Origin of the sequence: Trueperella bernardiae (genome assembly GCF_030246965.1) — a bacterium.
Classification (GTDB): Bacteria; Actinomycetota; Actinomycetes; order Actinomycetales; family Actinomycetaceae; genus Trueperella; species Trueperella bernardiae.
In genome coordinates, this window is the sequence record NZ_CP127099.1 from 972,677 (window position 1) to 1,028,147 (window position 55,471).

General features: G+C 66.2%; 55 protein-coding genes, 2 tRNA genes and 1 pseudogene (2 of these 58 cut by a window edge). 12 read left to right on the top strand and 46 right to left on the bottom strand.

Features of this window, described 5'->3' with window-relative positions:
• The 6 genes from QPC17_RS04500 to polA all read right to left on the bottom strand — a co-directional run.
• Positions 1 to 651: the 5' portion of a TerC family protein gene (locus QPC17_RS04500; RefSeq protein WP_082661085.1), read on the bottom strand. It extends 429 nt beyond the left edge of the window; 651 of the gene's 1,080 nt are visible here — the first part of the coding sequence; its start codon is at positions 649 to 651; its stop codon lies beyond the left edge, outside the window.
• A gap of 241 nt (positions 652 to 892) precedes the next feature.
• Positions 893 to 2,941: an excinuclease ABC subunit UvrB gene (gene uvrB / locus QPC17_RS04505; protein ID WP_062612537.1), complete on the bottom strand. Its 2,049-nt coding sequence runs from the start codon at positions 2,939 to 2,941 to the stop codon at positions 893 to 895.
• A 29-nt stretch (positions 2,942 to 2,970) separates the two neighbouring features.
• Positions 2,971 to 3,822 carry a dephospho-CoA kinase gene (gene coaE / locus QPC17_RS04510; RefSeq protein ID WP_062612539.1) on the bottom strand — a complete coding sequence of 284 codons (852 nt, stop codon included), beginning with the start codon at positions 3,820 to 3,822 and terminating at the stop codon, positions 2,971 to 2,973.
• Between the two features lie 2 nt (positions 3,823 to 3,824).
• The gene (locus QPC17_RS04515) at positions 3,825 to 4,373 is read right to left on the bottom strand and encodes a pyroglutamyl-peptidase I (RefSeq protein ID WP_062612541.1); all 549 of its coding nucleotides are present in this window, start codon (positions 4,371 to 4,373) and stop codon (positions 3,825 to 3,827) included.
• Between the two features lie 87 nt (positions 4,374 to 4,460).
• Positions 4,461 to 5,927 carry a 30S ribosomal protein S1 gene (gene rpsA / locus QPC17_RS04520; RefSeq protein ID WP_062612544.1) on the bottom strand — a complete coding sequence of 489 codons (1,467 nt, stop codon included), beginning with the start codon at positions 5,925 to 5,927 and terminating at the stop codon, positions 4,461 to 4,463.
• 131 nt (positions 5,928 to 6,058) lie between these two features.
• Positions 6,059 to 8,752, bottom strand: a complete 2,694-nt coding sequence (gene polA, locus QPC17_RS04525; protein WP_062612548.1) for a DNA polymerase I — start codon at positions 8,750 to 8,752, stop codon at positions 6,059 to 6,061.
• Between the two features lie 70 nt (positions 8,753 to 8,822).
• On the opposite strand from polA, the gene QPC17_RS04530 reads away from it, so the two are divergent.
• Complete coding sequence (locus QPC17_RS04530) at positions 8,823 to 9,188, top strand: PaaI family thioesterase (protein WP_062612551.1); 366 nt, start codon at positions 8,823 to 8,825, stop codon at positions 9,186 to 9,188.
• A gap of 1 nt (position 9,189) precedes the next feature.
• Here the strand turns inward: QPC17_RS04530 and QPC17_RS04535 are convergent, their stop codons facing one another.
• From QPC17_RS04535 to hisF, 9 genes are all read right to left on the bottom strand, one after another.
• Entirely contained in the window at positions 9,190 to 9,786 is a 597-nt protein-coding gene (locus tag QPC17_RS04535) for an ANTAR domain-containing response regulator (protein WP_068538511.1), read from the bottom strand.
• Positions 9,787 to 9,906: 120 nt separating this feature from the next.
• Positions 9,907 to 9,988 (bottom strand) — tRNA-Leu (locus QPC17_RS04540).
• Positions 9,989 to 10,043: 55 nt separating this feature from the next.
• Complete coding sequence (gene pyk / locus QPC17_RS04545) at positions 10,044 to 11,471, bottom strand: pyruvate kinase (RefSeq protein ID WP_062612553.1); 1,428 nt, start codon at positions 11,469 to 11,471, stop codon at positions 10,044 to 10,046.
• A 44-nt stretch (positions 11,472 to 11,515) separates the two neighbouring features.
• Positions 11,516 to 12,466, bottom strand: a complete 951-nt coding sequence (gene lgt, locus QPC17_RS04550) for a prolipoprotein diacylglyceryl transferase (RefSeq protein ID WP_062612555.1) — start codon at positions 12,464 to 12,466, stop codon at positions 11,516 to 11,518.
• Complete coding sequence (gene trpA, locus QPC17_RS04555) at positions 12,466 to 13,275, bottom strand: tryptophan synthase subunit alpha (protein ID WP_285347514.1); 810 nt, start codon at positions 13,273 to 13,275, stop codon at positions 12,466 to 12,468. The genes lgt and trpA overlap by 1 nt, the downstream gene beginning before the upstream one ends.
• Positions 13,272 to 14,486, bottom strand: a complete 1,215-nt coding sequence (gene trpB, locus QPC17_RS04560) for a tryptophan synthase subunit beta (RefSeq protein WP_062612559.1) — start codon at positions 14,484 to 14,486, stop codon at positions 13,272 to 13,274. Before trpB ends, trpA begins: the two co-directional genes overlap by 4 nt.
• 10 nt (positions 14,487 to 14,496) lie before the next feature.
• A complete protein-coding gene (gene trpC, locus QPC17_RS04565) occupies positions 14,497 to 15,309 on the bottom strand; it encodes an indole-3-glycerol phosphate synthase TrpC (protein ID WP_070445195.1) in 813 nt (270 codons plus the stop codon).
• A 61-nt stretch (positions 15,310 to 15,370) separates the two neighbouring features.
• Entirely contained in the window at positions 15,371 to 15,721 is a 351-nt protein-coding gene (gene hisI, locus QPC17_RS04570) for a phosphoribosyl-AMP cyclohydrolase (RefSeq protein WP_062612565.1), read from the bottom strand.
• Complete coding sequence (hisF, locus tag QPC17_RS04575; RefSeq protein WP_285347515.1) at positions 15,718 to 16,482, bottom strand: imidazole glycerol phosphate synthase subunit HisF; 765 nt, start codon at positions 16,480 to 16,482, stop codon at positions 15,718 to 15,720. The genes hisI and hisF overlap by 4 nt, the downstream gene beginning before the upstream one ends.
• Before the next feature lie 49 nt (positions 16,483 to 16,531).
• Between hisF and QPC17_RS04580 the strand changes: the two genes are divergently transcribed.
• A complete protein-coding gene (locus QPC17_RS04580; RefSeq protein WP_062612569.1) occupies positions 16,532 to 17,080 on the top strand; it encodes an AAA family ATPase in 549 nt (182 codons plus the stop codon).
• Here QPC17_RS04580 and QPC17_RS04585 read toward each other — a convergent pair whose 3' ends face one another.
• From QPC17_RS04585 to QPC17_RS04610, 6 genes are read right to left on the bottom strand one after another with little or no spacing between them, the layout of a single operon-like run.
• Positions 17,081 to 17,953 (bottom strand): FKBP-type peptidyl-prolyl cis-trans isomerase, encoded by an 873-nt coding sequence (locus tag QPC17_RS04585; RefSeq protein WP_062612570.1) that lies wholly within the window; start codon positions 17,951 to 17,953, stop codon positions 17,081 to 17,083.
• Positions 17,946 to 19,316: a Pup--protein ligase gene (gene pafA, locus QPC17_RS04590; RefSeq protein ID WP_244899206.1), complete on the bottom strand. Its 1,371-nt coding sequence runs from the start codon at positions 19,314 to 19,316 to the stop codon at positions 17,946 to 17,948. The genes QPC17_RS04585 and pafA overlap by 8 nt, the downstream gene beginning before the upstream one ends.
• Positions 19,313 to 19,495, bottom strand: a complete 183-nt coding sequence (locus QPC17_RS04595; protein ID WP_062612573.1) for a ubiquitin-like protein Pup — start codon at positions 19,493 to 19,495, stop codon at positions 19,313 to 19,315. Before QPC17_RS04595 ends, pafA begins: the two co-directional genes overlap by 4 nt.
• A gap of 39 nt (positions 19,496 to 19,534) precedes the next feature.
• Complete coding sequence (dop, locus tag QPC17_RS04600; RefSeq protein WP_070447414.1) at positions 19,535 to 21,121, bottom strand: depupylase/deamidase Dop; 1,587 nt, start codon at positions 21,119 to 21,121, stop codon at positions 19,535 to 19,537.
• A complete protein-coding gene (gene arc, locus QPC17_RS04605; RefSeq protein WP_070445205.1) occupies positions 21,118 to 22,764 on the bottom strand; it encodes a proteasome ATPase in 1,647 nt (548 codons plus the stop codon). Before arc ends, dop begins: the two co-directional genes overlap by 4 nt.
• Positions 22,761 to 23,849, bottom strand: a complete 1,089-nt coding sequence (locus QPC17_RS04610) for a tRNA (adenine-N1)-methyltransferase (RefSeq protein ID WP_062612578.1) — start codon at positions 23,847 to 23,849, stop codon at positions 22,761 to 22,763. Before QPC17_RS04610 ends, arc begins: the two co-directional genes overlap by 4 nt.
• 125 nt (positions 23,850 to 23,974) lie before the next feature.
• Here QPC17_RS04610 and QPC17_RS04615 point away from each other — a divergent pair, with 125 nt between their 5' ends.
• Positions 23,975 to 24,721: a RecB family exonuclease gene (locus tag QPC17_RS04615; RefSeq protein WP_349018034.1), complete on the top strand. Its 747-nt coding sequence runs from the start codon at positions 23,975 to 23,977 to the stop codon at positions 24,719 to 24,721.
• A gap of 50 nt (positions 24,722 to 24,771) precedes the next feature.
• Here the strand turns inward: QPC17_RS04615 and QPC17_RS04620 are convergent, their stop codons facing one another.
• On the bottom strand, positions 24,772 to 25,425 hold the full coding sequence (locus tag QPC17_RS04620) for an HAD family hydrolase (protein WP_068538281.1): 654 nt from the start codon (positions 25,423 to 25,425) through the stop codon (positions 24,772 to 24,774).
• A gap of 8 nt (positions 25,426 to 25,433) precedes the next feature.
• Entirely contained in the window at positions 25,434 to 26,267 is an 834-nt protein-coding gene (locus tag QPC17_RS04625) for an undecaprenyl-diphosphate phosphatase (RefSeq protein WP_070445208.1), read from the bottom strand.
• 51 nt (positions 26,268 to 26,318) lie between these two features.
• Between QPC17_RS04625 and QPC17_RS04630 the strand changes: the two genes are divergently transcribed.
• A complete protein-coding gene (locus tag QPC17_RS04630; protein WP_285321227.1) occupies positions 26,319 to 27,254 on the top strand; it encodes an aldo/keto reductase in 936 nt (311 codons plus the stop codon).
• On the opposite strand, the gene QPC17_RS04635 is transcribed toward QPC17_RS04630, so the two are convergent.
• The 6 genes from QPC17_RS04635 to QPC17_RS04660 form a co-directional block, all read right to left on the bottom strand.
• A complete protein-coding gene (locus QPC17_RS04635; RefSeq protein ID WP_068538278.1) occupies positions 27,251 to 27,619 on the bottom strand; it encodes a hypothetical protein in 369 nt (122 codons plus the stop codon). The two genes, QPC17_RS04630 and QPC17_RS04635, sit on opposite strands and share 4 nt — an antisense overlap.
• Positions 27,620 to 27,666: 47 nt before the next feature.
• Positions 27,667 to 28,992, bottom strand: coding sequence for a M20/M25/M40 family metallo-hydrolase (locus QPC17_RS04640; RefSeq protein ID WP_062612590.1), 1,326 nt, complete (start codon positions 28,990 to 28,992; stop codon positions 27,667 to 27,669).
• Positions 28,989 to 30,212: a glutamate--cysteine ligase gene (locus tag QPC17_RS04645; RefSeq protein WP_068538275.1), complete on the bottom strand. Its 1,224-nt coding sequence runs from the start codon at positions 30,210 to 30,212 to the stop codon at positions 28,989 to 28,991. Before QPC17_RS04645 ends, QPC17_RS04640 begins: the two co-directional genes overlap by 4 nt.
• A gap of 2 nt (positions 30,213 to 30,214) precedes the next feature.
• Complete coding sequence (locus QPC17_RS04650) at positions 30,215 to 30,943, bottom strand: glutamine amidotransferase-related protein (RefSeq protein WP_062612593.1); 729 nt, start codon at positions 30,941 to 30,943, stop codon at positions 30,215 to 30,217.
• A gap of 30 nt (positions 30,944 to 30,973) precedes the next feature.
• Positions 30,974 to 31,816: a shikimate dehydrogenase gene (gene aroE, locus QPC17_RS04655; protein ID WP_062612595.1), complete on the bottom strand. Its 843-nt coding sequence runs from the start codon at positions 31,814 to 31,816 to the stop codon at positions 30,974 to 30,976.
• 57 nt (positions 31,817 to 31,873) lie between these two features.
• Positions 31,874 to 31,958, bottom strand: a tRNA-Leu gene (locus QPC17_RS04660).
• A 142-nt stretch (positions 31,959 to 32,100) separates the two neighbouring features.
• On the opposite strand from QPC17_RS04660, the pseudogene QPC17_RS04665 reads away from it, so the two are divergent.
• Positions 32,101 to 32,532 (top strand): annotated as a pseudogene (locus tag QPC17_RS04665) (pyrophosphohydrolase domain-containing protein); the annotation flags it as partial.
• Positions 32,533 to 32,752: 220 nt separating this feature from the next.
• Here QPC17_RS04665 and QPC17_RS04670 read toward each other — a convergent pair.
• From QPC17_RS04670 to QPC17_RS04695, 6 genes are all read right to left on the bottom strand, one after another.
• The gene (locus QPC17_RS04670) at positions 32,753 to 33,286 is read right to left on the bottom strand and encodes a GNAT family N-acetyltransferase (RefSeq protein ID WP_068539234.1); all 534 of its coding nucleotides are present in this window, start codon (positions 33,284 to 33,286) and stop codon (positions 32,753 to 32,755) included.
• Positions 33,287 to 33,483: 197 nt separating this feature from the next.
• Positions 33,484 to 33,942: a hypothetical protein gene (locus QPC17_RS04675; protein WP_062612600.1), complete on the bottom strand. Its 459-nt coding sequence runs from the start codon at positions 33,940 to 33,942 to the stop codon at positions 33,484 to 33,486.
• Between the two features lie 28 nt (positions 33,943 to 33,970).
• The gene (locus QPC17_RS04680; RefSeq protein WP_285347516.1) at positions 33,971 to 35,152 is read right to left on the bottom strand and encodes an MFS transporter; all 1,182 of its coding nucleotides are present in this window, start codon (positions 35,150 to 35,152) and stop codon (positions 33,971 to 33,973) included.
• A 72-nt stretch (positions 35,153 to 35,224) separates the two neighbouring features.
• Complete coding sequence (dnaE, locus tag QPC17_RS04685; RefSeq protein ID WP_285347517.1) at positions 35,225 to 38,575, bottom strand: DNA polymerase III subunit alpha; 3,351 nt, start codon at positions 38,573 to 38,575, stop codon at positions 35,225 to 35,227.
• The gene (locus tag QPC17_RS04690) at positions 38,572 to 40,113 is read right to left on the bottom strand and encodes a DNA polymerase Y family protein (RefSeq protein ID WP_062612603.1); all 1,542 of its coding nucleotides are present in this window, start codon (positions 40,111 to 40,113) and stop codon (positions 38,572 to 38,574) included. Before QPC17_RS04690 ends, dnaE begins: the two co-directional genes overlap by 4 nt.
• Positions 40,110 to 40,805: a hypothetical protein gene (locus tag QPC17_RS04695; RefSeq protein ID WP_062612605.1), complete on the bottom strand. Its 696-nt coding sequence runs from the start codon at positions 40,803 to 40,805 to the stop codon at positions 40,110 to 40,112. Before QPC17_RS04695 ends, QPC17_RS04690 begins: the two co-directional genes overlap by 4 nt.
• A gap of 138 nt (positions 40,806 to 40,943) precedes the next feature.
• On the opposite strand from QPC17_RS04695, the gene QPC17_RS04700 reads away from it, so the two are divergent.
• Both QPC17_RS04700 and QPC17_RS04705 read left to right on the top strand, forming a co-directional pair.
• A complete protein-coding gene (locus QPC17_RS04700) occupies positions 40,944 to 41,474 on the top strand; it encodes a YbhB/YbcL family Raf kinase inhibitor-like protein (RefSeq protein ID WP_062612606.1) in 531 nt (176 codons plus the stop codon).
• Between the two features lie 36 nt (positions 41,475 to 41,510).
• On the top strand, positions 41,511 to 41,981 hold the full coding sequence (locus tag QPC17_RS04705; RefSeq protein WP_070445229.1) for a tRNA (cytidine(34)-2'-O)-methyltransferase: 471 nt from the start codon (positions 41,511 to 41,513) through the stop codon (positions 41,979 to 41,981).
• On the opposite strand, the gene QPC17_RS04710 is transcribed toward QPC17_RS04705, so the two are convergent.
• On the bottom strand, positions 41,962 to 43,470 hold the full coding sequence (locus QPC17_RS04710; RefSeq protein WP_285347518.1) for a hypothetical protein: 1,509 nt from the start codon (positions 43,468 to 43,470) through the stop codon (positions 41,962 to 41,964). The two genes, QPC17_RS04705 and QPC17_RS04710, sit on opposite strands and share 20 nt — an antisense overlap.
• Before the next feature lie 172 nt (positions 43,471 to 43,642).
• On the opposite strand from QPC17_RS04710, the gene QPC17_RS04715 reads away from it, so the two are divergent.
• Entirely contained in the window at positions 43,643 to 43,933 is a 291-nt protein-coding gene (locus tag QPC17_RS04715) for a helix-turn-helix transcriptional regulator (protein ID WP_062612613.1), read from the top strand.
• On the opposite strand, the gene QPC17_RS04720 is transcribed toward QPC17_RS04715, so the two are convergent.
• The 5 genes from QPC17_RS04720 to glgA form a co-directional block, all read right to left on the bottom strand.
• Positions 43,930 to 44,736 carry a TrmH family RNA methyltransferase gene (locus QPC17_RS04720; protein WP_070445236.1) on the bottom strand — a complete coding sequence of 269 codons (807 nt, stop codon included), beginning with the start codon at positions 44,734 to 44,736 and terminating at the stop codon, positions 43,930 to 43,932. The genes QPC17_RS04715 and QPC17_RS04720 overlap by 4 nt on opposite strands.
• Before the next feature lie 72 nt (positions 44,737 to 44,808).
• A complete protein-coding gene (locus tag QPC17_RS04725) occupies positions 44,809 to 45,915 on the bottom strand; it encodes an SPFH domain-containing protein (protein WP_062612618.1) in 1,107 nt (368 codons plus the stop codon).
• 17 nt (positions 45,916 to 45,932) lie between these two features.
• Positions 45,933 to 46,367, bottom strand: a complete 435-nt coding sequence (locus QPC17_RS04730; protein WP_062612621.1) for an NfeD family protein — start codon at positions 46,365 to 46,367, stop codon at positions 45,933 to 45,935.
• Between the two features lie 59 nt (positions 46,368 to 46,426).
• The gene (locus tag QPC17_RS04735; RefSeq protein ID WP_068539246.1) at positions 46,427 to 47,215 is read right to left on the bottom strand and encodes an ABC transporter ATP-binding protein; all 789 of its coding nucleotides are present in this window, start codon (positions 47,213 to 47,215) and stop codon (positions 46,427 to 46,429) included.
• Positions 47,216 to 47,288: 73 nt separating this feature from the next.
• Entirely contained in the window at positions 47,289 to 48,497 is a 1,209-nt protein-coding gene (gene glgA, locus QPC17_RS04740; RefSeq protein WP_285347519.1) for a glycogen synthase, read from the bottom strand.
• Between the two features lie 107 nt (positions 48,498 to 48,604).
• Between glgA and glgC the strand changes: the two genes are divergently transcribed.
• The 3 genes from glgC (at position 48,605) to QPC17_RS04755 (ending at position 51,081) form a co-directional block, all read left to right on the top strand.
• Positions 48,605 to 49,852 carry a glucose-1-phosphate adenylyltransferase gene (glgC, locus tag QPC17_RS04745; protein ID WP_062612629.1) on the top strand — a complete coding sequence of 416 codons (1,248 nt, stop codon included), beginning with the start codon at positions 48,605 to 48,607 and terminating at the stop codon, positions 49,850 to 49,852.
• A gap of 97 nt (positions 49,853 to 49,949) precedes the next feature.
• Positions 49,950 to 50,876: a phosphoserine phosphatase SerB gene (gene serB, locus QPC17_RS04750; protein ID WP_236698634.1), complete on the top strand. Its 927-nt coding sequence runs from the start codon at positions 49,950 to 49,952 to the stop codon at positions 50,874 to 50,876.
• A 4-nt stretch (positions 50,877 to 50,880) separates the two neighbouring features.
• Positions 50,881 to 51,081 (top strand): DUF6767 domain-containing protein, encoded by a 201-nt coding sequence (locus tag QPC17_RS04755; RefSeq protein WP_101923495.1) that lies wholly within the window; start codon positions 50,881 to 50,883, stop codon positions 51,079 to 51,081.
• A gap of 75 nt (positions 51,082 to 51,156) precedes the next feature.
• Here QPC17_RS04755 and QPC17_RS04760 read toward each other — a convergent pair whose 3' ends face one another.
• The 3 genes from QPC17_RS04760 to QPC17_RS04770 form a co-directional block, all read right to left on the bottom strand.
• Entirely contained in the window at positions 51,157 to 51,474 is a 318-nt protein-coding gene (locus QPC17_RS04760) for a hypothetical protein (RefSeq protein ID WP_062612632.1), read from the bottom strand.
• Positions 51,475 to 51,838: 364 nt separating this feature from the next.
• Positions 51,839 to 52,318, bottom strand: coding sequence for a SixA phosphatase family protein (locus tag QPC17_RS04765; RefSeq protein ID WP_070445250.1), 480 nt, complete (start codon positions 52,316 to 52,318; stop codon positions 51,839 to 51,841).
• A 9-nt stretch (positions 52,319 to 52,327) separates the two neighbouring features.
• Entirely contained in the window at positions 52,328 to 53,944 is a 1,617-nt protein-coding gene (locus QPC17_RS04770; protein ID WP_285347520.1) for an ABC-F family ATP-binding cassette domain-containing protein, read from the bottom strand.
• 96 nt (positions 53,945 to 54,040) lie between these two features.
• Between QPC17_RS04770 and ypfJ the strand changes: the two genes are divergently transcribed.
• A complete protein-coding gene (ypfJ, locus tag QPC17_RS04775) occupies positions 54,041 to 54,919 on the top strand; it encodes a KPN_02809 family neutral zinc metallopeptidase (protein ID WP_285347521.1) in 879 nt (292 codons plus the stop codon).
• 5 nt (positions 54,920 to 54,924) lie between these two features.
• Here the strand turns inward: ypfJ and QPC17_RS04780 are convergent, their stop codons facing one another.
• Positions 54,925 to 55,281: a rhodanese-like domain-containing protein gene (locus QPC17_RS04780; RefSeq protein ID WP_062612641.1), complete on the bottom strand. Its 357-nt coding sequence runs from the start codon at positions 55,279 to 55,281 to the stop codon at positions 54,925 to 54,927.
• Positions 55,278 to 55,471: the 3' portion of a metal-sulfur cluster assembly factor gene (locus tag QPC17_RS04785; RefSeq protein ID WP_062612643.1), read on the bottom strand. The gene runs 130 nt beyond the window's last position; the window shows 194 of its 324 coding nt (coding positions 131–324); its start codon lies beyond the right edge, outside the window — the gene reads right to left on this strand; it ends in the stop codon at positions 55,278 to 55,280. Before QPC17_RS04785 ends, QPC17_RS04780 begins: the two co-directional genes overlap by 4 nt.

A 55,471-nucleotide genomic window follows, 5' to 3' on the forward strand; every position in this document is an offset into this window, starting at 1 on the left:
GTCGATCGTGCCCACCGTGATGATGCACAGCATGAGCGGCGTGATCCACGTCTTGCCACTGCGGCGGACCAACAGGCGGTCGCCCACGTAGCCGTCAGTCACGTTCGCCACCCGAGCAACCATCCGGGTGACAAGAGTCGGCTCATAGCCCTCCTCGCCCGCGTCGTCATGCGCCTTGCGCTTGCGGCCCTCCTGAATCCCGTCAATCACCTGCTTGATCGCCGTGTACAGCATCCACGCCCCGAAGATGAAGAACACCCAGATAAAACTCTCAATGAGCTTGGCGCCAATAAGGATGAAGATGAGGCGCAACACGAGCGCGATGATGATGCCATACAGCAACACCTTCTGCTGATAAATGCGCGGCACCTGGAAGGAAGCGATGATGATAATGAAGACGAAAATGTTGTCCAGCGACAGGGAGTATTCGGTGAGGTAACCCGCGAAAAACTCGGTGGCAAACGTGCCGCCGTGACGCAGGTAGGTCAAGACGCCGAACACGAGCGCGAGCGACACGTAGAACGCAGTCCACCGCGCGGCCTCCCCCAGGGTGGGCTCATGCGCACGGCGCACGTGCCCAAACAGGTCCACCGCAATGAGTCCCACCACGATCACGCCGAGCAGCACCCACTCCCACGGAGCCACATGCATCTGAGATGCGACGGGTGCGGTGTAAATGAGCGTTGAAGCCAACACGGTATGCCTTTCCGGTACGAACGATCAGGTACCGGAGGTCTCTTCCCGCCTGACGAATCAGGCCGCGGCCCGGGCGTGACGCCGTACTGACGAACCGTTATTGAGTGGGAGTACTCCCCTCCGTCTCAGTTGATCCTAGCGTACGCGGCCCGCCCGGCGAACGCTGCGCCCGCGTGGGGTGGACAACACCCGGGGCCTACGCCTTCTCGATCTGGCGCAGTTCCTTCTTCACATCCAGGATCTCGTCACGCAGCCGGGCCGCCAGCTCGAACTGCAACTGCTCAGCGGCCGCGTGCATCTGCTCGGTGAGGTCCTCAAGCAGCTGGTGGATCTCCCGCCCGTCCTTCGGCAGGCGCTCGGAGATCGAGGCCTCCTTGCGGTAGCCACCCTCGAGCAGGGTTTCGGTGTCCACGTCTTCGCGCGCGAGCATGTCGGTGACGTCCGAGATTCTCTTCCGCAGCGGCGCCGGGTCGATCCCGTGCTCGGTGTTGTAGGCGATCTGCTTTTCCCGACGCCGGTTCGTCTCGTCAATCGCCTCCTTCATGTTCGGCGTGATCGTGTCGGCATACATGTGCACCTGCCCCGACACGTTACGCGCGGCGCGCCCGATCGTCTGGATGAGCGAGGTGGTGGAGCGCAAGAATCCCTGCTTGTCGGCGTCGAGAATCGCCACGAGGGAGACCTCGGGCAGGTCGAGGCCCTCGCGCAGGAGGTTGATCCCCACAAGCACGTCGAACTTGCCCAGTCGCAGCTCGCGCAGGAGCTCGACGCGGCGCAGCGTGTCGACGTCAGAGTGGAGGTATTCGACCTTGATGCCGCGCTCGGCCATGTAGTCGGTGAGGTCCTCGGCCATCTTCTTCGTCAGCGTGGTGACGAGCACGCGCTCGTCACGCGCCGTTCGGATGCGGACCTCCTCCAGCAGGTCGTCAATCTGGCCCTTCGTGGGCTTGACGATGATTTCCGGGTCCACCAGGCCAGTGGGGCGAATAATCTGCTCCACCCAGCCATCCGACTTCTCCAGCTCGTACTTGCCGGGGGTGGCCGACAGGTAGACGGTCTGCCCGATGCGCTCCAAGAACTCATCCCACTTCAGCGGCCGGTTGTCCATCGCCGAGGGGAGCCGGAAGCCGTAATCGACCAGCGTGCGCTTGCGCGACATATCGCCCTCGTACATCGCCCCGATCTGCGGCACGGTCACATGCGATTCGTCGATGACCAGCACGAAGTCCTCCGGGAAAAAGTCCAGGAGCGTGTTTGGCGGGGTGCCCGGGCCGCGGCCGTCGATGTGGCGCGAGTAGTTCTCGATCCCCGCGCACGATCCCAGGTTGCGCATCATTTCCAGGTCGAAGGTGGTGCGCATCTCCAGGCGCTGGGCCTCGAGCAACTTGCCCTGCTCGCGCAAGACCTCCAGCCGCTCGTCGAGCTCCTCCTTGATCGAAGCCATCGCACGCTCCATGCGCTCCGGGCCCGCCACGTAATGGGAGGCGGGGAAGATGTGTGCGTGGTCGGTTTCGCGGATGACGTGGCCGGTGAGCGGGTGAAGCAGAGAGATCGAGTCGACCTCGTCGCCAAAAAACTCGATGCGCACGGCCAGCTCCTCGTAGACGGGGATGATCTCCACCGTGTCCCCACGCACGCGGAACGTGCCGCGCGTGAACGCCATGTCGTTGCGCGTGTATTGCATCTGAATGAACTGCTTGAGCAGCTGATCGCGATCTAGCTGATCGCCCACCTTCAACTGGACCATCCGGTCCACGTACTCCTGCGGGGTGCCGAGACCGTAGATGCAGGACACGGAGGCGACCACCACCACGTCCCGCCTGGTCAGCAACGAGTTCGTGGCTGAGTGGCGCAGTCGTTCCACCTCGTCGTTAATCGAGGAATCCTTCTCGATGAACGTGTCCGACTGCGGCACGTAGGCTTCGGGCTGGTAGTAGTCGTAGTAGGAGACGAAGTACTCTACCGCGTTGTTCGGCAACAGCTCGCGGAACTCCGCGGCCATCTGCGCCGCCAGGGTCTTGTTCGGCTCGAGGATGAGGGTGGGGCGCTGAATCTGTTCGATCAGCCACGCCGTGGTGGCCGACTTACCTGTTCCCGTGGCGCCGAGCAGAACCACGTCCGATTCACCATTGTTGATCCGCTCGGCCAGCTCCTTGATCGCTTGCGGCTGATCGCCCGAGGGCGTGTACTCGGAAATGACTTCAAACGGAGCATCCTGGCGGACGATATCGGTGATAGGTCGCATGCCCTCAGGGTAGCGCCTTCCTCCGACAATTAATATTGGCCACCTGACAGGTTCGCCCGTAGGTCAAGGGCGGGGTTGGCCAGACGCCACGACGAGCCCTGCCAGACCCAGCCGGCGCGCACCATCGCCTCCTCGCTGCCGGTGACTGCGAGCCCTGCCTCCGCGCGCGGGCGCACCCCGTGGTAGCGCAGGCGGTCGAGCTGCAGGCCGACGTCGTCGTTGACGGCGAGCGCCGGGTCCCACGGCCGCGCCGGGCTCCAGGTGCCCGAGCGTAGATTCTCGGCAAAAGGTAGCACCCAGCCCTCCCACGCGGCCATAGCAGCTGACTCCAGGCTCGCCTCGTCGGATTCGTTGACGATGACGAGGTCGCTGATGTCGGCCCGCTCCTCGTCGCTGGACTGAGCGGCGATGCGGGCGCGGGCGTCGGCCTCGGACATGCCGCGGGTGAGCAGCAGGCGCTCGGCGCGCACCTCCGGCGCCGCCGCGATGGAGACGTTGGCAACCATCTCGAACTCACGGCCGTAGCCAGCGAGCAACGGGATATCATAGACGATCACTCCGTCCGGATCTTCACGACGAGCCCCCGCGATCTGCTCGTCCACGCTCGCCCAGATCGCGGGGTGCGTGATGTCGTCAAGGGCCTGGCGTTCGGCCGGGTCGGCGAAGACGATGTCGGCCAGGGCCTGCCGGTTGAGCGCGCCGCCATCCAGCACGCGCTCCCCCCAACGATCGGCGATCTGCGCGAGCGCCGGGCTGCCCGGTTCGAGGATGGCGCGCGCCGTGCGGTCGGCGTCGATGACGCGCGCTCCAAGCCCCGCCCAGATGGTAGCCACGTGCGACTTGCCCGACCCGATCCCGCCGGTGAGCGCAAGCGTCAGCATGGTTATTCCCCCGCGATCTCGAGCAGTAAGTCCACCAAGGCCGCACCGTCGTCAAGGGAGAAGTGCTCCTGCGGTGGCAGGTGGAGGAAGCCAGCGCGGGCCGAATTCTGGATCGCCGTGAACATCACCGTGTTGCACACGTACAGCCCCGCGCTGCGCGACTCCTCAAGCGGGAAGCCGGCTTCGCGGGCCCGGGTGATCATCTCCTTGAACGGCAGCGTAGTCTCCAGCGCGAGCGGAGCGCCGGCGTCGACCTCCTCCCCCGTAGCGATAAAGCCGGAGTTATCAGCAACCCGGGCATCCCGACGGTTCATCGCGAAGCGTTCGATCGTGGGAACCGTGCGGTCGGCCGCGAGGCCAAGGGCAATGTGGACGTCGAAAGCGCCGAGCTCGGCCACGCGGGCGCGGGCGGCACCGTACTCAACCGGCAGGATCTCGACCGTCAGCTCGTCCGCGCGCTGCCACTCCTCCCGCACGAGCCGCGCCACGTGCTCAGTGGGATTGAAGGAATTCGTGTGAAATGGCCCGAAGGCGGTGAGCAAGATTCGCATGCACCCAGCTTACGTGCCGCGCAAACAAAAACTGGGGAGCACCCCACGGTGCTCCCCAGCCAGTTGCTCTAGCTTGTCAGCTGATGCTTAGTTGCCCGTCAGCTTCTCGCGCAGAGCGGCGAGCGCCTCATCGGACGCAAGCGTGCCAGCGGAGTCGTTACCGGACGAGAACGAAGTCGGAGCGGCCTCGGCCGGAGCGGAAGAATCGCCCGCGGCAGCGGCCTCGGCGTCGGCCTCCATGTGAGCCATGACCTGCTTCTTGTGAGCAATCCAGCGCTCCTCGGCCTTCGCGTACTCGGCCTCCCAGGCAGCCTGGTTCTCCTCGTAGCCCTCGAGCCACTCGTTCGCCTCGGGGTCGAAGCCCTCCGGGTACTTGTAGTTGCCCTCCTCGTCGTACTCGGCAGTCATGCCGTACAGCGACGGATCGAAGTCCTCCGAGTGCGGGTCCACGCCCTCGTTCGCCTGCTTGAGCGACAGGGAGATGCGACGACGCTCAAGATCGATGTCGATGACCTTGACGAAGACCTCGTCGCCCACCTTGGCAACCTGCTCCGGCAGGTCGATGTGGCGCTGCGCCAGCTCCGAAATGTGAACCAGGCCCTCGATGCCGTCCTCCACGCGAACGAACGCACCGAACGGGACCAGCTTGGTCACGCGGCCAGGAACAACCTGACCGATGTGGTGGGTGCGGGCGAAGGTCTGCCACGGATCTTCCTGGGTGGCCTTGAGCGACAGGGAGACGCGCTCGCGGTCCATGTCCACATCCAGCACCTCGACCGTGACCGGGGTGCCGACCTCGACAACCTCGGACGGGTGGTCGATGTGCTTCCAGGACAGCTCGGAGACGTGCACGAGGCCGTCCACGCCGCCCAGGTCAACGAACGCACCGAAGTTAACGATCGAGGACACGACGCCCTCACGAACCTGGCCCTTCTGCAGGGTGTCGAGGAAGTGCGCGCGGATCTCGGACTGGCTCTGCTCCAGCCAGGAGCGGCGGGAAAGAACAACGTTGTTGCGGTTCTTGTCCAGCTCAATGATCTTCGCCTGGAGCTCACGGCCGATGTAGGGCTGCAGGTCGCGCACGCGACGCATCTCCACGAGCGAGGCCGGGAGGAAGCCGCGCAGGCCGATGTCGAGGATGAGGCCGCCCTTGACGACCTCGATGACCGTGCCGGTCACGACGCCGTCGGCTTCCTTGATCTCCTCGATCTTGTCCCACGCACGCTCGTACTGCGCACGCTTCTTCGACAGGAGAAGACGACCCTCCTTGTCCTCCTTCTGGAGAACGAGAGCCTCGATCTGGTCACCAACTTCGACAACATCATCGGGATCGATGTCGTGCTTGATGGAAAGTTCCTTGGAGGGGATAACACCCTCGGTCTTGTAGCCGATGTCGAGCAGGACCTCATCCCGATCGACCTTGACTACGGTTCCTTCAACGATGTCGCCATCGTTGAAGTACTTGATGGTTTCGTCGACAGCGGCGATGAGATCTTCTTCGGTGCCGATGTCGTTGATTGCGACCTCAGTGGAGGTCTGGTTGTTAGTTGTCATAGAGTTGGTGACTCCGGATTATATGATTGTTACGGACATGGTGCCGGGCGGCACCACCTGCCAAGTTTACGGGGAAAAACCGCCGTGATTCAAGCGGACTTGCGGGCCTAAATGCCGAATTGACCACAGCGTCAGTGGGCCGCGTCGCGCCAGTTGCGCCCCACCCCCACGCTCACCGACAGCGGCACCGAGAGCTCCGCCGCCTTCGCCATCTCCTCGCGCACGATCTGCTCCACCTGCTCGGCCTCGGAGGCCTTGACCTCGAGCACGAGTTCGTCATGTACCTGGAGCAAGACGCGCGAGGCCAGGCCCGCGCTTGCGAGCGCCTCGTGGACGGCGACCATCGCGAACTTGATGATGTCCGCCGCCGACCCCTGGATGGGGGCGTTCAGTGCCATGCGTTCGGCCGCCTCGCGCACCTGCCGGTTAGGGTTGTCCAGCCCCGGCAGGTAACGACGCCGCCCCCAGATCGTGGACGTGTAGCCGTCCTTGCGCGCCTGGGAGACGACGGCGGTGAGGTACTGGCGCACCTTGCCAAATCGGGCGTCGTAATCCTTCATGAGCGCCTCGGCCTCTGGCACGGTGATGTGGAGCTGCTGGGAGAGCCCGTAGGAGGACAGGCCGTAGGCGAGCCCGTAGCTCATCGCCTTGATCTTCGAGCGCTGCTCGCCCGTGACCGACTCCTGCGGCACGCCGAACACGCGCGAGGCCACGAAGCTGTGCAGGTCCGTGCCCTGGCGGAAGGCGTCGATGAGGTCCGCGTCCCCCGACAGGTGCGCCATGAGGCGCATCTCGATCTGGGAATAATCGGCCGTCATCACGTAGTCATAGCCCTCACCCGGCACGAAGACGCCGCGGATCTGGCGGCCCTCCTCCGTGCGGGCGTGGATGTTCTGCAAGTTCGGATCCGTGGAGGACAGTCGGCCGGTGGCCGCCACGGTCTGTTGGTAGGTGGTGTGGATCCGGCCCGACATCACAGAGCGCTGCAGGCCCTCCACCGATTGGCGCAGCTTGAGCGCATCCCGGTGCTCGAGCAGGCCGGCCAGGAACTCCTGGGCGGACAGCGCCACGTCATCCTCCCGGTGGGCGATCTTCGCCAGGAGCTCAGCCAGCGCGTCCGCGTTCGTGGTATAGCCAGACTTCGTCTTCTTCGTCACCGGCAGCTTCATGCGCTCAAAGAGCACCTCTTGCAGTTGCTTGGGGCTGGAGAGGTTGACCGAGTCATCGCCGATGGCCTCATGCGCCTTGCGGGCTGCGTCCTCCACGCGCGTGTTGAAGGCGTGGTAGAGCGATTCAAGCAGGTCCTCATCCACCGCTATGCCCACGCTCTCCATCTCGAACAACACCTTGGCCACCGACAGCTCCAGCGCCATGAGCGCGCCCTCCGGATCTGCCTTACGCAGGTCCTGATCGAAGGCGTCGCGCAGATCGAGCAGCACGCCCGCGCGCTGGGCCGTGGCTGAGTGGACAATCGCGCCATCCGCACCGATACCCAGCGTGTCATCTTCAGCCGCGGCGATATCCACGGCCAGGTAACGCTGGGCGAGGTCGGTCAAGTCATACGCACGCTGGTCCGGGTGGAGCAGGTAGGCGCCGATCTCCGTATCCCCGACAACGCCGGCCAGGCTCACCCCCACGCCCTTCCACGCGTGGGCCAGGCCCTTCGTGCCGTGCCCCACCTTGGGCTGATCCGCGTCCTCAAGGAAGGCCACGAGCGCCTCCTCGTCCGCCGCGTCGAGCCCGGCCCGGTCCCCGTAGTACACGTGGTGATCGGCAGAGGCCACCGCGTAGCCTGCCACATCGCCCCGCATGGGGCGCCGGTCCCCGTCAATCTCAATACCCCACGGGCCCTCGTGCCCGGCCAAAAACTCTTCAAACGGCACGCTGCCCGCCGCGACCAGCGTGGCCTCCACCGCAGGCTCGGACGCCACCGCTTCCTCCCCGCCGCGCATCGGCAGCTCGCGCAACACCCGCTCGCGCAGGCGCGTGAAGTCAAGCGTGTCGAACAGTTCGTGCATCTCCTCGCGAGCAACGCCCACCGGGCGCAACTCGTCAAAGTCCTCCACAATCGGCAGGTCCCGCACCAGGGTGTTGAGCGCGCGGTTACGGCGCACCATCTCCACGTTCTCCCGCAGGTTCGCCCCCGTCTTGCCACCGATCTCATCGGCGTGCTCGAGCAGGTTCTCCAGGCCCCCGTAGTGGTTGAGCCACTTCGCCGCAGTCTTCGCACCCCACAGCGGCACGCCCGGGATGTTATCGGCTCCCTCCCCCACCAGCGCCGCCAGATCCGAATACAGCTCCGGCTTCACGCCCGCCTTCGCCTCGATCCCCGCCGGATCGAGCACCGCCATCTGCGAGCGTGGCATCGGGTAGACCAGCGTGATCGCGTCATCCACCAGCTGGTACGTATCCTTATCACCGGAGGAGATAAAGACCTTCATCCCCCGCTCTTCGCCGCGCGTGGCCAGGGTTGCCACGATGTCATCGGCCTCGAAGTCCTCCACCGTCAGCCACGCCACGCCCAGCACGTCCAGCACCTGCTGGATCACCGAGATCTGGCCCTTGAACTCCTGCGGGGTCTCGGCACGCCCGCCCTTGTACTCCGCGTACTGGCGCGTGCGGAACGTACCGCCCGGCAGGTCAAAAGCCACCGCCACGTGCGTGGGCTGGTAGTCACCAACCAGCTTGAGCAAGGTGGAAGTAAAGCCGTGCACGGCGTTCGTGTACTGGCCCTGCGCCGTCAAAAAGGAATCGGCGGGCAGCGCGAAGAACGAGCGGAATGCCAGCGAGTGGCCATCGAGCAGAAGCAGAGTTTCTTGATTCACGCCACCAGCCTATCGCGGACCACCGACAAACATGACGGTTCACCCTGCGCGCCCTTGCTACGCTGGCACCATGACCACACTCGACAAGACCCTCGCCATCACAGTCGAGGCCCACACAGCCGATATCTGCACCGTCTCCATGCCCACCGCCCACGCTCACCAGCCCTACGGCGTCGTGCACGGGGGCATCAACGGGGTGCTGGTCGAGCACGCTGGATCACTCCTCGCGCTCACGAACGCCCCCGAAGGCAAGATCGCGGTGGGCACCGAGCTGTCCGTCTCGCACGTGGCGCCCAACGCCACCGCCCTGGTGCGTGCCACGGCGCGCGTCCTCAAAGTAACGCGCTCGTCCGTCATCACCTCGGTGATCGTCTCGGACGAGCGCGGGGAGATGACCGCCGCCGGGCGGCTCACTTGCGTGTTTATCAGCGCCTAGGCTACTTCTGGCCCACCTGCTCGACGACGGCGTCCGCAACCTCGCGCATGGTCAGGCGCCGATCCATCGACGTCTTCTGGATCCACCTAAACGCCTCCGGCTCCGTCAGGCCCATCTTCTCCTGGAGCAGGCCCTTGGCCTGGTCCACGCGCTTGCGGGTCTCAAACTTATCCGTCAGCGAGGACACCTCGCTCTCCAGCGAGGCGATCTCCTGCGAACGCGAGAGCGCGATCTCGACCGCCGGGATGAGGTGTTCCGGGGTGAAGGGCTTGACCACGTAGGCCATCGCACCCGCGTCGCGCGCCCGCTCCACAAGCTCGCGCTGGGAGAATGCCGTGAGCATGACGATCGCAATCTGCTGCTCGGACAGGATCTTCTCCGCCGCAGTCAGTCCGTCCATGCCGGGCATCTTCACGTCCATGACGATGAGGTCCGGGTTGTACTCGGCTGCTAGCTCAACAGCCTCATCCCCCGAGGCACCCTCGGCCACCACCGTGTAGCCGGCATCCTGCAGGGTCTCTACAATGTCCAGGCGAATGAGGGTCTCATCTTCAACCACGAGCACCCGCACAGTTGCAGGATCCGTGTCCGCCTCAATCTTCTCCACCCGGCGCCCGGCTACTTCCTCATTCACGACTTCCTCCGATCTCTTCCCGCTCGCCGCGGCTCACACCAATCTTACAAAGTGGCAGGCGACGGCGCGTGCATTTACCCTAAGTGCTCCCGGCGGGACTCGAACCCGCATGCCTTTCGGCGCTGCATTTTGAGTGCAGTGTGTCTGCCAATTCCACCACAGGAGCGTGCGACCTCACCTTACAGCAAGGCCGCTTCATCCCCGCAAAATGCGGAGATTCGTCACATCGCCGAGGCGAAGGTCTCCCCCATCTTGTGCACCCGGATCGTGTTCGTGGAGCCCACCTTGCCGGCGGGCATGCCCGACACGACGACGACCCGGTCCCCGTCCACCGCGTAGCCGCGGTCGCGCAGGGCGTGGTCGACCTGCTCGATCATGTGGTCGGTGTCCTCCACCTCGGGCACGATGATCGTCTGGGTTCCCCACGTGAGCGCCAGCTGCTGGCGGATGTCATTGTTCGGGGTGAAGACCAGCAGCGGGATGCGGGCGCGCAGGCGGGCCATGCGCCGCGCTGTCTGGCCCGAAGAGGTAAATACCGCCAGGTACTTCACGCCAAGCGCCTCGCCGATGTCCATCGCCGATCGGGTGATGACGCCGTTGCGGGTGCGGTGAAGGTTGCCGATCGTAGGGATCGACTCCAGCCCGTGCTCTTCGGTGTACTGGATGATGGAGGCCATCGTCTGCACGCACACAATCGGGTACTTGCCCACCGAGGTCTCGCCCGAGAGCATGACCGCGTCCGCGCCGTCGAGGATCGCGTTCGCGCAGTCCGAGGTCTCGGCGCGCGTGGGCGTGGGGGCGGTGATCATCGACTCGAGCACCTGGGTGGCCACGATCACCGGCTTGGCGTTGCGGCGCGCGATGTTGATGGCGCGCTTTTGCACGATCGGCACCTGCTGGAGCGGGAGCTCCACGCCCAGGTCGCCACGAGCGACCATGATGCCGTCAAACGCGGTGACGATCTCCTCTAGAGCGGTGACCGCCTGCGGCTTTTCGATCTTCGCAATGACCGGGATGCGGCGGCCGACCATGTCCATGACCTGGTGGACGTCCTTCACGTCCTCCGCCGAGCGCACGAAGGACAGCGCGCAGATGTCCGCGCCGTAATTCAGCGCCCACTCCAGGTCCACCTTGTCCTTCTCCGACAACGCGGGGACGGACACGGCCACACCGGGGAGGTTGACGCCCTTGTTGTTCGACACGGTTCCGCCGATAACCACCTCGGTGGTGACCTCCGGGCCATCCACCGACACGACTCGCACCTGGACTTTGCCGTCGTCGATCAGAATGAGATCGCCCGGGCTGCAGTCACCCGGCAGGCCCTTGAACGTGGTGGAGACCAGGTCCTTATCACCCGGCACGTCCTCCGTGGTGATCGTGAAAATATCGCCCTGCTCGAGGAGGACGGGACCCGATTCGAACGTGCCGAGGCGGATCTTCGGACCCTGCAGGTCAACGAGGATCGCAACAGCCGCCCCGAGTTCGTCCGCCGCCTCGCGCACCATGTCGATTCGCTGCTCGTGCTCGGCGTGCGTGCCGTGAGAGGCGTTAATGCGGGCGACGTTCATGCCCGCCTTGACGAGTTCGACTATTCGCTCTTTGGTGTCGGTGGCTGGACCTAACGTACAAACAATTTTTGCTCTGCGCATGGCCTCCATCCTACCCGATTAAGCTCGCCTTCGAAGAGCCGAGGCTAGTCGTGTTCGGCGGGCGAGGTGGATGCGGGTCCGACGACGCCGTCCGCCCCGGTCTCCTCGGACGCGGGCTCGCTGCCTTCCGCCTCCTCGCCGGCGGACTCCACCTGTTCGGGCGCGCGGCCGGGCAAATGGATATCGCCCAGCTCGGGCCGGGTACGGTGGAGCTTGGTGAGCACGAGGAAGCCAAGGATGGCGGCCGCGAGCACGATGAGCGACGTCCACACGTTCAGCCGCAGGCCCGCAACGATCTGAGCCGTGTCGATCCGCATGTTCTCGATCCACATCCGGCCGAGCACGTAGAGGATGACATACATGAGGGTGGTCTGCCCGCCCTTGAAGCGGAACTTCTTCTCCAGGGCGATAAGGATCCCCGCCATCGCCACGCACCAAATCGCCTCGTAGAGGAAGGTGGGATGGAAGAGCGTTCCCGAGGTGTAGCCGGCGGGCAGGTGGGCGTCGTCGATACGCAGGCCCCACGGCAACTCGGTGGGCCCGCCGAAGAGCTCCTGGTTGAAATAGTTGCCGAACCGGCCAATCGCCTGGGCGATGAGCACGCCAGGGGCCACGGCGTCGGCGAACGGAGCAAAGCGCAGGCCGCGCCGATGGAGCGCGATGAAGCCGCCGATCGCGCCCGCGGCGATGCCACCCCAGATGCCGAGCCCGCCCTCCCAGACGCGCAGGGCCTTGAGCAGGTCGCCGTTAGGGCCGAAGTACGGATCGGGGGTGGTGATGACGTGGTAGATGCGCGCGCCCACGATGCCAAAGAGCACCATCCACACGGCCACGTCGATCGAGACCTCCTCCGGGCCGCCCCAGCGCACATAGCGCCGGTCGGCCAGTTTCCAGGCGACGATGATGCCCGTGAGGATGGCGAGGGCGTAGAAGTGGATGGTCAGCGGCCCGAGCGGGATCGCGCTGATCGACGGTGAGGGGATGGCAGTCAGCACTAGCGGCTCCTGGGGGTGTGGGCTCCGGCGGCGATGTCCGCCGTGATGGCCGAGACGGCGCGCAGACTCGCCGCGCGGTCGCCGTCGTTATCGATGAGGGCACGGATGATAGCCGAACCGACGATGACGCCGTCGGCGAACTGGGCCACCTCCACGGCCTGGTCGTGGGTGGAGACCCCGATACCGACGCAGACGTTCTTCGCGCCCGCGGCACGCGTGCGCGCGACCAGCGACTTCGTGTCGGAGGACAGGGTTGCGCGCGGGCCCGTGACGCCCATGCGCGAGGCAGCGTAGACGAAACCGCGCGCGGCTTCGGCGTTGACCCGCAGCCGTTGGTCGGTGCACGAGGGTGCCACGAGGAAGATGCGCTCGAGGTCGTATTTATCGGAGGCCTCGATCCACTCCCCGCACTCCTCGACGATGATGTCGGGGATGATCATGCCGGCGCCGCCGGCGTTGGCCAGGTCGCGCGCGAAGTTGTCCACGCCGTAGTGGAAGACGGGGTTGTAGTAGGACATGACGACGGCCGCCGCGCCCGCGTCCGCCACGGTCTCGACCATCTTGAACACATCCGCGCGCTTGAGGCCGCGCTCGAGCGCCTTCGTACCCGACTCCTGGATGATCGGCCCGTCCATCGTGGGATCGGAGTATGGGAAGCCGACCTCGATGATGTCAGCGCCGGCGTCGACAACGGCGCGCGCGACGTCGAGCGAAAAATCCACGTCTGGGTATCCCGCCGACAGGTAGGCCACGAACGCGGCGTGGCCAGCCTCGCGCGCCTGCTCAATCTTTTGTGCCGAGTACATCATTCGTTCTCCTTGGCCAGGTCAAAGTACGTCATCGCCGTTTCCATGTCCTTATCCCCGCGCCCCGAGAGCGAGACGGCGATCGTGATCTTCTCACCCTTCTCGGCCGCCTCCTTGCCGAGCTTCATCGCAACCGCGAGCCCGTGGGCGGATTCGATGGCGGGGATGATGCCCTCGGTGCGGGCCAGACCACGGAAGGCATCCATCGCCTCGGCGTCGTTGATGGGCCAGTACTCGGCGCGGCCGGTCTGGGCGAGCCAGGCGTGTTCGGGGCCCACCCCTGGGTAGTCAAGGCCCGCCGAGATCGAGGTGGAATCGATCGTCTGCCCGTCCTCATCCTGAAGCACGTACGTCTTCGAGCCGTGCAGCACGCCTACGTCGCCCTGCGTGATGGAGGCCGCGTGGCGCCCGGTCGCCATGCCCTCGCCCCCGGCCTCGCCGCCGATAATGCGGACCGTGGGGTCGTCAAGAAAGGCGTTGAACATGCCAATCGCGTTTGACCCGCCGCCGATGCAGGCGACGACGGCGTCCGGCAGCTCACCCGTGAGCTCCAGGATCTGGGCGCGGGCCTCCTCGCCGATGATCTTCTGCAGGTCGCGCACGAGCGTGGGGAACGGGTGCGGGCCGGCGGCGGTTCCGAAGATGTAGTTGGTCGAATCGATGTTCGTCACCCAGTCGCGGAAGGCCTCGTTGATCGCATCTCGGAGAGTGCGCGAGCCGTTGTCGACAGCCACGACCTTCGCCCCCAACAGTTCCATGCGGGCCACGTTGAGGGACTGGCGGCGGGCGTCCTTGGCCCCCATGTAAATCGTGCACTCGAGGTCGAGCAGCGCGGCCGCAGTCGCGGTGGCCACCCCGTGCTGGCCGGCGCCCGTCTCCGCGATCACGCGCTTCTTGCCAAGCGCGCGGGTGAGGAGGGCCTGGCCGAGCACGTTGTTAATCTTGTGGCTACCCGTGTGGTTCAAGTCCTCGCGCTTCAAGATAATGCGCGCGCCGCCGCAGTATTGGGCACCGAAGCGCGGGGCCTCGGTGATGATTGACGGCCTGCCCGAGTAGGTGCGGTGCAGGTGGTCGAGCTCGGCGATGAAGTCCGGGTCCACCTTGAGGGCGAGCCAGGCCTGCTCGAGCTCGGTCAGCGCCTTCACCAGCGCCTCGGGGATGTAACGGCCCCCGAATTCGTCAAAGTAGGGTCCCTGTACCTCAGCTAGTCGCATTGTTCACCTCTTAAATCGAAAAAAGAGAGGGGTGCTGGCCGGCGGCCACCATGTCCCGTACCGTCCGCAGCGGGTGCCCGTTGGTCACGAGTACCTCGCCCATCAACACCGCGTCGGCGCCCGAGCGGGCGTAGTTCAGCATGTCCTGAGCGGAGGCCACCCCGGATTCGGCCACGCGGATCACCGAATCGGGCACCACGTCGACCACCTCGTCGAACGTTCGCATGTTGACCTCGAGCGTCTTCAAGTTCCGGGCGTTGATGCCGATCACCTGCGCCCCGGCGTCGAGCGCGCGCAGGGCCTCGGTGCGGCTATGGGCCTCGACGAGCGCCGTCATGCCCAGGGAGTGCACGCGCTCGATGAGCGAGGTCAGCACCGTGTCCTCGAGGGCCGCGACGATGATGAGCGCCAGGTCGGCCCCGTGCGCGCGGGCCTCCCACACCTGGTAGGGCGTGACAATGAAGTCTTTGCGCAGCACCGGGATCTCCACCCGGGCTCGCACGGCGTCCAGATCCGCGAGCGTCCCGTTGAATCGCCGTTCCTCGGTCAGCACCGAGATCACGGCCGCGCCGCCCTCCTCGTACAGGCCGGCAAGATAGGCCGGGTCCGGGATGTCGGCCAGTTCTCCCTTTGACGGCGACTTGCGTTTGACCTCCGCGATGACCTGCACGGAGCGGTGATCGTGGGGCTTGAGGGCAGAGATGGCGTTGCGCGCGCTTGGCATCTTCGCCGCGCGCTCCTTCAGCTCGTCCAGGCTGACGGCGGCCTCGCGCCTGGCGAGGTCGATGCGCACGCCAGCAATGATGTCATCGAGCACTGTCATGGTTCGTCCTTCCCCTTGACTTCACTCTACCGGCGCTCACGCCGTGTACGAAAAGGGAGTCTCACAGCCCCTCGATGTGGTCGGGGATGGCAACCGGCAGCTCTCCCCCGGCCAGGAAGCACGTGCGCTCCCCCGTGTGGCAGGCTGCACCACGCTGGTGCACGCGCACCAGCAGCGTGTCGCCGTCGCAATCCACGGCCACCGATTTGACCAGCTGGATCGCGCCCGACGTGTCGCCCTTACGCCAGTATTCCTGGCGGGAGCGCGACCAAAACCAGACCCGCCCGGTGATGAGCGTGCGCTCGAGGGCCAGGTCGTTCATGTAGCCGAGCATGAGGACCTCGCCCGTGGCCTCTTCCTGGATGATGGCCGGGACCAGGCCCTGACCGTCGAACTTCACGCGTTCGATCACAGGCGCACCTCGATGCCTGCGGCGTCCAGGGCCTCCTTGACCTCGCGGACGGTGAGCGCGCCGAAGTGGAAGACGGATGCGGCCAGGACGGCGTCGGCGCCCGCCTGCGCGGCCTCTACGAAGTGCTGCGCGGTTCCCGCCCCGCCCGAGGCGATGAGCGGGACAGCGACAGCGGCGCGCACCTTCTCAATCAGATCCAGGTCGAAACCGTCGGTGGTGCCGTCCGCGTCCATCGAGTTGAGCAGGATCTCCCCCGCGCCGAGCTCGGCCGTGCGCATGGCCCACTCCACGGCGTCCACCCCGGCGCTGCGCGTGCCACCGTGCGTGGTGACCTCGAAGCCGGAGGGCATGCCGGCGGCCCGCCGCGCGTCGACCGACAAGGTGATGACCTGGTTGCCGAACTGGCTGGCGACCTCTGTCAGCAGCTCGGGGCGGGCGAGCGCGGCGGTGTTGATCCCCACCTTGTCCGCGCCGGCCTCGAGCAGCGCGCGCACGTCCTCCACGGACCGGACGCCCCCGCCTACCGTCAGCGGCACGAACACGTCGGCGGCCGTCTTCTTCACGACGTCGATCATGGTCCCACGCTCTTCGACCGACGCCGAGACATCGAGGAAGGTGACCTCGTCGGCGCCCATCTGGCTGTACCGGCTCGCGAGCTCCACCGGGTCCCCGGCGTCCTTCAGGTTTTCAAAATTCACGCCCTTGACCACTCGCCCGTGCGAGACGTCCAGGCACGGAATGACCCTGATTGCAACCCCCATGCCACTCCTTTCGTTGCCGTCTATCGTAACGCGATTTAGGATGTGAGCCGTGAACGACCACCCAGCGAACACCGCCGCCCGCGCCTGCATTGTGGCCGAACAGATCGGGCCAGGGCGGTGCCTGGTAGGCATCGACGGGCGCTCCGGCTCGGGCAAAACCACCCTCGCCCGCGCGCTCGCGGTCCTTCTCGAGCGGCGCGTCGAAATCATCGAAGTTGAGCTCTTCATCGGCGGCTGGGACGCACTCACCTCCGACATCGGGCGCGTAGCCGAGCTCGCCCGGGACCTCCGCCGCGGCCACGCTACCGCCCGGGCATGGGACTGGCACGAGGGCCGCTGGGGACGAAACGTGTGGATCCCGCAGACCGGCGAGGCCGACGTCGTGATCATCACCGGATGCGGCGCCACGTCCGCGCCCGTACGCGAGCACCTCGACCTCACCGTCTGGATTGAGGCCCCCGAAGCCGTGCGCCGGGAACGTGTGCGCGCTCGCGACCCCTACGACTGGTCAGCGCACTGGGACACCTGGGCGCGCCAGGAGGAGGCCCTACTCGCGCAGTTCCCCTCGAACGCGCGCAACGACCTCATTCTGCGGTGATCATTCATCCGTAATCTTGGCCAGCACGTCGATGACGATCGCCACGTCCGCGTCCCCCTGCGCCATCTCCGCCGGGATTCCCAGCGCCAGGCGCGAGCCCACCCGGGCGTCCTTGAGCCCGTCCCGAAGGCCGTCGAAGACATCGTCGACGGGCATGACCACCGGGCGCGGCGCGTCCCACGTGTTTTCAATGACGGCGCCGTCGACCGAGATCAGCAGGTAGTTGACGACGACCGTGTCGCCGGCCTCCACCTGCTCCCCGCCACCCCGGATGATCGCCGCAGAGGTCAGCGCGCTCACCTCGCCTCCGCCAGCGACGACGACGGGACGGCCGGCCTCGTCCGTGCTGACGCCGGGCAGGCCTCCGCCCGCCTGGAGGTCGCCCGGTTCGCCGGGCAGGACGGTGGGAAGGATGTCGATAACCGAGATGATGCCCGCCCGCGGGGTCTCGGGCTCGATGAGCACGATGCGGCTGCCCTCGGCTTCGCCGATCACGTAGCCGGCATAGTAGCCCAGCGACTCCGAGCCGGTCGCGCCCGTGTAATAGCGCGAACCGGTCTCCGTGGTCAGCCCATCCTCGCGCAGGTAGAACGTGCTCACCCGGGCAAGAACCTGGCCGCCCTCCTCGATCGTGCGACCCGTGCCAGCGATGTCGACACTCGAGAAGGCGTCCGCCAGCCCCTCATCCGTTGAAAAACTCGCGTTGCCGTTCACGATCACCGCCACCGAGGCGCCGAACGAGCCGGCCACCTCCACCGAGATCGGTTCGCGCGCCAACGCGATCCGGTACTGGGCGCTGGCAACGGCGAAGCCCATCGTGAGTCCCAGAATGACGCCGAAGATCGCCAGCCCGACGCGCTGCCACCTACTCACCGATGATCTCCATCAGCTCCTCAACCTCGGCGCTAACCGGGTTGAACGGGTCCTTGAGAAGGACCTGGTGGGCGCCCGCGTCCTCGAGCAGGCGGATGTTCATCCAGTCGACCATGTAATCGCGCCGGTGCTCCATGGCGAGCGCCACGAAGTCCCCACGCACCTTCGCCCGGGTCGTCTGCGGTGGGATACCCATCGCCTGGGCGATCGTGTCGTCAGAGATAAGCTTCTTCAGCCCGCCGCTGGCCTCGAGCTTGTGGCGCAGGCCGGCGCCCGTGATGTCGTGCCAGGCCAGGTCGAGGCGCTGCACCCGCGCGTCGTCAAGGCCGGTGCCCAGGCGCTCGGCCAGGCGGCCCAACAGCTTGCGCTTGGCAATCCAGTCGATCTCGGTGGAAAGCGAGTCGTGGTCGCCGCGATCGAGGGCGTCGAGCGTGCGGCCCCACAGGTCAAAGACGTAGGCGCGCAGCGGATCGAGGCCCATCCAGCCGTTGGCCTCGAAGTGGGCGCGCACGAGGTCATGGACCTCGCGCTGGATGTCGATCGCGCGCATCGTGGTGCCGTCGGCCAGCTTGAGCACCGCCCCGCACGTCGTGTCCGCCGAGACCTCGCGGATCGCCCGCACCGGGTCAGCCAGGGCACGGTTCGGCAGGCGCAGCCCGTCCTCCACCGCGTCCAACACGGCCTCCGTGGCGCCCATCTTGAGCGCGGCCGTGGCATCGCACATGTTCGAGTCCCCCACAATCACGTGCATGCGCCGGTAAAGCTCTGCGTCCCCGTGGGGTTCGTCGCGGGTATTGACCATCGGCCGGGAGCGGGTGGTGGCCGCCGAGACGGCGTCGTTCATCTTGTCCGCCCGCTGGGAGATGCGGTAGCTGGCGCCCTCCGGGCCCACGTGCAGGTAGCCGGCACCCACCATGATCTGGCGCGTGACGAAGTACGGAATGAGGCCGTCGATGCGCTGGCGAAAGTCGCGCCGGCGGCGCACCAAGTAGTTCTCGTGGCAGCCGAAGGAGTTGCCGTAGGAATCGAGGTTGTTCTTGAACAGGTGCATCCGCCCGCCCGAAAGCTTGACCTCCGCCTCGGCCGCCATCTGCGCGTACAGGGCGTCGCCCGCGCGGTCATTGGCCAGCAGATCGGCCAGCTGATCGCACTCGGCGGTGGCGTACTCTGGATGGGCCCCGACGTCGAGGTAAAGCCTGGCGCCGTTGGGTAAAAACGCGTTCGTGGAACGCGCTTTGTGGAGCAGCGGCTCAAAAAGGTGGTGTGCCGTCTCCTCCGGGTCGAGCAGTTGCTCGCCCGTGGTGGTGGAGGCATACAGGAGGCCGTACTCGGTCTCGATGCCCATGATCCGGCGAGGTTTCACTGACCACCCTTTTGCACGAAGCCCTGCACGAAGCCCGTGGCGTTCTCCTCGAGGATCGAATCGATGTCGTCGAGCAGGTCGTCGACGTCGAAGTCGGCCGCCGGCACGTTCACCTGCGGCAGCTCCTGGGCCTCTTCCTCCTCGCGGCGGCGAGGCTGCATAAACTCTTGTTCAGACATAGTTTCCTTTCCGGATCAATTCTAGGGCGAGCGCGCCGCTCAGGCCGTGGTCAGCCTCACGAGGAAATCCTCGACCGAGACTGCGCCCTCGAGGATCTCCCCCACGAGCTCGCGCGTGGCACGCTCGGGGTGCATGAGCGGGATGCGCACCAGCGAATCGTAGCCGGGTACGTCCAACGTCACCCCGTCCCAGCCGGCGGCCGCCACCCGCTCCGGGAAGCGGCGGATGAGCTCGCCGCGCAGGTAGGCGCGCGTGGACTCGGGCGCGTGGCGCACCGCCCACATCACCTGCTCCGGGCCGAAGAGCCGCTCGATGCGCCCTGCCTGGTCGAGCCGGTTGACGATCGAGCGCTCCGGGCGCAGGTCGTGCCACTGCAGGTCGAAGGCGCGCAGCTTGTCGTTATCCCACGAGCCGCCAGTGCGCTGGCGCATCGAATCGAGCATCTGGTACTTGGCCACCCACTCCACCTTGCCCGAGGCGGCAAAGATGTCGGTGCGCAGCAGGTCGAGCACCTCCTGCCAGGTGGCCAGGATCTCGCGGGTGTCGAAGTCCACCTCACAGCGCCCCTCGAGAGCCGTGCGTACGGCGTCGAGGTAAATCTGCTGGATATCGATGGCCGTGCGCTGGGAGCCGTCCTGCATGTCAATGAGGCGGGTGAGGCTCGGGTCGTGTGAGACCTCCCACGTAGCGCGCACCGGCTCTAGCAGCATCATCGCATCCATGCCGAGCGGCAACGCCTCCTGCTCGAGCATCCAAAGCACAAGCGAAGTGGTGCCCACCTTGAGCAGGTTCGACACGTCGAACTGGTTCGCGTCCCCGCCGATCACGTGCAGGCGCCGGTAGCGGGCCGCTTCCGCGTGCGGCTCGTCGCGCGTGTTGATGATGGGGCGGTTGAAGGTGGTCTCCAGCCCCACATCGTTTTCCACGTAGTCCGCGCGCTGGGAGATCTGAAAGCCCGGCTGCTGCGACTTTTGCCCTAGACCCAGCCGTCCGGCCCCGCACAGGATCGGCCGGGTGACGAAGAACGGCGTCATGTAGCGGATGATGTCGGTGAAGTCGAGGGAGCGGTCCACCGTGTAGTTTTCGTGCGTGCCATAAGCCGCGCCCTTGCCGTCCACGTTATTCTTATAGATGACGACGTGGCGGCCGGCCTCGGCCAGCAGGTCCATCGCCTCCGCCGCGATGTAGTCCCCCGCCCGGTCCCACAAGATCGCTTCGCGCGGGTTCGTCACCTCCGGCGCCGAGTATTCAGGGTGAGCGTGGTCCACATAGAGGCGCGCGCCGTTGGTCAGCACCGCGTTGGCCGCGTGCGGCAGGGCGAGCTCGGCCTCCGATGGGCGCGCCACCCGCTCCAACGCGTCGCCCGACGGGGCGGGTGCGGCCGGATCGTCGGTCAGGAGCGACGGGTGGGCCGCGGCCCGGTCGAGCCGGTAGCCTCGGGCGTCGTTGAGCGGGTCCTCCCCGTGATAGTCCCAGCGGATCGCGCCCGCCCCGCCCGAGGCGCTGCCGCGCCCGCCGTAAGCGTCCACTACCTCGGTGGACAACACGATGGGGTTCGCCCGCGGATTGCCCGCGTCCGTGATCCCAAACTCTGTCTCGAGCCCGATCCCTCGCCTCACGCTCATATCAGTCCCTTCCTCACGACACCGTCCCATTCCGTTACCGGCCGCTCGGGCGCCGGGGCCTGGTCACTTTCGACCTTCCGGGTAACCAGCGATTTGACGAACGTGACCCGCTTGCCCGAACCGCGTCCGTGGATGCGGGCCCACTCATCGGGGCTGGTCATCTGGGTCAGGTCCTCGTTCTCGCGCATCTCCTCGGCCAGCGCGGTGAGCATGTGGGAGGTGCGGATCCCGCGCTCGCGGGAGGCCAGCAGGTCCTTGATCGCCAGCTTCTTTGCCCGGTCCACGATCGCGGCCAGCATCGCGCCCGAGACGAAGTCGGACACGTAGAGCACCTCGCTCGAGCCGTCCGCGTAGGAGACCTCCACGAACTCGTTATCCGAGTCCCGGGTGAAGAGGCGCTCGACCGTGGCGCGGGCCATCGCGCGGACCGCCGCCGCGGCGTCGCCGTGGGCCTCGATCTCCGCGGGGTGGATCGGTAGGTCGGGCGTGAGGTACTTCAAGATGATGTCCCACGCGCCGTGCTGGTTCGGCCGCTCGATGCGGATCTTGATGTCGAGGCGCCCGGGGCGCAGGATCGCGGGGTCAATCATGTCCTCGCGGTTCGAGGCGCCAATGACGATGACGTTGTCCAGCTGCTCGACGCCGTCGATCTCGGCCAGCAACTGCGGGACCACGGTCGTCTCCACGTCTGAGGAAATGCCCGAGCCGCGCGTGCGGAACAGCGCCTCCATCTCGTCGAAAAAGATGACGACGGGGATTCCCGACGCCGCCCTGTCACGCGCCCGGGAGAAAATCTCGCGGATCTGGCGCTCGGTTTCGCCCACGTACTTATCCAGCAGCTGGGGGCCCTTAATGTTGAGGAAGTAGGAGCGGGACTTTGCCTGTCCGTCGCGCCGGGAGATCTTCTCCGCCAGCGAAGTGGCCACGGCCCGCGCGATGAGGGTCTTGCCCGTGCCGGGCGGGCCGTAGAGCAATACACCCTTGGGTGGCTTGAGACCGTGCTCCCGGTAGAGCTCGGGCTGCTCGAAGGGCAGTTCCACCGAGTCCTTGATCTGCACGATCTGCGCGTCCAGGCCGCCGATGTCCTCGTAGGACACGTTCGGCACTTCCTCGAGCAGGAGGTGTTCGACATCGGGGCGCTCCACGTGCTCGAGGATGAAGCCCGAGCGCAGGTCCGCCAGCACCGTGTCACCAACCTGAACCCCCTGGTCCTGGAGGCGGCCGGAGATCCGGAGCACCCGCTCGTCGTCGGCATGGACCTGCACGAGCACGCGCGAGGCGTCAATCACCAGCTTGACCGTGACGATCTCACCCGTGCGCTCATACGTGGTAGCGCCGACGACGACGAGCGCCTCGTTAAGCAACAGCTCCTGACCTGGCCGGATGCGGCCGAGCTCGACCAGGGTGGAGGCGGACAGGATCATCTTGCGGCCGTTGACGAGCGCGGTGACCTCGTGGCGCTCATGGTTGGCGCCGAGGAACGTGGCGGTGGAGCCCGGCGGCTGGGAAAGCTTTTCTACCTGCTCGGACAGCTCCTGGATCCGCTTGCGCGACTTTTGTAGTGCGCCGGCAAGCCGGTCGTTCTTTTCCTCGAGCGAGGCGATCGCGGTCTGCAGCCCGAAGATTTCTCCCTGGTCGCTCACTTGTCTTCCTCCCGCTGGCGGTTGCGCTCGGCCGCCTCCTCATCCAACTCGCGGCGCATCTTCACACTATTGTCCCCCGCTTCCGAGTATCCGGAAACTTCCACGTCCGCGCGGTGCGCCACATCGCGGCGGACCTTGCGTAGCTTCTTTTCCGAGATCGCGCGCTGGGGCAGGTCGGCCGGGTCCCAGTTCTCCCACTCGGGCAGGTCCGGGCGGGCGGCCGGGGCCGGGCGCCTCGTGGGCACGAGCGGGGACGAACCACGGGCGATCCTGCGGGCGATCACGAGGAAGCCGGTGTGCCCGACCATCGAATGGTTCGGGCGCACCGCCAGCCCATCCAGGTGCCAGCTACGTAGCATGGTCTCGAACGCGTCCGGCTCGGTGAAGTACTGGCTGTCGCGCAACTTTTCGACAAAGCGGGACAGCTGGGTCGTCGTGGTGACGTAACCGACGACGACGCCGCCCGAGCGCAACGCCCGAGCCGCGGGCTTGATGACCTCCCAGGGGGCGAGCATGTCGAGCACCACGTGGTCGAGGGATTCTTCGGCCATCTCTTCCAGCGCGGCGGCGGCCTCCCCCACGAGCAGCTCCCAGGGCGGAACGGCAGGCCCGTACCAGGATTCGACGTTGGCCTGGGCGATCTGGGCGAACTCGTAGCGGCGCTCGCAGGAGGTAAGGTGGCCCTCCGGGCCGATCGCGGCGAGGAGGGACAGCGACAGGGCACCCGATCCGACCCCGGCCTCGAAGACGCGGGCACCCGGGAAGAGGTCGCCCTGCTGGATAATCTGGCCGGCGTCCTTGGGGTAGACCGGGGTGGCGCCGCGTGGCATGGAGAGCACGTAGTCGGCCACCAGCGGGCGCAGGGCCTGGAGCACGTGGCCGGTCTCGGTCTCGAAGACCGTTCCCTCAGGTTTGCCGATGAGCTCCCGGTGGCGGAAATTGCCGCGCTGGGACTGGAAGTAGCCGTCGTGGGTGAGGAGCGTGGTGTACTTGCGGCCCTTGGTGTCTGTGAGCTGGACGCGCTCGCCAGCGCGGAACGGGCCGCGGCGGCGGTCGGCGCCGAGCGGATGTGGATAGGTACTCATTGGATTCATCTTACGGAAAATTGTCGGAGGCAGTCGCTACGGTTAGGAGCATGAAACGTCACGCTGCCATTTCGCCCTCACGGGCCAACGATTTTAAGTCCTGCCCACTCAAATTTCGCTTCCGGGTGATCGATAAGCTGCCAGAGCCCCCGTCGGTGGAAGCGCTGCGCGGCACGCTCATCCACGCCGTGCTCGAGCACCTGTACGATTCGCCTGCGCTCGAGCGCACGCCCGAACGCGCCCAAGAGCTCCTCGATCCGATGTGGGCCACGCACCTGGAGAAGGAGCCACAGGCGCGGGAGCTGTTCGATTCAGAGCAGGCGCTGGAGGAATGGCTCGGAAGCGCCCGGCCGCTGATCGCGAACTACTTCAAGCTGGAAAACCCCGTCTTCCTCGAACCCTTCGCACGCGAGGAGTTCGTGAACGCCACCCTGCCCTCGGGCCTGGCGATCCGTGGGATCATTGACCGGATCGATCGGGCCCCGAACGGGCAGATCCGCGTGGTGGATTACAAGACGGGCAAGTCACCCTCCCCGCGATTCCAGGGCGAGGCGATCTTCCAGATGAGGTTCTATTCGGCCGCGCTCTACTTCGCGGAGGGCACGCTGCCTACCCGCACCCAGCTCATCTACCTCAAGGACGGGCGCGTGCTCACCTACGATCCAGTGCCGGCGGACGTGGACGCGTTGGCCATGGAGGTCGATGCGCTGTGGTCCGGCATCCGCGCCCGGCTGGAGGACGGCTTCGAGGCGAAGAAGGGCCCGCTGTGCAACTGGTGTCACTTCCAAAGCATCTGCCCGGCCTTCGGCAACCAGGCACCGGAGATGAGCGAGGCCGGGGCGAAGGACCTGCTGACGGCCGAGGTGGGCTGAGCGGGCTGTAAGCCGGGTCGCGGCGTCGTGAAGGGCTCGAGGGTGGCGGTTTAGGGCATGACGGCGCGGAAGAAGGCCTCGTCCACGTCTGCGAGTGAGTCGATGAGGATCGCTCCGTCCACGCCGGAGATGTCCACCTTGAGCGGCACGCCCACGGTCACGCACCCGGCGGCGAGCGCGGAGGTCAGCCCGTGCACGGAGTCCTCGAAGGCGAGCGTGCGCTCGGCGGGCACGCCCAGGCGCTCGATGCCCATGAGGTAGGGCTCCGGGTCAGGCTTGCCGATGAGGGTCTGGTCGCCAGTCACGGCCACCTCGAGCGTGCCGGCCGGGGCCTGCTCCAAGGCGAGCTGGGCGAAGGCCATGTGGGAGGCGGTCACCAGCGCGCTCGGAATCCCTAGGCGGGCCACCAACTCAAGTATCTCGTAGGCGCCCGGACGCCAGGGCATCCCCTGCTCGCGCCCAATCGCGGCGACTCGCTCGGTCAGCATCCACCCCAGCTCGGCCGGCTCGATGTCGATCTCGAGCATGGTGGCCAGGTGGGTGGCGGCGTCGATGAGGTTGAGCCCGATGATGTCCATCTCGTCCCCGGCGCGCCAGGGCCGACCCAGCTCGCCTAGCACCTCGGTTTCCGCCTGGAACCATAGTTTTTCGGTGTCGGTCAGGGTCCCATCCATGTCGAACAGGATCCCCCATGGCAAAGACATGACGCTCCTTACGCGCTCATCATTCCCTGGCCGAGCAGGAAGACCAGCAGGCCGGCCAGCAGGAGTCGGTAAATGACGAATGGCAGGTAGTTCTTGGTCTCCACCAGCTTGAGGAAGCCCACAATCACGGCGTATCCCACCACGAACGCCATCGCGGTGGCCACGAACGTGGGCATCGCGCCGGCCTGGGGGCCGGTGCCGTCGTCGGTAAAGAGCCGGTAGAAGCCCGAGCCGAGCACGGCCGGGACGGCGAGGAAGAAGGAGATGCGGGCGGCGGCCACGCGCGTGTAGCCGAGCGCGAGGCCCACCGTAATCGTGCCGCCGGAGCGCGACACGCCCGGCACCAGGGCCATCGCCTGGGCGAAGCCGAGCGTAATGCCGTCGCGCAGGCTCATCTGCTCCAGGCTCAGGCGGCGCTTGCCGTAGCGGTCGGCGAGGGCGAGCAAGATTGCGAACACGGCGAGCATGAGCGCCGTGATGTAGAGGTTCCTGAACGTCGTGTCGATCCAGGTCTCTAAGAGCAGGCCGAGCATGACGATCGGGATCGAGCCGAGGATGACGATCCAGCCCATGCGGGCGTCGGGATCGGTGGAGGGCGTGCGCTTCCACGGGCCGGGCAGCGAGGTGACCCAGCGCTCGATGATCCGCCAGATGTCCTTCCGGAAATACAGGAGGACCGCCACCTCGGTGCCGATCTGGGTGACGGCCGTGAAGGTGACGCCCGGGTCTCCTAGCGAGGGGAACAGCTCGCCCACGATGCGCAGGTGCGCCGAGGAGGAGATCGGCAGGAACTCGGTGAGCCCTTGAACAATTCCTAATATGATGGCTTCGAAAATACCCACGCGCCCAAGCCTAAACCAGTTGCGGCGCGATCGTACGTTAGGCTCAGGGATATGAAGCACACGTTTTTGGGCGGCAGTGGCCTGCGTATGGGCAGCCTCGGGCTCGGCACCCTCACCTGGGGGCGCGACACGGACGTCGAGGACGCCACCAAGATGGTCACGGCTCTGCTCAACCACGGCGGCACCACGATTGACGTCTCCCCCGTCTACGGCGACGGCCTGGCCCAGCAGGTGCTCGGCTCGATCTTCTCCGGCGGCGTGGACCGCTCAGAGGTAGTCATCATCGCCCATGCAGGAGAGTTTTATCACGACGACGGGGTGCGGTTTAACGGCGGACACGCGGCCCTGACCGCCTCGCTCAACGCCACGCTGACCGAGCTCGGCACCACGTACGTGGACGTGTTGCAGGTGGCGGCGCCCGACCCGCGCGTCGGAATCGAGGAGCAGCTGGAGAGCCTGGCGCAGATCGTGCGAAGCGGGGCCGCGCGCTACATTGGCCTGGCCAACCATCCGGCGTGGCGGGTGGCCCGTGCCGCGCAGTACCTGGCTGACCTTCACCTGCCGCGGCTCGCCGCGATCGGGGCCGAGTATTCAGTGCTGCACCGCCAGCCGGGCGGAGACCTGACGGCAGTCGCGCGTGAGTTCGACCTGGGGATTATCGCCCAGGCGCCGCTTGCCGGCGGGGTGCTGACCGGGAAGTATCGCCACACGATTCCTGCGACATCGCGGGCGGCCACCGAGCACCTGTCCGCGACCGTGGATCCCTACCTCACCGACAAGCCTCGCCGCATCGTCGAGGCCGTGACCAAAGCCGCCGACGGCCTGGGGCGCACACCGGCCGACGTCTCTCTCGCCTGGCTCCTCGATCAGCCGCAGGTGACGACAGCGCTCATCGGCGCGCGCACGCACGCCCAGTTTGACCAAGTCCTGTCCCTGCCGATCGAGCCGCTACCCGGGCCGGTCGTGCAGGCGATCTCCGAGATTTAGAGGTTGAACTCCTCCAGGTCGTCCTCGTCGAAGTCCTCGTCGAAGTCCTCGTCATCATCGAAGTCGTCGAAGTGATCGTCGTCGTCGAAATCGTCATCATCTAGCTCGTCGTCGAGATCGTCATCGTCGTCGTCCGACTCGTCGAAATCGTCGTCGTGATCGTCGTAGTCGTACGTATCGAGCGGGGTCTCCACGCCGTACTGGGTGTAGAGGGCGTCGTCGTAGACCGTGTAGGCGTCCGCAAGCGCATCGGCCGCCGCCACGACGGAAGGATCCTCTGGATCGCGCGCCGAGATCGCCGCCGCGTTGAACTCCTGAAGTGCAAAGATCAGCCGATCAAATGCCGCTTGTGTTTCGTTAGCCATACCTGAAAGCCTAGCTCACACCGGCGATTTTCTGTACCGCAAACTCCTTAGAGCCGGTCGATGAACTCGCGCAACACCTCGGCGCCGAAGGCGAGGGAGTCGACCGGCACGCGCTCGTCCACCCCATGGAACATCGCCGGGAAGTCGAAGCCCTCTGGCAGGCGCACGGGCGAGAACCCGTAACCCTCGATGCCAAGCGAGCCGAGCGCCTTGTTATCCGTGCCTGCCGAGAGCAGGTAGGGAAGCACGTGCGCGCCCGGGTCCTTGGCCAGCACCGCGGCCGTCATCGCCTCCACGAACGAGCCCTCGGTGGTGGACTCATACCCGTCCATGGACGACAGCCAGCCCACCTCGATGCCCTCGGTCAGCTCCTCGATGCGGCGTGCCACCTCTCTCTCGGTGCCAGGGATGGCCCGCACGTCGGCCGTCGCCTCCGCGCTGCCCGGCACCACGTTCTGCATGTAACCGCCGTTGAACGAGGTGAGGTTGCAGCCCGTGCGCAGCGTGGCGCCCACGTAGGCCTTCGCCGGCCCGAGCGCGTTCACCAGCGCGTTGATGCTCGCCTCGTCGTCGGGGTCGAAGGGCAGGCCGGAGATCTCGGAGGTGCCTTGGAGCAGTTTCGTGACCGTGTCGGTGAGCGTGAGCGGCCAGGGCTCGGAGTCGAGCGCCACGAGCGCGCGGGAGAGCTTGGCAATCGCGTTGTCGTTGTTGATCTGGGAGCCGTGGCCCGCCTTGCCCTCGGCGCGGAAGGTGTACCAGGTCAGCGCCTTCTCCCCCGTCTGTAGCAGGTAGACACGCTCGCCGTTGACGTACGTGTTGTAACCGCCGACCTCCGAGATCGCGTGCGTGGCGCCCTCGAACAGCTCGGGGTGGTGCTCCACTAGCCAGCGGCAGCCCTGGTGGCCGCCCGCCTCCTCGTCGGCGAACATGCCGATAATGAGGTCGCGCGGAGGGACGTAGCCGGTGCGGGCGATCTCGCGCACCACGGCCAGGATCATTGCGTCCATGTTCTTCATGTCCACCGCGCCGCGACCCCACAGGAAGCCGTCTTTCACGACGCCGCCGAACGGGTCCACCGACCAGTCCCTCGCCACCGCTGGCACAACGTCAGTGTGCCCATGGATGACGACGGCGCCCCGGCGCTCGCCCGTGACAGGATCAACCTCGACCTCACGCTTCTTGCCCGGGATGCGCACCACCACCGACGGCCGGCCAGGCGTCGGCCCGAGGTACTCCGGCTCGAGGCCGACCTCGCCCAGCAGGTCCATGACGTAGTCGGCCGCCGGCTTCTCGATCACGTCCCGGCCGTCATTGGACGTGTCGAAACGGATGAGGGTCTGGGCAATCTCGAGGGTTTCGGAGTAGGCGTTCACTGGGGGTCCTTCACGGTCTTTTGTTCCGGGTCGTAGGCCTGGGCGTGCTGTTCCTCGGCGGCGGCAATCCCGTCGAGCTCGCGGGCGTCCGGATCGAGCGGGTGGCCCGCCTCCATCTCCGCGATCATGAAGTCCACGATCGCCTCCCGCGCTCGCTCGAAGTGGGAGCCTGCGCGCAGCATGCGCTGGTAGGGCGCGCCAAGTTCGTGCACGCGGCTCACCATCTGCAGCTCCTCGAGGCAGCCCAGGTCCCGCGCGATCGGGGTTAGTTCCTCGACCATCCGCGCCAGCGTGGTCCCCACCAGCTCCTCGTTGCCCTCCTCATCAAGGATAAGGATCGCGTCCATGCCATAGCGGGCGGCCCGCCACTTGTTCTCCACCACGAACCAGGAGGGTAGGGCGGGAAGCGCGCGGCCGGCGTCGTACTCGCGCGAAAAGTACTCAACCAGGCACTGCGACAGCGCGGCGACCATTCCCACCTCGGACAGATTCGTGGCCGCGTCCGCCACGCGGAACTCGAGCGTGCCGAACTTGGGCGAGGGCCGCACGTCCCAGCGCACCTCGTCGAAATTGGAGATCACGCCCGTCTTGACCATGCCCGCGTAGTAGCCCTCGAGGTCGGCCCAGTTCGTGAACTGGTGCGACACGCCGGCGGTGGGCAGCTGCTGGAAGACCATCGCCCGGTTGTCCGCATAGCCGGTGTTCTTCCCGCTCCAGAACGGGGACGACGCCGTGAGGGCCTGGATGTGGGCGGAGCGGGTGAGCACGGCGCGTAGGATCGGCAGCACCTTGGCGCGGTCCTCGATGCCCACGTGGACGTGGGTGCCGAACAGCAACATCTGCCGCCCCCAGTACCGGGTGCGGTTAACGAGCTCGGCGTAGCGCTCGCTGTCCGTCACGCGCTGGTAGACCGGGTTGGCGAACGGGTGGGTACCCGAGGAAGCGAGCGTGATGCGCATCGGCTCCAGCACCGGCTCGAGGATATCGAGGCATTGACGCAGGTCCGCCACGCATTCGCCCACGCGCTCGTGCGGGCGCGAGACCAGCTCGATCGTGTTGAGCAACATCTCCCCGTGGATCATCGAGGTATCCGCATCGAGCCGGCACACCTCGGCGAGTACTGTGTCGGCCGCCTGGCGCAGGTCGTTCGAATCACGGTCGATGAGCTGGAGCTCCCACTCGATGCCCACGGTCGAGCGGGGCGAGGACGCAAATTCCATGGTCAACTCCTGTACCTGTCCACAAACGCGCCAATGAGCACCGCGCACGCCGCATAGTCATGGCTGGTGGTCTGGGCCCGCACCCGCTCCACCTGCTCGGCGGCAAAGTACACGTCCCCGTAGTAATCGAGGCGCAGCCCCACGCCATCCGCGTCGATCTCGGGGTGGAACTGCACGCCATACACGTTGTCCCCGTATCGGATCGCCTGCACCGGGCACAGCTCCGAGGAGGCCAACACCGTGGTGTTCGCAGGCACCACGCCGATCGCGTCGTCATGCCCCACAATCGCCGGGAACGAATCGGGCAGCTGGGAGAAGATCGGGTCGGCGCGGCCGTCGTCGTTGAGATGAATGGAGACAGTGGACAGCTCCTCGCCGTACTCAGCGCTGAGCGTGCCGCCGAGCGAGAGCGCTACCGCCTGGTGACCGTAGCACAGGCCGAGGAAGGGCAGGTCCTTGGCGAGCACCTGCTTCACCACGTCGAACAGGACCTCCTCGGTGGCGATCTGATCGGGCGTCTTAGCCTCGTCTACCACGCCGAAACCGTACTGCGAACCCGACACGATGATCCCCGCATAGTCCTCCGGGTCGATCTGCGGGCGCTCGGCAAGGGGAAGGTAGACGATCTCGGCGTCGGACAGGCGCCCGTCGCGTTTGACGACGGCGAACTCGTCGCGGCGGATGTCGGCCGCGAAGGCTGGGCGCGCCGCAAGGAAGGCAAACGGTTTCATAGGGACAGCGTAGCGAAGGTGTGGCGCAGTTTAGGAAGTTACGGCCCGGTAGGCCACCTCCATCGGCATGTCGATCCCCAGCCAGATCTTCTCCGCGATCGCCGCTTGGCCCAGCAGCATCCGCAGGCCTTCCACCGTTTTCGCGTCGGCCTCGCGAGCCTCGGCGATGAGGCGGGTGATGCGCGGGTGGTAGACGACGTCGGCCACCGTGTGGCGCGGCGTGATCCATCTCGCATCCACAAGCGTGTCGTCCGCAAGGCGATCCATGCCCACCGAGGTGGCATTGATGATGATGTCCGCCTCGGCGCACGCCGCCTCCAGGCCGCCACCCTCGAACGTCTGCAGCGACAGAGCGCAACCCGTGCGCTCGGAGAGCCGCGAAAGGGTGGCGCCAATCGACTCGAGCTCGGGCTTGGCACGGTTGAACACGCTCACCGCCGCCGCCCCATCGAGCGCCGCCTGGGTCCAGATCGACGACGCCGCTCCCCCGGTCCCCAGCAGCAGGATCCGGCTACCGGTCACGGGTGTGCCCTCCGCCTCGATCTCGCTCAGCAGCCCTGCGCCGTCGGTATTATCCCCGTGCGCGCGGCCACCTCGGAACGTGATCGTGTTAACCGCGTTCATCTCCCGGGCCACTTCGCTCACCGAATCCAGGTGCTCGATCACGTCCGCCTTGAACGGCATCGTGACGTTCGCCCCCGCATAGCCCAACGCGCGCATGGACGCGACCGCCACCCCGGCGTCGTCCACCTCGTGCGCCACGTAAACCGCGTTAATGCCGAGGTGGGCGAAGACCGCGTTGTGCAACTCCGGCGACTTCGAATGACGAGCCGGGTTGCCAATAATTGCGAAAACCTGGGTGCGAGCGTCCATGGCTCTACCATGCCACACGGGCACGAAAAAGGCCGGTATCTCTACCGGCCTCATCTGTGCGCGGAGGGGGACTTGAACCCCCACCCACTATACGTGGACTAGCACCTCAAGCTAGCGCGTCTGCCTATTCCGCCACCCGCGCAGGTGTGCGTTTGCAACAGGTAAGAATCTATCACCGAAGGTCACCTGCGCAAAATCCGCCGCTCACAATTCTTATGTGATCTGAGCCAAGTTGAGCGACAGGGTAAATTGGAGGCATGAATTACGTACCTGATCCGAATCGCCCCGAAGACCTCGTCCGCCAGTTCCACGAAACCTACGGCCTGCCCATCGTCACGGGCACCCCGAACGCCGACCGCGACCGGGTCCACATGCGCATGAGCCTCGTGGCCGAAGAGTTCTCCGAACTCGTGGGAGCCATCTACGGCGCGAAGGCCCGGGCCCTCATTGAGGAGGCCTACGACGCCGCCCGCGCCGCCGACGACCACACGCGCGACACCGTCCAAACTGCCGACGCGCTCGCCGACCTCACCTACGTCATTTACGGCATGGCCCTCGAACTCGGCATCCCGCTCGGCGACGTGCTGCGCGAGGTGCAGGCCTCTAACATGTCCAAACTCGGCGCCGACGGCAAGCCCATCTACCGCGAGGACGGCAAGGTGTTGAAGGGACCCGGCTTCTTCGACCCCGACATCGCGGGAGCGCTCGGGCTGTAGCGGCGCCCGGGCAAGGCGCGGGTCCTGCTCGAAAGCCGGGCGACGGCGTCGTGCGGGAGTCGAACGACGGCTGAAGCCTAAGTCCACGCACCGCTGCACTGCTTGCCACAAGGTTCCTTCATAGTCGACGCACTGCACAGCGTCATCAACTATGATTCCCTGATATTCCTCCTGCTGCTCAGCAGCCACGAGATCTTGGCAAGTGGGATCCCTGCGTCGGTTACGCCTCTTCGATCAAAGCGAGTGGAGCACCACTGGGAACGGGATCGCTGCGCAACCGACCATATGTGCAAACGTCGATCCGTTCGCCGTCGACGAGGAACTTCCCACGCTCCGTTCCCTCTCGAACGAATCCAGCAGCCCTCGCAATATGCCCGGAAGCCGGATTGTTCACTCGGTGTCCCAGTTCCAGACGCTCGAGACCGCGCGCGTTCAGCGCCCACTGCGCAACAGCTACCGCAGCGCGGCTTGTCCAACCACGGCCACGCGCAGACTTCGTCATCCAGTACCAGAACCAGCCGCTGAGATTGGTCTCGTCAACGGTGACACACACGAGTCCAACCAGCACGTCACGTTCAGCGATTGCCCACGCCTCGTGCGGTGAATCCGCCGCGATGAGCCGATCGATGTAGCGCTCAGCGTCCTCCAGTGACGCAACATCCCCCTGCCTAGCCATGTCAGGGGACGCTGTGAATGCTTCAAACACCGCGGGCGCATCCGTAGCACGGAGTCGACGCACCACCACGTTGGTCATCAAGACCTCCCCCGCTCGGCGCGCATCCGGTCAATGAACGCCACAATCGTTTTGGGCATCCTATCAGTTGCTCCCCACTCAAACAGCAGCGTCACCAAACCCGATTCCAGCCCCGGTACCGATCGGCGTCAAAACTCACGGGCCGATCTCCCCGTGACCCGCGGTGCAGATCGTCAGCAGCGGGAGGTGTCGTGAACCTAGCGGGCGTCGTCGATGACCTCGGCGTCCTCGATGTCGTCTTCGAGCGTGAGGGCGAGGATCTTGGCCGAGAGAGAATCGAGGCGTTCCTCGAGGTGGCGCATGTTACCCCGGCGCACCTTGCCCTTCATCGAGGACACGACCGGCAGGGAGTTCTCCAACCCGTCCAGCTCGCGCCGCCACGCCGTGGCCTGCTCCGCCACGGAGGCGTTGTTCGCCGTGCCGTAAAGGTAGGTCGTCTGCTGGCGGAGCACCTCGATGCGGGTCTGCAACCGCGGCGCTCCCCGCTTCACCTTTGACACCCCCGCCAGCGCGCCGAGGCGGCCCTTGAGGCTATCGAAGAAGTCCGGGTTGTCATCCATGAGCTTGCGGATCTGCGGGCCGTACTTGCGAACAACCTCGAAGACCACCGGCCCCGCCGTCGTCGCGATCTTCAAAAGCATCTTCATTTTGCCCATGCCTGGCCCCTTTCGTCTGCCTCACATTCTAGCGTGAGGCAGGCTCCGCGTTCGAGCTCAGCAAGGCAAACAGTGCCACGACGCCGAGGCAAGCGAACGCCAATCCCAGCGCGGCCGGCCAGCGGCCCAAGTCCCACGCCAGGCCGAACAAGATTCCACCTAGCGAGGAACCGCCGTAGTAGTGCGTGAGGTATAGGCCCGATCCGATCCCCGGTTTCGGGTGCAGGCTCGTGGCGCGCCCGGACTGGATCGAGTGCATCGCGAAGAAGCCTCCGCATATGATGAACAGGCCCGGCCACAGAGTGTAGACCGTGGGCTGGATGAGCAGCGCGATCCCCAGCGCCATGGTGGCCGTGCCCGCGATCATCGCCCCGCGGGCACCAACGCGCGCGATGAGGCGGCCCGCCCGTGCTGAGGTCACCGTTCCGGCGAGGTAGCCGAGGAAGAGGAGCGATGTGACCGACGTGCCCATACTCAGCGGCGGTTCGGAGACCCGGTAGACCACCACGTTGTACAGGCCGACGAACGTGCCCATGCCGACGAACGCGAACAGGTAGGCCAGCAGCCGCTGGCGCTTTCGCCACGGACTCTCCGGGCGCGAGGGCGGCAACTCCCCCGCCGCGCGTCCCTTCGTTGCTGGAAGGAGGAGATGGGCTAGCCCGCCCATCACGGCGGAGACGAGCGAGACAGCGGCCAGGCCGATGCGCCAGTTGTCCGTCACCTCGTTGACGAATCCGGACAGGAGGCGGCCTGCCATCCCACCCACGGTGGTGCCGGCAATGTAGAGACCGGAGACCTGGGCAACCGATGACAGCTCAACGTGGCGGCCCACCCAGGCGAGTGCCGCGGTGAAAGGCGCGCCGAGCGCGATCCCCTGCGCGACGCGCAGCGCCACAATCACGCCCCACGCGTGAGTGAGCGGGATGGCGAGCGAGACGAGCACGGCACCCGCCAGACCCCCGATGATGAGGCGCCGCTCGGACACGCGCGCTAAGGCCGCTCCCCAGAACAGCACGGATATGGCCAGGCCGAACGTGGCGGCCGAGAGCAGCAGGGCCGACTGCGAGGCTCCTACCCCGAACTCGTCGCCAATCACGCGCAGCAGCGGCTGGGGCGCATACGTCAGGGCATACGCCCCGATCCCAATGCAGAACAGCGCGCCGAGCGCGCGCCCGTAGTCGGGTGTTCCGCGGCGAACAAGTTGACCCATGCCTCGGACTATACGTCAATCGCATTCATGCTTTTCTCCTTTCCTCTCTGCCGACGCTCACCCGCGTTCGCGTTAGCGGAAGTCCCGCGACGGGAGCGGGACCGCCAGCTCGAGGCGTTCGACCCCGTCGGCAACGAAGTTCATCACGTCATCCGCCCGCTCCACCACGCCGCGGATAATCAGGCCTTGGGAGGTGCGTAGCACCTTGCGGTGCTTCTCCCATAGCCCCACCGAGCACACCACGTTGAGCAAGCCCGACTCGTCCTCCAGGGAGAGGAAGGTGATGCCGGAGGCCGTGTGCGGGCGCTGGCGGTGGGTGACAATCCCCGCCACGCGGATCCGCTCCCCCGGCTCGTAGCCGGATAGGTCCGCGATACGCACCACCCCACGTTCGGTCAGCGATGGGCGCAGGAAGTCCATGGGGTGAGTGCCCACTGAGATACCCGTGGATCGCAGTTCGGCCATATTCTCCTCCACCGGGCTCATGCGGGGCAGGCGCGGCGACGTGGCGCCCACGTGCAGCCCGGGGAGGCTGGGCTGGAAGGAATCGCCGAGCCTCTTGCCCGTGTAGGCCAGGGCCCCGGCCGCCCAGATTCCCTCCCGGCGTGTCATCCCCAGACTGGTCAGCGCGCCGGCCGCCGCGAGCTTCTCCAGCTCCGGCGTGGTGAGCTTGGCCCGGCGGGCCAGGTCCGCCACCGAATCAAACGGGCGCTGCGCGCGGGCGGCGAGGATGCGTTCAGTGGCCCTCAAACCCTTGATGTTCGATAGGCCTAGCCGCAGGCCCCGGCGCGGATCAACGCTCACCAACGGGTGGGCTCTCACCTTCCGCTCCGGGGTGACCTCCACGCACGAGTGCTCTTCTGAAAAGCACACGTCCACCGGCAAGACGAGCACGCCGTGCCGCCGCGCGTCGGCCACCAGGGTCTGCGGCGAGTAGAAGCCCATGGGCTGGGCCGCGAGGATGCCCGCGTAGAAGTTTTCGGGGTGGTGAACCTTGAGCCAGGCGCTCGCGTAGACAAGGTAGGCGAAGGAAAAGGAGTGCGACTCGGGAAAGCCGAACTCGGCGAAGGCCTCCAGCTTGGTGTAGATCTCCTCGCGCACCCGCGGGCCGATCCCGCGCTCATCCATCCCGGCCATGAGATCCCCGCGCAGATCCCGCATCCGGTCATGACTGCGCTTGGCTCCCATCGCCTTGCGCAGCTGGTCGGCCTGTGCCGGGGTGAAGCCGGCCGCGTCGATCGCGATCTGCATGAGCTGCTCCTGGAAGAGGGGCACGCCGAGCGTCTTTTCCAGCGCGCCCTTGAGGAGCGGGTGTGCGTAGGTGACCGGTTCGCGCCCGCGGCGGCGGTTGATGTAGGGGTTGACCGAGCCGCCCTGGATCGGGCCGGGCCGAATGAGGGCTACCTCGATCACGATGTCGTAGAACGTGCGCGGTTGGATGCGCGGGAGGGTGGCCATCTGCGCCCGTGACTCCACCTGGAACACCCCGATCGTGTCCGCCGCACACAGCAAGTCATAGACCCGCCCGTCCTCCTGGTCGATGTTGTGCAAGCCCAGCGGCTGACCATCCGCAGCCCGCACGCCGCGCTCGGTGAGCTCGGTGAAGGAGATGCGTAGGGCGCTGAGCATCCCCAGCCCGAGCAGGTCGAACTTCACCAGCCCCGCCTCGGCGCAGTCATCCTTATCCCACTGCAGGACGCTCCGGCCCTCCATGCGCGCCCAGCCCACCGGGCACACCTCGATCACCGGCCTATCGCACAGCACCATCCCGCCCGAGTGGATGCCGAGATGGCGAGGCAGGCGCTGGAGCCGACCAGCGATCTGCACCACCCGTTCCGGCACCTCGGATTCGATCCCCCAGCGCAGCGCGAACCGCGCCCCGGCCTCCGACGTGATCTCTTCTCCCTCCACCTGTGAGCCCGGCGCGCGCTCTTCTGCCTCCGGCGCGCGCTCTTTTACCTCCGGCTCCGATCCCGGCCGCCGCTTCGGGCTCCCGGCCAGCTCCGGCGCCCGCGAGCGGGCATCGGACGCCCGGCGCTCGACCGACTTCGCCCACGCGTCCGCCTGCCCCGCGTCATACCCCAGGGCGCGCGCCGCGTCGCGAATAGCCGAACGTGGCCGATAGGTGATGACGTTGGCCACCTGAGCTGCGTGCCTGCGTCCGTAGCGGGCATAGACGTGCTGGATGACCTCCTCGCGCCGACCGGCCTCAATATCCAGGTCAATATCCGGCGGCCCAGAGCGCCCGGGCGAGAGGAAGCGTTCGAAGAGCATGCGGTGGCGCACGGCGTCCACCGCCGTGATCCCGAGCGCGAAGCAGACCGCCGAGTTCGCCGCCGAGCCGCGCCCCTGGCACCAGATCTCCTGCTCGTGGCAGAAAGAGACGATCTCGTGGACGATGAGGAAGTATCCGGGGAAGTGCAGCTGCTCGATCACCCCCAGTTCGTGGTCGATCTGCCGCCAGGCACGCGGGTGGGCCTGCCGGCTCCCGTACCGGCTAAGCGCCGCCTGCTCCGTGAGGTGGCGCAGCCAGGTGGCTTCGGTGTGACCCGGTGGGGTGGGGAACGGCGGTAGGTCCGGTGCCACGAGGGTGAGGTCAAAGGAGCACTCCTCCCCAATCTCCGCGGCCGCCGCGATAGCACCGGGATGTTCGGCGTGCAGGGCAAGCATCTGTTCGCCCGACTTGAGGTAGGCAGGCCAGGCCGGCAGCCAGCTCCGGTACTCCTCGAGTGGCCGGTTCGCACGCGTGGAGGCCAGCACGTCAGCGAGCACCGCGTCCGACGCACGGGCGGCGTGGACGTTGCCCGTGGCCACCACCCGCAGCCCCGCCTCCTTGGCCAGGGAAACAAGGAGCCGATTGCGTTCGCGATCGTAGGGCTGGTTATTGTGCGTGATCTCCACCGCCACGGACTCCGCGCCGAAGAGCGCGGTGAGGGTGGAAAGGTACCCGCGGGCGGCATCCACCGCCCACACCCCCGGCTCCCGCTCAAGCGCTCGGCGTACCCCACCCTTGCGGCATCCGGTGAGAATCTGCCAGTCCGTCGCCCCCGCCGCGAGCGATTCGAGGGTGTGAGCGGCGTGGCCCTTCTCCCCCGAGGCCAGCATCGCCTCGCCGATCGTGCGCGACAGGGCGTGATAGCCCTCCGCGCCGCGCGCCAGGACGATGAGGTGATCCCCGTCCGGATCTTTCTGCCCCGGCCGGGGCCGGCCACCCACCGTGATCTCGGAGCCGATCACCGTGGGCAGGCCGTGCCGCCGCGCCGCGCTCGCCAGCTGCACGACACCGGGCAGCCCGTCGTGGTCCGTGAGCGCCAGGGTGCTCAGCTCGAGTTCCACCGCCCGCTCGACCAGATCGGCCGGCATCGAGGCCCCGTCGAGGAAACTGTAGGCCGAGTGCGCGTGAAGTTCGGCGTAGGGAATCATTCGTACACCCCCGCCAGCCACCACTGCCCACCCTCCCGATAGGCGAGGTAGCCGCGCCCGCGTAAATCGGCGAACTCCATCCACGCCTTGCGCTGCTCCGAGGCCGGCACCCACCACCCCGTGGCCTGCAACCACGGCCCAGCCGCCGTGACGAGCGGCTCCGGCGCCCCGCCTGCCACCAGCGCTGCGGGGCGTGGATGGGCGCACCCGTGAGCGCAGGAGAAAGTCCCCAACGCGGTGAGCGCGCAGTCGTGCCCGCGCGCGTCAAGCACCGCGATCTTCTCCGGCGCTGCCTTGACGAAGCTGGGCCAGGGTTCAGGGAGACGGCCCGGCCACGGATCGGCCCGCAGGGTATCGGAGGGCGCCTGCTCCCACAGCCGCATCTGATGCGCCTCCAGGGGGTGGCGCCCACCCACGTGCTCCGGAGCCAACACGGAATCCTCCCCCAGTAGGCTCTGAATGCGGCTCACCGCCCGCGCGGCCGCATCCGCACTGGCACGATCCGAACCCCACAGCGCGCCCTGGGCACGGCCCGCGGGCAGAATCGCGCTGGCGGCGATCGAAATGCGGGAAATCCCGTGCTGCTCCTCGGACATCCAGGCGCTCAGCTGCCAGCGCACGCGGTCAGAGATGTCCTTAGCGCTGGCCGCGTCGAGCGACCAGGCACGTCGGCGTTCCACGCTACTGCGGGTGTAGATCGTCAGCTCGCGGGCGATCACGCCCCGGAGGGTGAGGGCCTCGGCCAGCTCCTCCCCCATCTGACGTGCCAGGAAGGCCGCCTGGTCGAGGTTGGCCAACGGCGGATCCGCCTCCCGTTCCACCACCAGCTCCTGCACGCCGTAGCTTGCCCCGTCCCGCTCCGGCTCTCCCCCGTCAATCAACGACAGGACCCTCCCGGCCACCTCGAAACGGGTGAGCAGGGCGGCCCGGTCCAGCCGGCGAAGATCCCCGATGGTAAGCACTCCTAGGTTCTCCATCGCGCCGACGAAGGCGCGCATCTGCTCCCGCGATCGCGCCGTGGCCGCCCCGTGAAGGATCGCCCCGACCGGGTGGGCGTCGAGGAACGGGGGCGCGTGGCGGACGTGGGCATCCGTCCGCGCGGCCAGGATGGAGGTGAGTAACCCGTCCCCGAATCCGACGTGGGCTTCTAGACCGGTGTGAAGCGCGATGTCCCCCACCAGGTTCTCCGACAGCGCCCGCACGCTACCAGCCGCTCCCACCGGCCCACGCGCGAGGAAGGTGATGAGGCCGGGTTCGAGCACGCTGAGGTAGGCGATGTGTTCCTCGCACACCCGCACAACCCGCTCGAAACTAGCTACCTCCAGATCCGGATCTTGCCGGATGAGATGCAACCCGGAGGCGACCGACTGCGCCTGGCGCCGCTTCATCCCCTCACGCACGCCCTCCGCGTACGCCACCCCGTTGACGGCGACCACGCGGTTGGCGTAGATCGCCACCGGTTCTTCCGGCAGCGCGCGGCCGGCCATGATGGCACTGGCCACCGGCCAGTCCGGAACCCAGACACTGCCCCGCATCATGAGGCCCGGCCTCCCACCGCTCTTAGGTCGCCCTCATAGCGCGCCGGCTCCCAGCCGTCCCGCTCGTAGCGCACGGAGGCACTCCCCCAGCGCGTGGCGATCTCATAGTCAACGCCGCTGATGTGGCCCTCCTCCAGACCCCGCACCCCGACCAGCCGGCAGCGCATACCCACGGAGGCCTGCGGCCAGTTCATCGCCAGCAACAGCGCGCCCTTGGACATCGCACGCCGATGGAGCACGCGGCGCTCGCGGGCGTCAAGCGACACGTCCCCCAGCACCACCGCGTCAAAGCCGTCGATCGCGGCGCTGACCACACGGGCCCCCTGCGCCTCGATCCGTGGAACGGCAACGACCCGGCCCATATCCAGGCCCAGCCGTTCCGCGCATGCCCACCCCACGTCCGGAGCGCCGAGGAAGGCGATCCAGGCCTCCTGCCCAGAGAGGAGAGCGGCCAGGAAGGTCAGAAGGAAGGGCGAGCCTTCCACGCTGACTACCCCGCGCCGGATGAGGCCGTGCGGCAGGGCGGCTACGAGGTGGGATGGAACGGAAAAGGCATCGGAGGCCACCTCCCCGCTCAGCGTTCCTCCCGCCTGCACCTCCTGCGCCTGCACCTCCTGCGCGCGCACGACGCGCAGGCCCGCGCGCATCTCTGCCGCAGCCAGCGCTTTGCGCGCGGTTGCAAGCTTATCCATCAGCCACCCCCTTCGAACACATGTTCGATACTCATCTTAGGAGCGGCCCCCGACAAAAACTAGCCGCCGGGAAGTCCCAAGCCGCACGCACGGGCCAGAACCTGCCCACCTGTGACCTACTTCGCATATGATGGGGCCATGAACCTCGAACGACCCCTCGCGCCAGATCCCTACGAGCTTCTTCCCGCAGTCCCCTCGTTCACGCTGACAAGCCCCACGCTCACCGATGGCGGCGTCATGCCAGAATTCCACCTCGGCTTCGCGGACAACGTCTCGCCCGCCCTCGAGTGGTCCGGCTTCCCGCCAGAGACCCAAGGTTTCGCCGTCACGTGCTTTGACCCCGACGCGCCCACGCCCTCGGGTTATTGGCACTGGATCGTGCTCGACCTCGCGGACATCACCTGCCTGGAGGAGGGCGCCGGCCAGCATGACCTGACGCTCCCCGGCGCGGCGAGCCACATCCGCAACGATGCAGGCGAGTTCGCCTACTACGGGGCCGCTCCCCCGCCGGGCGACGTGCACCCGCACCGTTACATCTTCGTGGTCCACGCCCTCGATGTGCCTTCGCTCGAGCTTGACCCGGAGGACACGACGCCGGCTGCCGCGGCCTTCCACACCGTCTTCCATACGCTGGCGCGCGCTCGCCTCACGGTGACCTACCAGCGTTAGGTTCGACCAGTTGAACACCCGCGCTACACTGGGCGGGTGCTCAACTTCGTTTTCCATGAACCTAAGATCCCCGGCAACACCGGCAACGCCATTCGGCTGGCCGCCTGCACGGGCGCGCGATTGCACCTTATTGAGCCGCTCGCCTTCACCTTCGACGACGCGCACCTAAAGCGCGCCGGGCTCGACTACCATGACCTGGCCGACCTCGTCATCCACAAGTCATGGGAGGACGCCAAGGCCTACTTCGGGCCCGACCGGCGGATCTTCGCCTTCACCAGCCACACGTCCAACAACTTCGCCGACGAATCCTACCGCGACGACGACGTGCTCCTGTTCGGCACGGAGCCGACCGGGCTGCCAGAATTGGTGCTTGATGATCCGCGGGTCACCAAGTGGCTCCGAATTCCAATGCTACCCGGCCGGCGCTCCCTCAACCTGGCCAACGCCGCCTCGATCGCGGTGTACGAGGCCTGGCGTCAGCTAGGATTTACCTCCGCTTCGATGTAGAGCGCGCCCCCGCAACGAGCGTCACTCCCAGGCCGGCCAGCCCCACAGCCATCGCCGCGAAGGGCAGCGAGAAGGCGCCGGTGTTGGCCAGAACGGCCGGCGGGGTGCTCGGCTTCGGCTCGGGCGCCGGTACCGGAGTCGGTTCTGGCTTCGGCTGCGGAGCGGGAGTCGGTGTCGGCTCAGGTGTCGGCTCAGGTGTCGACTCAGGTGTCGGCTCCGGCGTGGGCTCCGGCATGGGCTCGGGTGTCGGCTCCGGTTCCGGTTCGGGCTCAACGAACACCGTCTCATCGGGCTCGAAGAACGGCATGGCTACGTTATCCTGCGGCAGGCCGGCGAAGTCGCCGTCGTCGCGGAAATGGCCGTCCACCACCACGGTGTACCAGCCGGGGCTGGGCTCGTGGTCGAAGACCACCTCGTACGTGCCGGGCTCGATGACGCTCAAGCTCACGGTTTCCGCAGCCTCCACGCCGTCCGGCACGACCTCTTGCTCTTCGAGCTGCTCCTCGAACGGCCCGTAGAGGCGCGCGGTGAGGTCAAAGGTGGCGGGGATGCGCTCGACCTTGGGCCACTCATCGGCGCTCACGGTCACAAGATCGCGGATTGCGCCCGAGTCCTTTATGGCCGCCTTGGTCGAGATGCTCACCTTCGTCTGGCTCGGCGCGTTGCGCAGCACCGCGTTTTGCTCGATCGCGCCGCGTTCGCCGCGCATATGCAGGTCCTGGGCCACGGAGTGGTGGCCAGTGGCGAACGAGTGGCCGGGGATCTTCGAGTAGGTGACCTTGAGCGTTACCTCACCGAAGGCCGGCGCCGTGACCGCGAAGCTCTGCTGCTCGGCGCCCGTGGTGCCCGTGAGCACGGCCTCTCCCGTCGATTCCCACGTGGCGCCCGAAAGCTCAGCGCTAAACGGCACGCCCACGAGCGGCACGCCAGCCTGGCCGATCACCGTAAAGCCGCTCAACTTGCCGTCGGCGAAGGTCAGCTCTCCGGCCTTGTGCGGCCCGGCAATCTTTGCCGCTATCTCCAGTAGCTTGCGTGCCTGATCCTGCCACGCCTTCTTCGACGTCGAGGCGATCCCGCGCGAATCGGCGGTCAGCTCGTGGACGGCGAGAGTGAAGGCCTCGGGCGCGATCCCCGCCACGGCCTCGGTGCCCCATAGGTCGAACATCGCGGCGACCTTGCCGGTGTCGGAGGCACTGATCGAGGTTTTCCACCCCACCTCAGTGCCCTGCTGCGTGTAGGGCTCCCCGGCGCGGGTGAGGCTTCGGGATTCGAAGTCGGCCTTCTCCATGCCGGGCTGGTAGCTGAAGTTCAGCTGGGTGTCACCGGTGCAGATGGCGATCGGCACGTGCGGGCTCGACAGCGCTCCCCACCGGCTCGGTTCGGTTGCCACGCGCGTCCAGCTCTGCTCGCCTGCGACGGCGAACGGAACGAAAGCGAAAAGTGCGGCTGCGAGGATAAAAATAAATGATCGACGAATGATGGTGTCCATGTTTCTCCCTTCGACGAGACCATCATGTCGAGAATCGCAAGACGCCGTTTTTGCAAAGTGCCCAAATGTGGATAGAGCGTGCACGAACGGAATTGTGCATAACTTTTTTGAAGAAAACCCACGCCGGGTATACCCCGCTGACCTGCGCCGGGTAAACACGGACCATGTTCGCGTGACCGAGTATTCCCCCGCCGAACGCGCCTTTGCCTCCACCTTCGCCAAGACTCTCATCGAGCGCCGCAGGCGCATGGGGCTCACCCAGGAGCAGGTGGCGCTCGCGGCGGATATCAACCGAAATCACTACCAGCTCATGGAGCACGCCCGCGCCGACCGGCGCACGAACAGCCCGGCCAACCCGCGCATGAGTACGCTCATCAAACTCGCCAAGGTCTTCGACTGCTCCGTACCCGACCTCCTCGAGGCCGCCCTCGCCGATTACCAGGCAGTCGAGGATCGCAGCTAGGGCCGTAGCGCCCAGGCCGCCAACGCGCTCGTGGCCGCCACGTTAAGCGAGTCCACCCCGCCGGCCATAGGGATCGTCACCACGTAGTCACTCTTCGCCAGCGTCGCATGCGCGAGCCCGTCACCCTCCGCGCCGAAGATCATCGCCACCTTCTCCGCGGCCATATCCGCTGCGAACTGATCGAGCGTCACCGCGTTATCCGACAGCGCCAACGACGCTGTTACCCACCCCGCGTCGGCAAGCGCGGCGATCGCGTGAGGCCAGCCCTCGATCCGGGTCCACGGCACCTGGAAGACCGTGCCCATCGACACCTTGACCGAGCGCCGGTAGAGCGGATCGGCGCAGTGGTCGGTGACCAGCACGGCGTCGACCCCGAGCGCGGCCGCCGAACGGAAGATCGCACCCACGTTCGTATGGTTGACCAGGTCCTCCAAGATAAAAATCCGCCGGGCGTCCGGGCACTGCGCGAGGAACTCCCCCAGCCCCTGCAGCGCGGGCCGGTTCATCGAGGCGATCGCGCCGCGGTGTACCTGGAAGCCCGTGAGCTCGGTCAGCAGATCCTCGGGCACGATGAACTGCGGCACGTCGCCCGGGAAGAAATCGGCCAGGGACTCGATCCACCTTTCGGTCATGACAGCGGCGCGCGGCGTATGGCCTGCGGCCACGGCGCGCCGGATAACCTTGTCCCCCTCCGCCAGGTACAGACCGCGCTCGGTCTCCAGCTTCTTGCGCAACGCCACGTCCGTGAGGCGAAAGAAGTCATCGAGGCGCGGATCGGTCAGGTCATCAACGTAAGTGAGCACGGATCATACTTTGCCACACCGCCCGGGTACACAAAAGGTGGCCACCTCTCGGCGGCCACCTTTCGCTGTTGCTTACTCGCCTCTCTGCTCCGGCATATCCGGGTGCTGGCCGAGCTCGGCGCGCGGATCGAACGGCTTACCCGAGTGGGTGCCGGATTCCTCCGCCTCCGACGACGCCCGGGTCGCCTCGCCGCGGGCGCTCGCCAGCGCCTCATCCACGTCCTGCAGGCTCGTGGAGGCAAGCGAATCGGCGATGTCCTCGTCCAGGCCCTCGAAGTTCACGGTGACCGGCTCGTCCCCGCCACGGCCGGTGAAGCCCTTGGTGACGGCGTCGAGAGCGGCGGTGAGTTCGGTGGGGACGATCCACAGCTTCGAGGACTGCGAATCGGCGATCTGCGGCAGGATCTTCAGGTACTCGTAGGACAGCAGCTTTGGATCGGCGTTGCCGCGGTGGATGGCGTCGAACACTTGGAGGATCGCGCGGGATTCACCCTGGGCCTCGAGGATTGCCGACTGGGCCGCGCCCTCGGCACGCAGGATGGCCGACTGCTTCTCACCCTCAGCGGTGAGGATCGCAGACTGCTTGACGCCCTCGGCCGTGAGGATCGCGGCGCGGCGGTCGCGCTCGGCCTTCATCTGCTGCTCCATGGCCGACTGGACGGTGGCCGGCGGGTCGATCGCCTTCAGCTCCACGCGCGAGACGCGGATGCCCCAACGGCCGGTGGCCTCGTCGAGAACGCCGCGTAGCTGGCCGTTGATCTGGTCGCGGCCCGTGAGCGCCTGCTCCATGTCCATCGAACCGATGATGTTTCGCAGCGTGGTCACGGCCAGCTGCTCGATGGCCGACATCGGGTCGGCGATCTCGTAGGTGGCGGCCTCCGGTTGCGTGACCTGGTAGTAGATGACCGTGTCAATGTTGACCACGATGTTGTCCGACGTAATCACGGGCTGCGGCGGGAACGGCACAACCTGTTCACGCATGTCGATACGCTGGCGGACCGAATCAAGGAACGGGATGAGGAAGTGAAGGCCGGGCCGGAGGGTCTTGTTGTACTTTCCAAGACGCTCGATGATGACCGTGAAACCTTGGTGGACCTGAATGACGGACTTCGCAATGCCGACGACGACAAGCAGCGCCAGAATCGCGAGGAATGCGAGCAGAATCGTGTTTTCTGACATGATTCCTACTTTCTTTTCTAGGACTCGTTGCGGACAGGTGTAACGACCACGCGGGCGCCCTCCACGGACTGGATGACAACGGCCGAGCCCTCATCGATCGGTTCGCCGGCGCACTTCGCGCTCCAAACTTCACCGCCGATCTTGACGCGTCCGGCGTTAGCGGTGATATCCGACAGGGCCTGACCGGTCCTACCCGCGAGGGCGTAAACGTTGGATTCGCCGCGCGAGGAATCGTTGACGTGCCTGCGCGCCCACGGGCGCACGAAGGCGATACCGAGCGTAGAGATGATGCCAAAGACGACGATCTGTAACGCAAGGGCCGACGGCGACGCGAGGGAGACGAAAAGCGCCGCGAGCGTTCCGGCCGAAAACATCATGAACAGGAAATCAACGGTGATCGTTTCAACGATGAGCAAAGCTACCGTGATAATCGCCCAAATACCCCAGGCCATGGATAACCTCCTTGGTCAACTCCAGTATACGTGCAAGGCTGACGCTCGCGCCCGTCGAGCTACGACTGCCGCGCCCGTGCGGTGTAACGGCCGGCGTCAAGTGAGAGATCGACGTCGACACCGAACACGGACGACAGGGTCTTCGAGGTCATGACCTCCTCGAGCTCTCCAGCGGCGGCCACCTGCCCGTCCTTGAGCAGGAGGCCGTGGGTGAAGCCCTGCGGGATGTCCTCCACGTGGTGGGTGACGAGCACGATGACCGGCGCGTAGATGCCGCCCGCCAGCTGGGACAGCGAGGTGAGCAGCTGCTCGCGCCCGCCAAGGTCGAGGCCGGAGGCAGGCTCATCCAGGACCAGCACCTCCGGGTCAGGCATGAGAGCGCGGGCGATGCCCACGCGCTTGCGCTCCCCCGAGGACAGGGTGCCCCACCGCTGATCGGCAAGCCCCGCAACACCGAGGGCATCGAGCAGGCCGAGCGCCCGCTCGTCATCGAGCTCCTCGTAGGACTCGCGCCACGTGCCCACCATGCCATAGGCCGCGCTGCGCACGACGTTGAGCACGGTTTCGGCGTCGTTGATGCGCTGGTCGAGCGCCGAGGATGCAAGTCCCACGAGCGGGTAGAGTTCGGAGACGTCGGTGTGCCCCAGCTGTTCGCCGATGATCGTCACCTTGCCCGACGTCGGGTGCATCCGCCCGGAAATGAGGCGGATGAGCGTGGTCTTGCCCGCGCCGTTCGGGCCGAGCACTACCCAGCGCTCGCCTTCGTTGACCGACCAATCAATGCCATCGATGATGTGGCGCCCGCCGCGGCGGACAACCACGTTGCTTACCTGAAGTACGTCTCCCATATCAACCAGCCTAGTTTACGGAAGGGCCGGCGCGCTCGTCGCACGCCGACCCTCCTCGCGATTGGTCCGACTCTTAGCGGCCGAGGATGTCGTCGTAGAAGGCCATGGTCTTCACCGCAATGGATTCCCACGAGAAGTGGTCTTCCACGCGCTTACGCCCGGCCTTACCCATCTCCTTGGCGCGCTCCGGATCAGCGACCATGTCCGCCAGCGCCTGGCCCAGGTCCTTTTCGAACTTGTCCGGATAAAGCGGCGTGCCCGTGCCGTCCTGCTTCTGCTCGATCGGGACGAGAGTGCCCGTCACGCCGTGATCGATGCAGTCCGGGATGCCACCGGAGGCCGTGCCAACCACCGGCAGGCCCACCGCCATCGCCTCCAAGTTGACGATGCCGAGCGGCTCGTAAACGGAGGGGGTGACAAAGGTGGTCGAGCACGATTCGAGGGCCACGATCTTGTCATGCGGTAGGTGCTCGTCGATCCAGACCACGCCGGCGCGCGTCTTTTGCAGCTCCTCCACGAGCGCCCGGGTCTCTTCCAGGATCTCCGGGGTATCCGGGGCGCCGGCGCACAGGATCACCTGCACCTCCTCCGGCACGTAGCGCAGGGCGCGCAACAGGCCCGGCACGCCCTTCTGGCGCGTGATGCGGCCGACGAAGATGATCGTGGGCTGATCAGGATCCAGGCCGTAGGAGCGGAAGTACTCGCGGGCCTTGTCCCACTCCTCCTGCGTCTGCGGGGCCTCCCAGTCATCGAGGTCAATGCCGTTGTGGATCACCCGCACCTTGTCCGGATCCACGTTCGGGTAGGCGCGCAGGATGTCGTCACGCATGCCGTTGGAGACGGCCACGATGCCGTCAGCCGCCTCGTAGGCGGTCTTCTCGATCCAGGACGAGACCTCGTAGCCGCCACCGAGCTGCTCACGCTTCCAGGGGCGCAGCGGTTCGAGGGAGTGGGCTGAGATGACGTGCGGGATACCGTACATGAGCTTGGACAGGTGGCCGGCCATGTTGGCATACCACGTATGGGAGTGGACGAGGTCCGCCTCCCCCGTCTTGTCGGCGATCAGAAGATCCACTCCCAGCGTCTTGAGCGTGCCGTTCGCGTCGGCCAGCTCAACCACATTGGTGTACCCGTGGACGCCCTCCTCCTCGCGCGGGCCATCGAAAGCGTGGACGTGAACCTCTGCGTGTGCGCGAAGAACCTTCGCCAATTCGGTGACGTGTACGCCCGCTCCGCCATACACGTGAGGCGGGTATTCGCGAGTGAGCAGATCGACTCTCATCGGGTTTCCTTTCCTAAAGATGAACGCCTCTTTAAGCCTATCGTCAAAGCTTGGGCAATTCGTTAGAACGGACAAATTCGTCGGCCCAACCGGATATGGTTAGGAATATGAGATCAAATCCACGTGTACTTGCCATTGTCCTTGCGGGAGGCGAAGGAAAGCGCCTCATGCCGCTTACGCAGGATCGCGCTAAGCCGGCGGTCCCTTTCGGCGGCACGTACCGCCTCATCGATTTTTCGCTGTCCAACATCGTCAACTCGGGCTACCTGAAGATCGTGGTGTTGACGCAGTACAAGTCGCACTCGCTTGACCGCCACATTTCCAAGACGTGGCGCATGTCGAGCCTGCTGGGCAACTACGTCTCCCCGGTCCCGGCTCAGCAGCGCGTGTCGAAGGAGTGGTTCTCCGGCTCGGCGGACGCGATCTTCCAGTCGCTCAATATCCTCGACGACGAGCGGCCCGATTACGTCCTTATCACGGGCGCGGACAACATCTACCGCATGGACTTCTCCCAGATGGTCCGCCAGCATATCGACACGGGCGTGGGGATGACGATTTCCGGTATTCGCCAGCCGATTGAGATGTCCACGTCTTTCGGCGTGATCGATACCGATCCGAACAACTCGAAGATGGTCCGCCAGTTCCTTGAGAAGCCCGCTCAGGTGGACGGCCTGCCGGATTCCCCGAACGAGATCCTCGCATCGATGGGTAACTACGTCGTCACCGCTGACGCGCTTTACCAGGTGTTGCACGAGGACGCGGACAACCTCGAGTCCAAGCACGACATGGGCGGCGACATCGTGCCGAAGTTCGTGGAGAACGGCGACTGCGGCGTCTACGACTTCACGTTCAACGACGTGCCCGGCTCCACCGAACGCGATCGCAACTACTGGCGCGACGTCGGCACGATCGACATGTTCCACGAAGCGAACATGGACCTCATCTCGGTCAACCCGATCTTCAACCTGTACAACGACAAGTGGCCGCTCTACACCGGCTACACCGGCCTTCCGCCGGCCAAGTTCGTCTACGGTCACCGCGAACGCCTAGGCCACGCGCTCGATTCGATCATCGCCCCCGGCGTCATCATCTCCGGCGGCGAGGTCCTCGGCTCGGTGCTTTCCCCGCATGTGCGTGTGAATTCGTGGTCTTCGGTACGCGATTCGGTGCTGTTCGACGGCGTCAACGTTGGCCGCAACGCCACCGTGGTCGGCGCAATCCTGGACAAGTATGTCCAGGTGGACGAGGGCGCCCAGGTGGGTATCGATCACGAACACGACCGGGCTCGTGGCTTCCACATTTCCGACGGCGGAATCGTGGTGGTCCCGAAGGGCATGCGCGTCACGATGCACTAAGCACATCGGCAGAAAGTGGGGGTAGCCTCGGGCGCCCCCACTTCGCTGTTAGTGACATGGCGAGACGTAGATGTGGCGCGGCGACTAGCCTAGAGGCATGTTGCATCGTTTCTCGCTCGTGGCCCCGCACCCCATCCCGGCATCGTTGTGCCATCATGTGCGGCTGGCGATTGAGGATGTGACCTCCGATTACGACGCGCGGCCGGTCGCCACAGTTGGCCTGCACGCCCACACCTGGCTCTTTGACGGCCCAGACGAGGACGCCCCGGGTAGCTACGGTTCGCGCTACGCTTCCCGTGCCGAGTTCTACGACGAGCTGCGCGGCCCGGCGATCGCGCTTGCGATCGATTCGGCGCTCATCGCCGGCCCGATGGCGAAGGCCGGCCCGGCGGCGATCGTCACTGATGTTGACTCCACGTTCATTACCACCGAGGTCATTGAGATGCTGGCGGCCCATGCCGGCGCCGAGGAGGAGGTCCGGGCGGTGACTGAGGCCGCGATGCGCGGTGAACTCGACTTTGCCGAGTCCCTGGCCCACCGGGTGGCCAAGCTCGCCGGCGTGAGCGAGGGGGTTTTCGGCCACGTGCTGGCCGAGGTGCAGCTGACCCCGGGCGCGCAGAGGCTCGTCAGGGCCGTCCACGCCCGCGGGGGCAGGTTCGGCCTGGTCTCGGGCGGCTTTACCGAGGTGGTCGGTCCGCTCGCGGAGCGCGAGGGGATCGACCGCTTCGTCGCGAACGGCCTCGAGGTCGAATCCGGCGCTCTCACTGGGCGCACCTACGGCCCGGTCATCGACAGCGCCGCCAAGGTCGCCGCGATCGAGGGCTGGGATCGCGAGTGGGGCATCGAACAGGATATGGTGCTGTGTGCCGGGGACGGCGCGAACGACCTGCCGATGATGCGACGCGCGGGGCTCGGCGTGGCCTTCCAGGGCAAGCCGATCGTGCGCGAGCAGGCCGACTGCGCGGTCAGCTTCCCGCGCCTGGATGCGATCGCGGCCCTCGTGGGGTGGGACATCGATGCCTAGTCCCATGTGTCCATTGCGTTTCGGGGAGCCGTGCACCCTGTGCCAGCTCTACGTGACGGGCCCGGAGGATTGCCAGACCGTCAAGCTCGTCATGGAGGATCCGGAGCTGCGCGCGGAGTGGGCGGCGCGCCGGGCCGAATACAACCGCGCCAAGCGGGGAGGCTCGACACAACCCCGGAACGTGGACCCACCCAGACCCATATAGCAATCGGCAACCGGTATATTCCAGAAAACTGTCGCGCCGCGACCCGCCCTACCTCGGTACCGATCTGCCCAGCGTTTAGCTATTGCCGCAGGACACTGGAGACTCTCTGCGGCATGACACAACGGACAGCCCAGCGCCGATCGCAGCCCCGAGGTTGAAGATCCACAGGAATCCCGTGGGCGCCAAGGCCATGATGCTAAAACCGACGACCATTGCCCACGGCGCGCTCTTGATCCACCCTGCACATACTGTGATCGCGCCGGCAACAGCCGCGATAACGAACGGGTAGAGTTCGGTGGTTCCGCCCTGGTAAATAAATGCGACGTACGTGCCGTAGGCAACACCGCCGAGCCCGAAGAGGAAGGCGATTGCGAGAGCGACGTTGAGTTTCATAGTATCGCCCTTCACCACGTACTAGAACTACTGGTCTTTGATGCCGTCGCCATATGCGTGCCGGGACAAGCGCGGCTTTGCCAAAATGATACCCAATGTGCCCCATTGAACTGAGAAGTGTGCGTATTGCGAAGTTCAATGGCCTGCCATCTTGAGGTGGCATTACACCAGAGCCAATCGGTATGGAACGTGCCCGAAGATCTACCGACCACAGTCGATGATGGCGTCCTATCCAGACGTGTAAGGGGCGGCTTGTTAGCGTGATTCCATGGCACACCGAATCATCTGTAGAGCCTGAATACCGCCCACGCTCGTGACGATGCATACGCCCGTCCCGTAGCTCTCAGGGCTACGCCTTGCGTTGCTACATCGGCGCCCGGATGAAGGCCTGCAGCGGGAGCGAACCAAGGGATAGCTCCTCCCACGCGTGACCGCCACCGAAGATCGCCGCCCCCGCCGTCGGGAAGCCCGAAGCGAAGCCGGCCTCGCCCACCCGGTCCCACAGCTGGTAGGACACGGCGGACATGGTCGGCTCGTGCCCGACCACCATGACCACCCGCCCATTTGCCGCCACGCGTAGCAGCTCCACGACGTCGTCCCCGCCGGCCGAATACAGGCTCGGCTCCACGAAGCGTTCCTTGACGACCAGTCCGCCCGAGGTCAACGACTCGAGGGTCTGGAGGGTGCGGGCGGCATCGGAGACGAAGAGCTGGTCGACCTCACCCACGGCGCGGTCGATCGCTCCCCCGACGAAGCCGGCCTGCCGGCGTCCGTGGTCGGTGAGCGGGCGGGCGTGATCGGGCGAGCCGTGTCCGGCCTTAGCGTGGCGCATGATGATGAGCATGGCTCCAGCCTAAGCCAAGGAGATGAGGTCGATGTAGTCATCAGACCACAGGTCCTCATCCCCGTCGGGCAGGAGGAGCACGCGCTCGGGTTCGAGCGCGCTGACGGCGCCCTCGTCGTGGGTGACGAGCACGACCGCGCCCTCGTACTTGCGCAGCGCGTCGAGGATCTTCTCCCGGGAGGCCGGGTCGAGGTTATTGGTCGGCTCGTCGAGGAGCAAGACGTTGGCGCCGCTGGCCACGATCGTGGCGAGGGCCAGGCGCGTCTTCTCGCCGCCGGAGAGGACGCCGGCGGGCTTGTCGGCGTCGTCGCCGGAGAAGAGGAAGGAGCCGAGCACCGTGCGCACGTCCGTGTCCGTGAACTCGGTGGGCGCGGCGCGGCGCATGTTCTCGTACACGCTGGCGCCGGTGTCGATGAACTCGTGTTCTTGGGCGTAGTAGCCGAGCTTGAGGCCGTGGCCGTCCTGGACCTCGCCTGTGTCGGGTTGCTCGACCCGGGCGAGCAGGCGCAGCAGCGTGGTCTTGCCGGCGCCGTTGAGGCCGAGGATCACCACGCGCGAGCCGCGGTCGATCGCGAGGTCCACGCCCGCGAACACCTCGAGCGAGCCGTAGGACTTGCTCAGCCCCTCGCCGCGCAGCGGGGTCTTCCCGCACGGCGCTGGCGTGGGGAAGCGCAGGTTCGCCACCTTCTCCGCCGCGCGCTCGGCCTCCAGGCCCTCGAGCATGCGCTCGGCGCGCTTTTCCATGTTCTGCGCCGCCACGGCCTTCGTGGCCTTGTAGCGCATCTTGTCGGCCTGGGCCATGAGGGCCGCGGCCTTCTTCTGCGCGTTTTGCCGTTCACGACGCCGGCGCTTCTCGTCCGTCTCGCGCTGGAGCACATACTTGTCCCAGCCCATGTTGTAGATGTCGAGCGTGGAGCGGTTCGCGTCCAGGTACCACACCGTGTTCACCGTCTCCTGCAGCAGCTGGACGTGGTGGGAGACGATGACGTAGCCGCCACTATAGGCCTTGAGCCAGTCGCGCAGCCATAAGATGGAATCATGGTCGAGGTGGTTGGTCGGCTCGTCGAGCAGCAGGGTCTCGGCGTCGGAAAACAGCACGCGGGCGAGCTCGACGCGCCGGCGCTGGCCGCCCGAGAGGGTCTCGAGCGGCTGGTCGAGCACGCAGTCGGGAAGCCCGAGGGCGGCGGTGATGCGGGCGGCCTCCGAGTTGGCGGCCCATCCCCCGGCGGCGGTGAACTCCGCGTCCAGGCGCACGTAGCGTTCCATCGCCTTTTGCTGCTTGGGGCCGGTGAGGGTGGACATCTCGCGCTCGGCACGGTTGATCCGGGCGATCATCTTCTCAATCCCGCGCACCGACAGGATCCGTTCGCGCGCGATCTGCGTAAGGTCCCCCTCGCGGGTGTCCTGGGGCAGGTAGCCGACCTTGCCGCGCCGGTGGATCGCTCCCCCGCGTTCGACGACGTCGGAACTCGCCTCCTCGCCAGCCAGCAGGCGCAGCAGCGTGGTCTTTCCGGCGCCATTTCGCCCCACCAGCCCGATCCGCTTGCCGCGGTCGACGTTGAGGGAGACCTCGTTGAGGAGGACGCGCTCGCCGATGCGCATGTGAACGTTGAGTCCCTGAATCATTACCCCAGTCTAACGGGAGCGGGCTTGCGCGCCCGAGTCAGTACTTGTCGGATGGGCAGGATAGACTCGTGGCAAAGAACACGAAAGGGGCCTGGCATGACCTTCAATGACAACGCTCAGCTCAACACATCCGGGGTGAGCAGGGGCCGACGCGGCGCCGCAGTTGGCGGAATCGGAGGCTTTGGCCTGGTGGGAGTGGTCATCTACTTCCTCCTCACCGGCACCCTGCCCGATTTCGGCCAGTCCTACCAGGCACCCGTCCAGAGCGAAGACACGTCGGCAAGCCTGGAGCAGATGTGCCAAACGGGCGCAGACGCCAACAAGTACGTGGAGTGCCGCATGGTGGGCGGGAAGAACTCCATCGACGACTTCTGGGGCCGCCAGACCCCCGAGGAGCTGGGTATCCGCTACCGCCCGGCCTCGCTCAACCTCTTCTCCGGCCAGGTCTCCACCGCGTGCGGCGCGGGATCATCGCAAACCGGGCCCTTCTACTGCCCGGGCGATCAGACGATCTACATCGACGTCACGTTCTTCGACCAGCTCGAAAGCCTTGGCGCGGACAACGCCCCGCTGGCCCAGCTTTACATCCTTGCCCACGAATACGGCCACCACATGCAGCTGCTGACGGGCGACTTGAACAAGATCGATCATCGCTCCAGTGGCGAGGACTCCTCTATGGTCCGCTCCGAGCTGCAGGCCGACTGCCTGGCGGGCGCCTGGATCCACAACGCCGCCGCCACCACCGATGCCAACGGCAATACGTTCATGAAGCAGCCCACCCAGGAGGAGTTGCGTGCCGCGCTGAACGCCGCCCAGGCCGTGGGCGATGACCGGATCTACGAAAACGCGGGCCTGCAGGCCAACCCGGACAACTTCTCCCACGGCTCTGCCGAGAAGCGCATGGAGTGGCTCACCCGCGGTATCAACGGGGGCACATACGAAACGTGCGACACCTGGAGCGTCGCACATCCGTAAAGCGTCTACTTGACGATCGAGATCCCGGTCGCCTCGGCGGCCTCTTCGAGTGAGCCAAGGTTGACCACGTCGGTGAATCCTTGCTCCTCCATGTGGGCCTTGGCCTGCCCGGCGCGGTTGCCCGAGCGGCAGTAGAGCAGGTACTGCTCGTCCTTATCGAGCTCCGCGATCCCCGACGCGAATTCCCCGGAATTCCAATCGAGGTGGAGGGCGCCATCCAGGTGGCCGGCGTCGTACTCCTCGAGGGTGCGTACGTCGATCACCACGGCGTCGCCCGAAAACTCCTCCGAGGTGATCGGCGAATTGGACGAGCAGGCGCTCAGGCTCAACATGAGAGCGGCAAGAGCCGCGACGCGTCTCATACGTTGAAGCCTAGGGCTCGCAGCTGGTCGCGCCCGTCGTCGGTGATGCGCTCCGGGCCCCACGGCGGGAGCCACACCCAGTTGATCCGGAGGTCATCCACGAGCCCGGCCACCGCCTGGCGCGCCTGCTCCTCAATGACGTCAGTGAGCGGGCATGCGGCTGAGGTAAGGGTCATGTCCGCGATCGCGG

Excerpts from the sequence above, each read along its gene's own strand:
- uvrB (WP_062612537.1), bottom strand. The coding sequence starts at position 2,941 with ATGCGACCTATCACCGATATCGTCCGCCAGGATGCTCCGTTTGAAGTC.
- coaE (WP_062612539.1), bottom strand. The coding sequence starts at position 3,822 with ATGCTGACGCTTGCGCTCACCGGCGGGATCGGGTCGGGCAAGTCGCAC.
- QPC17_RS04515 (WP_062612541.1), bottom strand. The coding sequence starts at position 4,373 with ATGCGAATCTTGCTCACCGCCTTCGGGCCATTTCACACGAATTCCTTC.
- rpsA (WP_062612544.1), bottom strand. The coding sequence starts at position 5,927 with ATGACAACTAACAACCAGACCTCCACTGAGGTCGCAATCAACGACATC.
- QPC17_RS04530 (WP_062612551.1), top strand. The coding sequence starts at position 8,823 with ATGACCACACTCGACAAGACCCTCGCCATCACAGTCGAGGCCCACACA.
- pyk (WP_062612553.1), bottom strand. The coding sequence starts at position 11,471 with ATGCGCAGAGCAAAAATTGTTTGTACGTTAGGTCCAGCCACCGACACC.
- trpA (WP_285347514.1), bottom strand. The coding sequence starts at position 13,275 with ATGATGTACTCGGCACAAAAGATTGAGCAGGCGCGCGAGGCTGGCCAC.
- trpB (WP_062612559.1), bottom strand. The coding sequence starts at position 14,486 with ATGCGACTAGCTGAGGTACAGGGACCCTACTTTGACGAATTCGGGGGC.
- trpC (WP_070445195.1), bottom strand. The coding sequence starts at position 15,309 with ATGACAGTGCTCGATGACATCATTGCTGGCGTGCGCATCGACCTCGCC.
- hisF (WP_285347515.1), bottom strand. The coding sequence starts at position 16,482 with ATGGGGGTTGCAATCAGGGTCATTCCGTGCCTGGACGTCTCGCACGGG.
- QPC17_RS04595 (WP_062612573.1), bottom strand. The coding sequence starts at position 19,495 with ATGTCTGAACAAGAGTTTATGCAGCCTCGCCGCCGCGAGGAGGAAGAG.
- dop (WP_070447414.1), bottom strand. The coding sequence starts at position 21,121 with ATGAGCGTGAGGCGAGGGATCGGGCTCGAGACAGAGTTTGGGATCACG.
- QPC17_RS04610 (WP_062612578.1), bottom strand. The coding sequence starts at position 23,849 with ATGAGTACCTATCCACATCCGCTCGGCGCCGACCGCCGCCGCGGCCCG.
- QPC17_RS04620 (WP_068538281.1), bottom strand. The coding sequence starts at position 25,425 with ATGTCTTTGCCATGGGGGATCCTGTTCGACATGGATGGGACCCTGACC.
- QPC17_RS04630 (WP_285321227.1), top strand. The coding sequence starts at position 26,319 with ATGAAGCACACGTTTTTGGGCGGCAGTGGCCTGCGTATGGGCAGCCTC.
- QPC17_RS04635 (WP_068538278.1), bottom strand. The coding sequence starts at position 27,619 with ATGGCTAACGAAACACAAGCGGCATTTGATCGGCTGATCTTTGCACTT.
- QPC17_RS04645 (WP_068538275.1), bottom strand. The coding sequence starts at position 30,212 with ATGGAATTTGCGTCCTCGCCCCGCTCGACCGTGGGCATCGAGTGGGAG.
- QPC17_RS04650 (WP_062612593.1), bottom strand. The coding sequence starts at position 30,943 with ATGAAACCGTTTGCCTTCCTTGCGGCGCGCCCAGCCTTCGCGGCCGAC.
- aroE (WP_062612595.1), bottom strand. The coding sequence starts at position 31,816 with ATGGACGCTCGCACCCAGGTTTTCGCAATTATTGGCAACCCGGCTCGT.
- QPC17_RS04670 (WP_068539234.1), bottom strand. The coding sequence starts at position 33,286 with ATGACCAACGTGGTGGTGCGTCGACTCCGTGCTACGGATGCGCCCGCG.
- QPC17_RS04675 (WP_062612600.1), bottom strand. The coding sequence starts at position 33,942 with ATGGGCAAAATGAAGATGCTTTTGAAGATCGCGACGACGGCGGGGCCG.
- QPC17_RS04680 (WP_285347516.1), bottom strand. The coding sequence starts at position 35,152 with ATGGGTCAACTTGTTCGCCGCGGAACACCCGACTACGGGCGCGCGCTC.
- dnaE (WP_285347517.1), bottom strand. The coding sequence starts at position 38,575 with ATGATTCCCTACGCCGAACTTCACGCGCACTCGGCCTACAGTTTCCTC.
- QPC17_RS04690 (WP_062612603.1), bottom strand. The coding sequence starts at position 40,113 with ATGATGCGGGGCAGTGTCTGGGTTCCGGACTGGCCGGTGGCCAGTGCC.
- QPC17_RS04695 (WP_062612605.1), bottom strand. The coding sequence starts at position 40,805 with ATGGATAAGCTTGCAACCGCGCGCAAAGCGCTGGCTGCGGCAGAGATG.
- QPC17_RS04700 (WP_062612606.1), top strand. The coding sequence starts at position 40,944 with ATGAACCTCGAACGACCCCTCGCGCCAGATCCCTACGAGCTTCTTCCC.
- QPC17_RS04710 (WP_285347518.1), bottom strand. The coding sequence starts at position 43,470 with ATGGACACCATCATTCGTCGATCATTTATTTTTATCCTCGCAGCCGCA.
- QPC17_RS04725 (WP_062612618.1), bottom strand. The coding sequence starts at position 45,915 with ATGTCAGAAAACACGATTCTGCTCGCATTCCTCGCGATTCTGGCGCTG.
- QPC17_RS04730 (WP_062612621.1), bottom strand. The coding sequence starts at position 46,367 with ATGGCCTGGGGTATTTGGGCGATTATCACGGTAGCTTTGCTCATCGTT.
- QPC17_RS04735 (WP_068539246.1), bottom strand. The coding sequence starts at position 47,215 with ATGGGAGACGTACTTCAGGTAAGCAACGTGGTTGTCCGCCGCGGCGGG.
- glgA (WP_285347519.1), bottom strand. The coding sequence starts at position 48,497 with ATGAGAGTCGATCTGCTCACTCGCGAATACCCGCCTCACGTGTATGGC.
- glgC (WP_062612629.1), top strand. The coding sequence starts at position 48,605 with ATGAGATCAAATCCACGTGTACTTGCCATTGTCCTTGCGGGAGGCGAA.
- serB (WP_236698634.1), top strand. The coding sequence starts at position 49,950 with ATGTTGCATCGTTTCTCGCTCGTGGCCCCGCACCCCATCCCGGCATCG.
- QPC17_RS04755 (WP_101923495.1), top strand. The coding sequence starts at position 50,881 with ATGTGTCCATTGCGTTTCGGGGAGCCGTGCACCCTGTGCCAGCTCTAC.
- QPC17_RS04760 (WP_062612632.1), bottom strand. The coding sequence starts at position 51,474 with ATGAAACTCAACGTCGCTCTCGCAATCGCCTTCCTCTTCGGGCTCGGC.
- QPC17_RS04765 (WP_070445250.1), bottom strand. The coding sequence starts at position 52,318 with ATGCTCATCATCATGCGCCACGCTAAGGCCGGACACGGCTCGCCCGAT.
- QPC17_RS04770 (WP_285347520.1), bottom strand. The coding sequence starts at position 53,944 with ATGATTCAGGGACTCAACGTTCACATGCGCATCGGCGAGCGCGTCCTC.
- ypfJ (WP_285347521.1), top strand. The coding sequence starts at position 54,041 with ATGACCTTCAATGACAACGCTCAGCTCAACACATCCGGGGTGAGCAGG.
- QPC17_RS04780 (WP_062612641.1), bottom strand. The coding sequence starts at position 55,281 with ATGAGACGCGTCGCGGCTCTTGCCGCTCTCATGTTGAGCCTGAGCGCC.